The sequence below is a fragment of the Sphingomonas sp. IC-56 genome, assembly GCF_021043375.1.
Taxonomy (GTDB): Bacteria; Pseudomonadota; Alphaproteobacteria; order Sphingomonadales; family Sphingomonadaceae; genus Sphingomonas.
In genome coordinates this window covers 276,528-331,532 of the sequence record NZ_JAJNDV010000001.1, presented here as the reverse complement: position 1 = coordinate 331,532, position 55,005 = coordinate 276,528, and the positions used below count along the sequence as shown (strand labels likewise).

56 protein-coding genes, 1 tRNA gene and 1 pseudogene (2 of these 58 running past the window's edge) are annotated in these 55,005 nt (G+C 66.2%); 22 read left to right on the top strand and 36 right to left on the bottom strand.

Going from position 1 to position 55,005, the window contains the following annotated elements; translation table 11 throughout:
- From LQ953_RS01775 to LQ953_RS01760, 4 genes are all read right to left on the bottom strand, one after another.
- Nucleotides 1-627: the 5' portion of a glycosidase gene (locus LQ953_RS01775; RefSeq protein ID WP_231028723.1), read on the bottom strand. It extends 492 nt beyond the left edge of the window; the window shows 627 of its 1,119 coding nt (coding positions 1-627); it begins with the start codon at nt 625-627; the stop codon falls past the left edge of the window.
- Nucleotides 624-1,382, bottom strand: a complete 759-nt coding sequence (locus tag LQ953_RS01770; RefSeq protein WP_231028722.1) for an SDR family oxidoreductase — start codon at nt 1,380-1,382, stop codon at nt 624-626. The genes LQ953_RS01775 and LQ953_RS01770 overlap by 4 nt, the downstream gene beginning before the upstream one ends.
- A gap of 64 nt (nt 1,383-1,446) precedes the next feature.
- Nucleotides 1,447-3,681 (bottom strand): hypothetical protein, encoded by a 2,235-nt coding sequence (locus LQ953_RS01765; RefSeq protein ID WP_231028721.1) that lies wholly within the window; start codon nt 3,679-3,681, stop codon nt 1,447-1,449.
- 38 nt (nt 3,682-3,719) lie between these two features.
- Complete coding sequence (locus LQ953_RS01760) at nt 3,720-5,228, bottom strand: MFS transporter (RefSeq protein WP_231028720.1); 1,509 nt, start codon at nt 5,226-5,228, stop codon at nt 3,720-3,722.
- A gap of 123 nt (nt 5,229-5,351) precedes the next feature.
- Between LQ953_RS01760 and LQ953_RS01755 the strand changes: the two genes are divergently transcribed.
- On the top strand, nt 5,352-6,200 hold the full coding sequence (locus LQ953_RS01755; RefSeq protein WP_231028719.1) for a diacylglycerol/lipid kinase family protein: 849 nt from the start codon (nt 5,352-5,354) through the stop codon (nt 6,198-6,200).
- Nucleotides 6,197-6,943, top strand: a complete 747-nt coding sequence (locus LQ953_RS01750) for a metallophosphoesterase family protein (RefSeq protein WP_231028718.1) — start codon at nt 6,197-6,199, stop codon at nt 6,941-6,943. The genes LQ953_RS01755 and LQ953_RS01750 overlap by 4 nt, the downstream gene beginning before the upstream one ends.
- A gap of 291 nt (nt 6,944-7,234) precedes the next feature.
- On the opposite strand, the gene LQ953_RS01745 is transcribed toward LQ953_RS01750, so the two are convergent.
- The 5 genes from LQ953_RS01745 to LQ953_RS01725 all read right to left on the bottom strand — a co-directional run bounded on the left by LQ953_RS01745 (nt 7,235) and on the right by LQ953_RS01725 (nt 10,855).
- A complete protein-coding gene (locus tag LQ953_RS01745; protein WP_231028717.1) occupies nt 7,235-7,984 on the bottom strand; it encodes a class I SAM-dependent methyltransferase in 750 nt (249 codons plus the stop codon).
- Nucleotides 7,985-8,373: 389 nt separating this feature from the next.
- Nucleotides 8,374-8,910: a 30S ribosomal protein S9 gene (rpsI, locus tag LQ953_RS01740; protein ID WP_231028716.1), complete on the bottom strand. Its 537-nt coding sequence runs from the start codon at nt 8,908-8,910 to the stop codon at nt 8,374-8,376.
- The gene (gene rplM, locus LQ953_RS01735) at nt 8,910-9,389 is read right to left on the bottom strand and encodes a 50S ribosomal protein L13 (protein WP_231028715.1); all 480 of its coding nucleotides are present in this window, start codon (nt 9,387-9,389) and stop codon (nt 8,910-8,912) included. Before rplM ends, rpsI begins: the two co-directional genes overlap by 1 nt.
- A 135-nt stretch (nt 9,390-9,524) precedes the next feature.
- A complete protein-coding gene (cutA, locus tag LQ953_RS01730; protein WP_231028714.1) occupies nt 9,525-9,839 on the bottom strand; it encodes a divalent-cation tolerance protein CutA in 315 nt (104 codons plus the stop codon).
- The gene (locus tag LQ953_RS01725) at nt 9,836-10,855 is read right to left on the bottom strand and encodes a COX15/CtaA family protein (protein ID WP_231028713.1); all 1,020 of its coding nucleotides are present in this window, start codon (nt 10,853-10,855) and stop codon (nt 9,836-9,838) included. The genes cutA and LQ953_RS01725 overlap by 4 nt, the downstream gene beginning before the upstream one ends.
- Nucleotides 10,856-11,016: 161 nt before the next feature.
- On the opposite strand from LQ953_RS01725, the gene LQ953_RS01720 reads away from it, so the two are divergent.
- Both LQ953_RS01720 and LQ953_RS01715 read left to right on the top strand, forming a co-directional pair.
- Complete coding sequence (locus LQ953_RS01720) at nt 11,017-13,812, top strand: TonB-dependent receptor (RefSeq protein WP_231028712.1); 2,796 nt, start codon at nt 11,017-11,019, stop codon at nt 13,810-13,812.
- 25 nt (nt 13,813-13,837) lie between these two features.
- Nucleotides 13,838-14,395 (top strand): hypothetical protein, encoded by a 558-nt coding sequence (locus LQ953_RS01715; protein ID WP_231028711.1) that lies wholly within the window; start codon nt 13,838-13,840, stop codon nt 14,393-14,395.
- A 234-nt stretch (nt 14,396-14,629) separates the two neighbouring features.
- Here the strand turns inward: LQ953_RS01715 and dxs are convergent, their stop codons facing one another.
- Nucleotides 14,630-16,558, bottom strand: coding sequence for a 1-deoxy-D-xylulose-5-phosphate synthase (dxs, locus tag LQ953_RS01710; RefSeq protein ID WP_231028710.1), 1,929 nt, complete (start codon nt 16,556-16,558; stop codon nt 14,630-14,632).
- A gap of 82 nt (nt 16,559-16,640) precedes the next feature.
- Nucleotides 16,641-17,099: a Fur family transcriptional regulator gene (locus tag LQ953_RS01705; RefSeq protein ID WP_231028709.1), complete on the bottom strand. Its 459-nt coding sequence runs from the start codon at nt 17,097-17,099 to the stop codon at nt 16,641-16,643.
- Between the two features lie 177 nt (nt 17,100-17,276).
- Here LQ953_RS01705 and LQ953_RS01700 point away from each other — a divergent pair, with 177 nt between their 5' ends.
- Both LQ953_RS01700 and LQ953_RS01695 read left to right on the top strand, forming a co-directional pair.
- Nucleotides 17,277-18,032, top strand: a complete 756-nt coding sequence (locus tag LQ953_RS01700) for a GDSL-type esterase/lipase family protein (protein ID WP_231028708.1) — start codon at nt 17,277-17,279, stop codon at nt 18,030-18,032.
- A 98-nt stretch (nt 18,033-18,130) separates the two neighbouring features.
- The gene (locus LQ953_RS01695) at nt 18,131-18,310 is read left to right on the top strand and encodes a hypothetical protein (RefSeq protein WP_231028707.1); all 180 of its coding nucleotides are present in this window, start codon (nt 18,131-18,133) and stop codon (nt 18,308-18,310) included.
- A gap of 164 nt (nt 18,311-18,474) precedes the next feature.
- On the opposite strand, the gene LQ953_RS01690 is transcribed toward LQ953_RS01695, so the two are convergent.
- Both LQ953_RS01690 and LQ953_RS01685 read right to left on the bottom strand, forming a co-directional pair.
- Nucleotides 18,475-19,974 (bottom strand): DEAD/DEAH box helicase, encoded by a 1,500-nt coding sequence (locus LQ953_RS01690; RefSeq protein ID WP_231028706.1) that lies wholly within the window; start codon nt 19,972-19,974, stop codon nt 18,475-18,477.
- An 83-nt stretch (nt 19,975-20,057) separates the two neighbouring features.
- Nucleotides 20,058-20,510 (bottom strand): hypothetical protein, encoded by a 453-nt coding sequence (locus LQ953_RS01685; protein WP_231028705.1) that lies wholly within the window; start codon nt 20,508-20,510, stop codon nt 20,058-20,060.
- Between the two features lie 69 nt (nt 20,511-20,579).
- Between LQ953_RS01685 and LQ953_RS01680 the strand changes: the two genes are divergently transcribed.
- Both LQ953_RS01680 and LQ953_RS01675 read left to right on the top strand, forming a co-directional pair.
- Entirely contained in the window at nt 20,580-22,028 is a 1,449-nt protein-coding gene (locus LQ953_RS01680; RefSeq protein ID WP_231028704.1) for an FAD-binding oxidoreductase, read from the top strand.
- Nucleotides 22,029-22,074: 46 nt separating this feature from the next.
- Nucleotides 22,075-22,854, top strand: a complete 780-nt coding sequence (locus LQ953_RS01675; RefSeq protein ID WP_231028703.1) for a SapC family protein — start codon at nt 22,075-22,077, stop codon at nt 22,852-22,854.
- Nucleotides 22,855-23,137: 283 nt separating this feature from the next.
- Here LQ953_RS01675 and LQ953_RS01670 read toward each other — a convergent pair whose 3' ends face one another.
- Nucleotides 23,138-23,983, bottom strand: a complete 846-nt coding sequence (locus LQ953_RS01670) for an N-formylglutamate amidohydrolase (RefSeq protein WP_231028702.1) — start codon at nt 23,981-23,983, stop codon at nt 23,138-23,140.
- Between the two features lie 111 nt (nt 23,984-24,094).
- Between LQ953_RS01670 and cpdR the strand changes: the two genes are divergently transcribed.
- The 3 genes from cpdR (at nt 24,095) to LQ953_RS01655 (ending at nt 25,645) form a co-directional block, all read left to right on the top strand.
- Complete coding sequence (cpdR, locus tag LQ953_RS01665; RefSeq protein WP_231028701.1) at nt 24,095-24,469, top strand: cell cycle two-component system response regulator CpdR; 375 nt, start codon at nt 24,095-24,097, stop codon at nt 24,467-24,469.
- 62 nt (nt 24,470-24,531) lie between these two features.
- Nucleotides 24,532-24,606, top strand: a tRNA-Val gene (locus tag LQ953_RS01660).
- A 76-nt stretch (nt 24,607-24,682) separates the two neighbouring features.
- Nucleotides 24,683-25,645, top strand: coding sequence for a methyltransferase (locus LQ953_RS01655; RefSeq protein WP_231028700.1), 963 nt, complete (start codon nt 24,683-24,685; stop codon nt 25,643-25,645).
- Nucleotides 25,646-25,648: 3 nt separating this feature from the next.
- Here the strand turns inward: LQ953_RS01655 and LQ953_RS01650 are convergent, their stop codons facing one another.
- The 5 genes from LQ953_RS01650 to LQ953_RS01630 all read right to left on the bottom strand — a co-directional run bounded on the left by LQ953_RS01650 (nt 25,649) and on the right by LQ953_RS01630 (nt 29,439).
- Nucleotides 25,649-25,900, bottom strand: a complete 252-nt coding sequence (locus tag LQ953_RS01650) for a hypothetical protein (RefSeq protein ID WP_231028699.1) — start codon at nt 25,898-25,900, stop codon at nt 25,649-25,651.
- Nucleotides 25,901-26,055: 155 nt separating this feature from the next.
- Nucleotides 26,056-27,456 carry a dihydrolipoyl dehydrogenase gene (gene lpdA, locus LQ953_RS01645; RefSeq protein ID WP_231028698.1) on the bottom strand — a complete coding sequence of 467 codons (1,401 nt, stop codon included), beginning with the start codon at nt 27,454-27,456 and terminating at the stop codon, nt 26,056-26,058.
- 39 nt (nt 27,457-27,495) lie between these two features.
- Nucleotides 27,496-27,903, bottom strand: a complete 408-nt coding sequence (locus tag LQ953_RS01640; protein ID WP_231028697.1) for an acyl-CoA thioesterase — start codon at nt 27,901-27,903, stop codon at nt 27,496-27,498.
- Nucleotides 27,890-28,117, bottom strand: a complete 228-nt coding sequence (locus LQ953_RS01635) for a hypothetical protein (RefSeq protein WP_231028696.1) — start codon at nt 28,115-28,117, stop codon at nt 27,890-27,892. Before LQ953_RS01635 ends, LQ953_RS01640 begins: the two co-directional genes overlap by 14 nt.
- An 11-nt stretch (nt 28,118-28,128) precedes the next feature.
- Nucleotides 28,129-29,439 (bottom strand): pyruvate dehydrogenase complex dihydrolipoamide acetyltransferase, encoded by a 1,311-nt coding sequence (locus LQ953_RS01630; protein WP_231028695.1) that lies wholly within the window; start codon nt 29,437-29,439, stop codon nt 28,129-28,131.
- Nucleotides 29,440-29,572: 133 nt separating this feature from the next.
- Between LQ953_RS01630 and LQ953_RS01625 the strand changes: the two genes are divergently transcribed.
- The gene (locus tag LQ953_RS01625) at nt 29,573-30,028 is read left to right on the top strand and encodes a universal stress protein (RefSeq protein WP_231028694.1); all 456 of its coding nucleotides are present in this window, start codon (nt 29,573-29,575) and stop codon (nt 30,026-30,028) included.
- 10 nt (nt 30,029-30,038) lie between these two features.
- Nucleotides 30,039-31,328, top strand: coding sequence for a M28 family peptidase (locus LQ953_RS01620; protein WP_231028693.1), 1,290 nt, complete (start codon nt 30,039-30,041; stop codon nt 31,326-31,328).
- 126 nt (nt 31,329-31,454) lie between these two features.
- Here the strand turns inward: LQ953_RS01620 and LQ953_RS01615 are convergent, their stop codons facing one another.
- The 6 genes from LQ953_RS01615 to LQ953_RS01590 form a co-directional block, all read right to left on the bottom strand.
- Entirely contained in the window at nt 31,455-32,384 is a 930-nt protein-coding gene (locus LQ953_RS01615) for an RcnB family protein (RefSeq protein ID WP_231028692.1), read from the bottom strand.
- Between the two features lie 110 nt (nt 32,385-32,494).
- Nucleotides 32,495-32,983, bottom strand: coding sequence for a GAF domain-containing protein (locus LQ953_RS01610; protein WP_231028691.1), 489 nt, complete (start codon nt 32,981-32,983; stop codon nt 32,495-32,497).
- 42 nt (nt 32,984-33,025) lie between these two features.
- A complete protein-coding gene (arfB, locus tag LQ953_RS01605) occupies nt 33,026-33,427 on the bottom strand; it encodes an alternative ribosome rescue aminoacyl-tRNA hydrolase ArfB (protein WP_231028690.1) in 402 nt (133 codons plus the stop codon).
- On the bottom strand, nt 33,420-34,070 hold the full coding sequence (locus LQ953_RS01600; protein ID WP_231028689.1) for an RluA family pseudouridine synthase: 651 nt from the start codon (nt 34,068-34,070) through the stop codon (nt 33,420-33,422). Before LQ953_RS01600 ends, arfB begins: the two co-directional genes overlap by 8 nt.
- Before the next feature lie 123 nt (nt 34,071-34,193).
- Nucleotides 34,194-34,796, bottom strand: a complete 603-nt coding sequence (wrbA, locus tag LQ953_RS01595) for an NAD(P)H:quinone oxidoreductase (RefSeq protein WP_231028688.1) — start codon at nt 34,794-34,796, stop codon at nt 34,194-34,196.
- Between the two features lie 26 nt (nt 34,797-34,822).
- Nucleotides 34,823-35,521 carry a pirin family protein gene (locus LQ953_RS01590; protein WP_231028687.1) on the bottom strand — a complete coding sequence of 233 codons (699 nt, stop codon included), beginning with the start codon at nt 35,519-35,521 and terminating at the stop codon, nt 34,823-34,825.
- A gap of 98 nt (nt 35,522-35,619) precedes the next feature.
- On the opposite strand from LQ953_RS01590, the gene LQ953_RS01585 reads away from it, so the two are divergent.
- From LQ953_RS01585 to LQ953_RS01570, 4 genes are all read left to right on the top strand, one after another.
- Complete coding sequence (locus LQ953_RS01585; RefSeq protein WP_231028686.1) at nt 35,620-36,531, top strand: LysR family transcriptional regulator; 912 nt, start codon at nt 35,620-35,622, stop codon at nt 36,529-36,531.
- Between the two features lie 168 nt (nt 36,532-36,699).
- Entirely contained in the window at nt 36,700-37,407 is a 708-nt protein-coding gene (gene ctrA, locus LQ953_RS01580; protein ID WP_231028685.1) for a response regulator transcription factor CtrA, read from the top strand.
- 350 nt (nt 37,408-37,757) lie between these two features.
- Complete coding sequence (locus tag LQ953_RS01575; protein WP_231028684.1) at nt 37,758-37,928, top strand: hypothetical protein; 171 nt, start codon at nt 37,758-37,760, stop codon at nt 37,926-37,928.
- 6 nt (nt 37,929-37,934) lie between these two features.
- On the top strand, nt 37,935-38,555 hold the full coding sequence (locus tag LQ953_RS01570) for a DJ-1/PfpI family protein (protein WP_231028683.1): 621 nt from the start codon (nt 37,935-37,937) through the stop codon (nt 38,553-38,555).
- A 42-nt stretch (nt 38,556-38,597) separates the two neighbouring features.
- Here the strand turns inward: LQ953_RS01570 and LQ953_RS01565 are convergent, their stop codons facing one another.
- Both LQ953_RS01565 and LQ953_RS01560 read right to left on the bottom strand, forming a co-directional pair.
- Entirely contained in the window at nt 38,598-39,254 is a 657-nt protein-coding gene (locus LQ953_RS01565; protein ID WP_231028682.1) for an HPP family protein, read from the bottom strand.
- Nucleotides 39,239-40,909: an amidohydrolase gene (locus tag LQ953_RS01560; protein WP_231028681.1), complete on the bottom strand. Its 1,671-nt coding sequence runs from the start codon at nt 40,907-40,909 to the stop codon at nt 39,239-39,241. The genes LQ953_RS01565 and LQ953_RS01560 overlap by 16 nt, the downstream gene beginning before the upstream one ends.
- Before the next feature lie 57 nt (nt 40,910-40,966).
- Here LQ953_RS01560 and LQ953_RS01555 point away from each other — a divergent pair, with 57 nt between their 5' ends.
- From LQ953_RS01555 to LQ953_RS01540, 4 genes and pseudogenes are all read left to right on the top strand, one after another.
- Complete coding sequence (locus tag LQ953_RS01555; protein ID WP_231028680.1) at nt 40,967-42,211, top strand: threonine ammonia-lyase; 1,245 nt, start codon at nt 40,967-40,969, stop codon at nt 42,209-42,211.
- A gap of 314 nt (nt 42,212-42,525) precedes the next feature.
- On the top strand, nt 42,526-43,311 hold the full coding sequence (locus LQ953_RS01550) for an arginyltransferase (RefSeq protein ID WP_231028679.1): 786 nt from the start codon (nt 42,526-42,528) through the stop codon (nt 43,309-43,311).
- A 16-nt stretch (nt 43,312-43,327) separates the two neighbouring features.
- Nucleotides 43,328-43,495, top strand: a pseudogene (locus tag LQ953_RS01545) (sigma factor-like helix-turn-helix DNA-binding protein); the annotation flags it as partial.
- 114 nt (nt 43,496-43,609) lie between these two features.
- A complete protein-coding gene (locus LQ953_RS01540) occupies nt 43,610-44,002 on the top strand; it encodes an Ig-like domain-containing protein (RefSeq protein ID WP_231029227.1) in 393 nt (130 codons plus the stop codon).
- 4 nt (nt 44,003-44,006) lie between these two features.
- Here LQ953_RS01540 and LQ953_RS01535 read toward each other — a convergent pair whose 3' ends face one another.
- The 4 genes from LQ953_RS01535 to LQ953_RS01520 form a co-directional block, all read right to left on the bottom strand.
- Entirely contained in the window at nt 44,007-44,816 is an 810-nt protein-coding gene (locus tag LQ953_RS01535; protein WP_231028678.1) for a transglutaminase family protein, read from the bottom strand.
- Nucleotides 44,816-45,751 carry an alpha-E domain-containing protein gene (locus LQ953_RS01530; protein WP_231029226.1) on the bottom strand — a complete coding sequence of 312 codons (936 nt, stop codon included), beginning with the start codon at nt 45,749-45,751 and terminating at the stop codon, nt 44,816-44,818. The genes LQ953_RS01535 and LQ953_RS01530 overlap by 1 nt, the downstream gene beginning before the upstream one ends.
- A 13-nt stretch (nt 45,752-45,764) precedes the next feature.
- Nucleotides 45,765-47,246 carry a circularly permuted type 2 ATP-grasp protein gene (locus LQ953_RS01525; RefSeq protein WP_231028677.1) on the bottom strand — a complete coding sequence of 494 codons (1,482 nt, stop codon included), beginning with the start codon at nt 47,244-47,246 and terminating at the stop codon, nt 45,765-45,767.
- Nucleotides 47,247-47,314: 68 nt separating this feature from the next.
- Nucleotides 47,315-49,324, bottom strand: coding sequence for a protein-disulfide reductase DsbD family protein (locus LQ953_RS01520; protein ID WP_231028676.1), 2,010 nt, complete (start codon nt 49,322-49,324; stop codon nt 47,315-47,317).
- Between the two features lie 74 nt (nt 49,325-49,398).
- Here LQ953_RS01520 and LQ953_RS01515 point away from each other — a divergent pair, with 74 nt between their 5' ends.
- On the top strand, nt 49,399-51,048 hold the full coding sequence (locus tag LQ953_RS01515) for an alkaline phosphatase family protein (RefSeq protein ID WP_231028675.1): 1,650 nt from the start codon (nt 49,399-49,401) through the stop codon (nt 51,046-51,048).
- 1 nt (nt 51,049) lies between these two features.
- Here the strand turns inward: LQ953_RS01515 and LQ953_RS01510 are convergent, their stop codons facing one another.
- The 5 genes in view from LQ953_RS01510 to LQ953_RS01490 are tightly spaced (at most 44 nt apart) and all read right to left on the bottom strand, a layout consistent with a single transcriptional unit that may run on beyond the window.
- Nucleotides 51,050-51,979 carry a right-handed parallel beta-helix repeat-containing protein gene (locus LQ953_RS01510; protein WP_231028674.1) on the bottom strand — a complete coding sequence of 310 codons (930 nt, stop codon included), beginning with the start codon at nt 51,977-51,979 and terminating at the stop codon, nt 51,050-51,052.
- 44 nt (nt 51,980-52,023) lie between these two features.
- Nucleotides 52,024-52,899, bottom strand: coding sequence for a 3-hydroxyisobutyrate dehydrogenase (mmsB, locus tag LQ953_RS01505; RefSeq protein ID WP_231028673.1), 876 nt, complete (start codon nt 52,897-52,899; stop codon nt 52,024-52,026).
- Between the two features lie 26 nt (nt 52,900-52,925).
- Entirely contained in the window at nt 52,926-53,702 is a 777-nt protein-coding gene (locus LQ953_RS01500; RefSeq protein WP_231029225.1) for an enoyl-CoA hydratase, read from the bottom strand.
- 14 nt (nt 53,703-53,716) lie between these two features.
- Nucleotides 53,717-54,760, bottom strand: a complete 1,044-nt coding sequence (locus LQ953_RS01495) for an enoyl-CoA hydratase/isomerase family protein (protein ID WP_231028672.1) — start codon at nt 54,758-54,760, stop codon at nt 53,717-53,719.
- Nucleotides 54,757-55,005: the 3' end of an acyl-CoA dehydrogenase family protein gene (locus LQ953_RS01490; protein WP_231028671.1), read on the bottom strand. 897 nt of this gene lie beyond the right edge of the window; 249 of the gene's 1,146 nt are visible here — the last part of the coding sequence; its start codon lies beyond the right edge, outside the window; it ends in the stop codon at nt 54,757-54,759. Before LQ953_RS01490 ends, LQ953_RS01495 begins: the two co-directional genes overlap by 4 nt.

Sequence of the window (55,005 nt, the reverse complement as noted above, 5' to 3'; positions counted from 1 at the left end):
CGCCCAGAACTTGCCGCCAACCTTGCCTTCGAAGATCAGCATGTCCTTGTTCTGGTGGTCGAGCACGATGTCCTCGAGCCGATAGTCGAGCCCGTTGTCCGAACTGTACAACGTGGTGCAATGGCGCTCGGGGCTGACCGAACAGGTTGTCATCAGCCAGCGGTTCTCCACCTTCGATACGCGTGCGTCCTCGACGCCATAGCATTGGAAGCTGGCCTGCGGGACGATCGCCTTGTCGTAGTGAACGGCGACTACCGCCAGACCGTCAGGCGATAGCTCGACCGGCAGGATCCAGGACAGCGAGGTGAGCGCCATCACTCGCCAGCGCCCGCCATAGATCAGGAATTTGCGCGGGTCGGACGTGTCGACCAACTCCAGCGGCCAGGCGTCCAGCACATATGCGCCGTCATCCCAGCGGATCGCATGCACATGCCCGTCGAAGATGGGCTTGCGCAGCGCCTCGGCAACGCGGACGAACATCGCCAGATTGCCGTTCGGCAGCCGCGTCAGTCCGGGATTGAAGGCGCCGAGCACATAGGTTTCGGCGTTCAGATGCCCAGCCAGGGGCGACCGGCTGAGATCCACATCGTCGGGCCCGAAGACGAGCCGGTCGACCGCAAACGTCATCGCGTCTGCAGGCGCGGCTCGACGCGCATCAGCGACACCACCGTACGCCGCGGCTGCGTAAGCATGAAGTGCGTCGCCGCGGCGATATCTTCGGCGCGCAGCATGTCGCCATGCGCGATCATCTCGCGCTGCTTTTCCACTGGCGTGTCGGGCAGCTGCATGTCGGAGCCGGTCAGGCCGGGTTCGATGTTGCCGACCTTGATGTCCTTTTCGGCCAGTTCCTTGCGTAGCGCCTCGGCAAAGGCTTCGACGCCGGTCTTGGTCGCGACATAGACCGTGGAGCTGCCGCCGCGCGACACGGACGACATCGACCCGATGAAGACGATGTCGCTGCCCGGACCCATCCGGTCCACCGCCGCCTTGGCGACGGTCATGTGCGAGGTGAGGTTGGTGTCCACCGTGTAGCGGATATCGGCGGTGTCGGTATCGTCCAGCCCATCGGCGGCGAGGCCTGCGTTGATGACTGCGATGTCGACGCCGCCCAGGAACGCTTCACCCGCCGCGACGAAGCGGTCGACGCCGTCCTGGCTCGCCAGGTCGACGGCGATGCCGTCGCCTTCGCCCACTTCGCGGATACGCGTCAGCGCGTCGTCTAGATGTTCCGGCGTGCGCCCGCACACGAACACCTTGGCGCCTTCGGACGCCAGCAAAACGGCAATGGCGCGGCCGATGCCGGTGGTGCCGCCGGTGACCAGGGCGCGGCGCCCGGCAAGGCTGGGCTGCGCGGTATGCGCGTCGGTAGCGGGATTGGGCATGATGAGGAACTCCGTTGCAAGCCGGTTTGCCACGAACAAGGAATGGCCCGCGCTTAGGTTCCGTTCACCACGCGATGCTGACGCGGCCATTGGCGGGCACGTGATATTCGATGCGGTCGTCCACCGTCCGGCCGCGCACCCGGTCGCCGGCCATGGTGGTGACGGTGAAGTCAGGCAGCTTTTCCTTGCCCGTGCGGATCAGGCACAGCCGCGCAGTACAGCCTTCCGCGCCGCTCAGCTGGAAGTTGAACGCGCGCTCGGCAGGACGATCGCTTGCTAGCAGGAAGTGGTCGCAGAACAACCGGAATGGCGCATCGCCTACGGGGTGGAAGGTTCGGCTGGCGAACACGAAGGCGGCGCCGGCGCCGTATATCTCCTGGCCCACCTGTCCGGCCTGCTGCCCATCGACATACAGGTCCTCGACCGGGAAAGAGAGGTTCCGGTCGACATAGCTGTTGCGGACATTCTCGCTCGCCACGGCTTCTTCGGGTAGCGCGTCGGGATAGTAGAACCAGGCGCGATCGAGCGCGTAGCGGCAATACTCGCCCAACAGCAGCTGTACCGCGGGCTCCAAGTCAGGGCCGCTGTCTTTCAGATAGCGCTCGAACGCCGCGAAGCTGTCGAAGCACTCATACATCGCCATGTAGGGCGCGTCGTGCAGCGCGGTGACGCCCAGGAAGTTGCGGTAATGCTTGGCATGATCGATCTCGGACTCCCAGATCGACGCGTTGTGGAAGAAGCTGGCCAAGTAGACATAGCTCTGGTCCAGATACGCTTCGTCATTGGTGATCCGCCACAGCCGCATGCAGGCCGAAGCGCCCCAGGCGGTCAGGTTCGCCTGATAATTGAGTTCGAAGCGCATGCCGCGCGCCGCGTCGATCGCCGCGCGCGCCTCGTCCAGGAAGCGCTTGTCATCGGTCAGTTCGAACGCCTGGAGCATGACATAGGCATAGATGCCGCCGACATCGGTCTGGCCCAGCCCCTCGTCGTCGCGCGCCGCGGTGATGACGGTGAAGTCGGTCACCTTATACTGGATCGGCCAACGATAGTCGAAATGGTGCGCGGCCTCGATGCCGAAGTCGATCGACTCCAGGAACAGCCTGCGCGCGCGCTTGTCGCCATCGGTCGCCAGGTGCCCCAGGTTCATCAGCGGGTGGTACAGATACCAGCTGTCGACCGCGTCCTTGTCCTTGTCCGGCCCCACATTGGGCAGGTAGCGCCGCACCGTCTTGAGCTTGGGGTCATAGAATTTGCGCAGCCCCGCCTTCAGCTCGCCGAGCAGGGGGATGTCCTGCTTCTTCCACGCTTCATAGTCGCGGATCGAGGCGAGCACCGACATCTGCACCATCGAGTCCGGATATTCAGTGGCGGTGTAGGGATGGATGTAGCGGAACCCGTAGTGGCGGATGGTCGCCTGGGGCGCCTGGTCCAAGTCGCGCAGCGAGCGCTCGGCGCGGTCGACCCAGTCGCGATATTCGGTCGGCGGCAGCTCGAGACGCCGATAGATCGCGCCCAGCAGCATCAGGTAGCGCCGCGCCATCACCGTCTCATCGGCGTCGGCTTCGTCGTGAAAGGCCAGATAGCTGTCGAGGATGACCATGTCCTCGCCCTCGGGAAGTGGGTCGAGCGGCGGCTTGCCCTTTTGCGGCGCGGTGGGCGGCAGATAACCAATTTCGGGCCATTCCCCGCCGACGGCGCCGTCCGGCTTGGTGCCGGTCGCCTCGAAATAGGGATTCAGCGTCGTGAAGTTCTGGAAGTACAGCGTGCTGCCGAACGCGGGCTCGGTCATCCGGAAATAGCTCACGCCCGCGTTCATGCCGCGCTGCGCGGCTTCCACCTGACCGATGGCGCCGGCCGGATCGTCATCCGCGTACAGCGGGTACAGGTCGCGCGGCAGGAACGGCACCAGCAGCGGCGCGCTCGGGCGCAGGGAGGTGGTCACGCGCAGCACGGGCAGCGCGTCCTCGTGCAGGCGGATGGCGACGCTCTGCCGCCCGATCACTGTGTCGAACTCCAGCCGCAGCGTCTCGTCACCCTCGGCACGGCGCGTGCGCACTTCGCCGCAGCCACCCGGCGCATGCGCCGCCCGCAGCGCCACCCCGCCATGGCCTTCGCGGCGTACGATCAGCCACAGCGCGTCGCGCCCGGCACATACCGCGATCGACCGCTCACCCAGCGCAAGCGTCGCCACTTCCTCCATGCCCGCGCGCAGTTCCTCACGCAGCAGCAACACGTTGGGCGACACGCCGGGAAGCTTGCCCGCTTTGGCGCGGGCGGGAAGGGTAGTGGTCCTGGTCATCAACGATCAACCTCCATGTCTTTCAGCGGTTTCCGAAGCTAACCTCGATCAGCGAAGCGCTGGCGGCGCAGGAAGCGGGCGCGCAGCGATGCGTCGCGGAGAAAGCCGGCGGGAAGATCGGTCAGGCCGCGCAGCCCCGCGACGGTGGAAATGTTGCGCACCGTGCGGCGGGTGTGGAGCAACACCTGCTGCACCATCTCGCCACGCCGAATCTCGCCGCTTTCCTGCACCAGCGCCAGGCGGTGGATGGCGTACAGCCCCAGCACCCCGGCGATGAGGAAGTAGAAATCCCACTGCGACAGCCGCAGCGGCGACACCGTCGCCACGCCCTGGGGGCTGGTCCAGCGCAGCAGCAGCTCGAATTGGCGCAGCCGGAAGAAGTCGGCGAATGCCCCGCCCAGGATGGGCGCGATGCCCGCCGCCACCGCCGTCGCCAGGCCTGCGGTTGCGACATAGGCGGTAGAGGATCCCTTGGGCGACAACTTCAACGCGATGGAGGTGGTGGCCAGCGTCGCGCCCGCCACCGCGCTGCCCATGAACAGGTGCAGCACGATCAGATACGCCACCAGCCACGGGCCATGCGTGATCTGCGACGCGCCGATCATCGCCACAATGCAGGCGATATAGGTGGGCGCGGCGACCAGCAGCACCGACTTGTTGGCGAACCGATCGGCCAGCGCGCCCCAGTTGCGCAGCGCGACTAGGTTGGAAAGCTGGCTCACCACGCTCAGCACCATGACAAAGGTCATGTCGAAGCCGAGCTGCTGGACGATGAACACCGTGAAGAACGGGGTCGCCAGGTTGATGGCGAATTGCCAGGCGGCAAGGAAGATCGTGAGCTGCCGGAAATTATAGTCGGCCAGCGGCTCGCGCAGCAATGCCACCAGCCCCAGCTTTACGTCTGGCTGCGGCGGCATCGCGGGTTCGGGGATCCGCGCGGTTAGCCACGCGCTGACCAGCCCTGAGACAAAGCCCAATCCATAGAGCGCGCCAAAGGTCAGGCTGCGCCACCACGATCCCTCCGGCGTGCGGTCGAGCACCACCGCGGCGGCGATGCCCGCCACCAGGCTGATCGCGGCGGCAAAGCTCGTTCGCCTGGCGAACACCCAGCCTAATCGGTCCTCGGGCGCCAGGTCGCGCATCCATGCGCTCCACGCACAACTGCCCACCGCTGCCATGCCGCACAGCACCAGCTGCCCCAGGATCAGCGCGGCGATTCCCAAGTCGCGAGGGAGAAATGCGGAGAGCGCCATCAGCGCCAGCATGCCGCGCCCGATCAGGCTGGACGCGACCGAGATCAGCTTGCGCTGCCGCAGCCGCTCGACCAGCAGGATCGTCGGCGCCTGGAGCAGCTGGCCCAGGAAGGGCGCGGAGGCCAGAACTCCGATCACCAGGTTCGACGCGCCCAGGTGCAGCGCGAACGCCGTCAGAATCACGCCGCTGGTCAGCGCGGTAGTGGTGCTGGCAAAGGCGGACTCGGTGACGAGCTGACGTAGCGCACGGTCGCGCTCGGTATCGCTGACGCTGTGCTGTGGCTGTAGCGCCATAGGGTTGCGGCCTCGTGCTCGGGTGCGAGTGTCGCTCAAAGGCTTTGTGCGGCGTGCGGTTCCATTGTTGCTGCACTGCGCAGAAGACCGGGACCAAACGCCGCTTCGCGCGTTGCCGGGGCCATGGAAAAGCTCTGGTTCATCACCAATCCCAATTCCGGATCGGCGACCCGCACCAAATGCGAGGCGCTGGAGGCGGTGTTCGAAGAGCGTGGCCTGACGCTTGCCGGCCGCACCGAATTTCCCGACCAGAGCCTTCCTGTAGCCGCTGATCTAGACAAGGCGGGTGTCGACACGGTGGTGCTGTTCGCCGGCGACGGCACCATCAACGCCGCGCTTTCCGCGCTGGAGCAGTGGCAGGGCGCGTTCCTGATCCTGCCCGGCGGCACGATGAACCTGCTCGCCAAGGGACTGCACAGCGAAACCGACCCGCACAAGATCGTGCACGCCGCGCACCAGTGCGATCGCCGCGTGGCGCTGCCTTATGTGGAGGCCGGCGCGCATCGCGCCTTTGTCGGGCTGATCCTTGGCCCTGCCGCCACCTGGTTCCGCGCGCGCGAAGCCGTGCGCGACGGCCGCTTGCGCCGGCTGGTCGGCGCGGCCCGTGCCGCACTTCGCCGCACCTTTGGCGATCGCGGTATCCGCGTCGACGGCGCCAAGGGACTGCGCGATCAGTATCAGGCGGTGTTCGTCACCCCCGATGTCCACGGTCTGGAAGTCACCGGCGTCGACGCGCGCGACTGGCGGTCGATCGTTGAGCTCGGCTGGGACTGGATGACCGGCGACTGGGTCGAGGCACGCGCCGTCACCCAGACCCGCGCCGAGCGGCTGCGCATTCGCGGCAAGCGCCGGGTGCTCGCCCTGTTCGATGGTGAACCCGTCACGCTCGACCCGCACGAAACCATCAAGGCCGGCAAGAGCCTGGAAACGTTCATCGCCACGCGCCCTGACCCGGAGGTTCCCGCAGCATGACCCGCATCTTCCATGTCAGCGACGTCCATTTCGGCCGCGAGGACACCGAAGCGATCGAATGGTTCGACCGCAAAGTGCAGGAGGAAAAGCCTGACGCCGTCATCATGACCGGCGACCTGACCATGCGGGCGCGTTCCGCCGAGTTCGCCGCCGCCGGCAAATGGCTGCAAAGCCTGAACGTGCCGGTGACGGTGGAAGTGGGCAACCACGACCTTCCGTATTTCAATCTCTTCGCCCGCTTCTTCACACCCTACAAACGCTACAAGGCGATCGAACGCATGATCGAGAAGCCGCTCGACGTGAAGGGCGTGGCGGTCGTGCCGCTCAAGACCACCGCCCGTTTCCAGTTCCGCACCAACTGGTCGAAAGGCTATATCGGGACCGGCGAACTCCAGAAGTCGCTGGCGCTGGCCGAAGCGGTGCCCCCGGGCGACCTGATCTTCATCGCCGCGCACCATCCGCTGATCGAAGCCGGCACCCGCGCCACCTCGATGACTCGCCACGGCCGCTCGGCGCTCGACGCGCTGGCGCAGGCGGGGGCCCATGCCGTGCTGTCGGGCCATGTGCACGATCCGTTCGACGTCGAGCACCAGGTAAACGGCCGCACCGTCCGCCTGATCGGTGCGGGCACGCTCTCCAAGCGCACGCGCGACAAGCCGCCTTCGTTCAATGAAATCCGCATTGACGGCAGCAGCTTCGAGACCGTCGCCCGGTTCAAGGGCGAGGGGTCGGTGCCGTTGTAAGATCTTCCCGGGAAAGCTCAAAACCACCCGTCATCCCGGCCTTGAGCCGGGATCCCGCTTCTTCTTGGCCGGAAACGGCAGCGGAACCCCGGCTCAAGGCTGGGGGTGACGAAGAATAGGGCCTGGAAGAGGAGTGGCTTCGAATAAATCCTCCCCCGGAGGGGGAGGTGGCAGCCCGAAGGGCTGACGGAGGGGTATCCCCGCCGCTTGGAGCGTACCTCCGTCTGAAACGCTGACACCCCTCCGTCGCGCTTCGCGCGCCACCTCCCCTCGCAGGGGAGGATCTCACGCTCACGCCACTCGCGTGCCCACCAGCGTCCCCTTGGTTCCAGCATGCACCAACCTAAACTCGAACCCCGGCCACCTCCGCCGCCAACGCTGCGCCACCACGCGCTCGCCCGGCCGGGCCGCGTCGTCGAGCAGCACCGTGCCGCCCACCGGCAGCCGGTCGAACAGCGTCTCCGCCGCGCCCCGGACGAACGGATGGATCGTCCAGGGCGGGCCGTCGATCACCAGCAGGTCGATCCGCGCGGGCAGGCCGCCATGATCGTACCAGATGCCCGGCCATCCGCCCGGCGAGCGGCGGAACGGCGTCGCGCGCAGATCGGCGTCCACGCCATTGTCGCGCAGCCATTGCCGCGTCGCGGCGACAAAGCCAGGATGCTGGTCGCAGCTGATCAGCCGCCCCTCGCCGTTGCGTTGCAGCGCCCGCGCCGCGACTAGGCTCGATGCGCCAGCGCCCAGTTCCACCACGGTTTGCGGCCGCTGCGCCTCGATCCGGTCGACCAGCAAAGTCAGGAACCCGGCATCGGCCTTCCAGCTGCCCAGATGGGGCAGGGCGTCAAGTGCTAGCCCCAGCCGCTCGACCAAGGCCGCCCTTGCCTCCGCCGATCCGCCGGAGAGGCTGCGCAACAGCCAGGGCCAGTTCAGCAGCCCGAAGAACAGCAATTGCGCGATCTCGACCGGGGTGCGCCGCACGCCTTGCGGCCACACATCGTCATCGGCACGCGGCAGGAACGAGGTCATCTCGCGTGAGGTCATCGCCACCCCCAGTTCGCCTCCGGCGCCCTTGCAGCGCGGGTCCGGCTCCCGGGAGCGAGGCTTACCGGCCTTGTCCCCGCTTGTCTGCGCCAAGATAAACCGCTCGTCTTATGGAGGCGGCCCGGCTCGTTGCTCCAGCACCCACCGCCAAACCCACTTAGGAGTTCCCCGGCGAAGGCCGGGGCCCAGTTGCCTAGGTGTTTCGAGGGCGCGGGACCCTAGCCGATACTGCATTGCAGCTGGGCCCCGGCCTTCGCCGGGGAACTAGTGAAAATCGGTGGTCCGTGACTCCGGCTGCGCGCGCCGCGCGAACAAACATGCTCCGCCCACACAAACAAAAAGGGCGGCCCGTTGCCGGACCGCCCCAATCGTGTTCGAGTGTGAACCGCTTAGCGCTTCGAGAACTGGAAGCTACGACGTGCCTTGGCACGGCCATACTTCTTACGCTCGACGGTACGGCTGTCGCGGGTCAGGAAGCCTGCTGCCTTCACCGGGGCGCGAAGCACCGGCTCGAAGCGGGTCAGCGCCTGGCTGATGCCGTGCTTGACCGCGCCGGCCTGGCCCGAAAGGCCACCGCCCTTGACGGTGCAGATCACGTCATACTGACCTTCACGCTCGGCGACGCCGAACGGCTGGTTGATCACGAGGCGCAGCGTCGGACGTGCGAAATACACTTCCTGGTCGCGACCGTTGATGGTGATCTTGCCGGTGCCCGGCTTGATCCACACGCGGGCAACGGCGTCCTTACGACGGCCGGTCGCATAGGCGCGGCCGTACTGGTCCAGCTGCTGCTCGCGCAGGGGCATGGTGGAAACGGGAGCCTGGGTGGCGGGAGCGGCGGTCTCGCCACCGGCGGTTGCCTCGGCAGCCGGCGCGCCTGCGGCCAGGTTGCCCAGATCGGAAAGGGACTGGCGGTTGTCAGACATTATGCGCCCACCTTGTTCTTGCGGTTCATCGACGCGATGTCGAGGACTTCGGGGTTCTGCGCGGCGTGCGGATGCTCGGTGCCGGCGAAGATGCGCAGGTTGCGCATCTGCTGACGGCCCAGCGGACCGCGCGGGATCATGCGCTCCACGGCCTTTTCCAGAACGCGCTCCGGGAAGCGGCCCTCCAGGACCTTGGCTGCGGTGATTTCCTTGATGCCGCCGGCATAACCGGTGTGCTTGTAATACACCTTGTCCTGCAGCTTCTTGCCGGTGAACCGGATCTTGTCCGCGTTGATCACGATGACATTGTCACCGCAATCGACGTGCGGGGTGAAGCTCGGCTTGTGCTTGCCGCGCAGGACGTTGGCGATGATCGTCGCTGCACGACCGACCACCAGGCCGTCGGCATCGACGATGTGCCACTTCTTCTCCACCTCAGCCGGTTTTGCCGACTTGGTGGTCTTCATCAGCTCCTTCATGGGGCCGGGACCTTTCGTATGAAACGCGAACGCGCCACCGAAAGGGCAGCGCGATTGGGCGCCATTTGCTCAGGAGCGGTGCAAAAGTCAAGCAAATGCGTGCCATTGCTGACGGGTATCATGATACCATGCGGCTTAGCCGGTGGCGTCGTGCACCCATTTGAACACCGCCGACCCCGCCGCAACCGGCCATGCCTCGATCACCGGCAGATCATAGGAATGCAGCTCTGCGATCCGCGCGCGAAGCTGCCCCACCAGCTCGGGCGTAGTCTTGAACAGCACCGGCACTTCCTCCGCCCGCTCGACCTCGCCCTGCCAGCGATACACCGACACGCACGGCGCCAGGATGTTCGCGCATGCGGCCAGCCGCTCGGTGATCGCAGCCTCTACGACACGCTCTACTTCGGCGGAATCGGCAAAGATTGCATGTACCAGCGCAATGTCGCTCATGCCTTGCGCCCCACCACATGCGCGCCCCAGACCGTGGCAATGACCAGCAACGCGCCAACCAGTTGGTGCAGCGCGGCCAGGGTGATGTTCACCTGACTCATGACGGTCGCGATGCCCAGCAGGATCTGGATGCCAAAGGCGCTGTGAATCGCGATGGACGCGCGCCGCTGGATCGGCTTGGTCCGTCGCGCAAGCACGATCAGCGCCGCCACGGCCACCCAGGCCCACCAGCGGTGCACGAAGTGCACGATCGCCGGATCGTCGATCAAGGCCTCCAGCGCGGACCGCCCGGCAACCGTTGCTCCAGGAAAGAACTGTCCGTTCATCAAAGGCCACTCGTCGGTGACCAGCCCGGCATTCAGCCCGGCGACCAGCGCGCCATAGAAGAGCTGCACGAACAGCACGGTCACGGTGATGCCGCCGAGCAACGTCAGCCGGGCAGGGCGGTTCTCCCCCGTTCGGGCGAGTTGCCGTAGGTCGAGCGCGGTCCACACGATCCCGGCCAAGGTGAACAACGCGACCAGCAGGTGCGTCGCGAGGCGGGTGTGCGCGACATCGGTGCGCACCGACAGACCCGACTTCACCATCCACCACCCGATCGCGCCTTGCAGTCCGCCCAAGGCCAGCAGCGATACCAGCCGCCAGCCATAGCCGCGCGGGATCTGCCGCCGCACCGCGAACCACAGCAGCGGCAGCGCGAAGGCCAGCCCGATCACGCGTCCGAGCAGCCGGTGGAGATACTCCCAGAAGAAGATCTGCTTGAACCCGGCGAGCGTCATGCCCTGGTTCAGCTGCTGATATTCGGGAATGCGCTTGTACTTGTCGAACTCGGCTTGCCACTGCCCGTCGTTCAGCGGCGGCACGATGCCGGAGACCGGCTTCCACTGCGTGATCGACAGGCCCGACTCGGTCAGCCGGGTGATGCCGCCGATCACCACCATCAGCACGATCAGGATGGCGACGGTAAACAGCCAGTTGGCGATTGCCCGAGGCCGGGCAGAGGTCATGTTCAGCATGGTCGCGCTGTACCCGCAGTGTTGCATAAAAACGAGAGCTGCCAAAGAATCTTAATAATCTGCTTTATTTATACTCGGACATATTGTGGGGCGCTACACTGCGCGATATGGCGAGCCGTCAGGGCAGAAAACTGCCAGCAACATCTAAGGGGAGAGGCTGTATGAAAGCCAAAGCGCTTCTTTGCGTATCGGTGTCCGCGTTTTCGATGGTTCTGGGCGCTTCGCCTGCTGCGGCGCAGGATGCGTCAGCCGATCAGGCGCAGGAGGCACCGAAGCCCGCGGGTCCGTCCGATCAGAACGTCAACCCCTCCGCTCCCGCACCTTCCGAGCAGATCGAGTCGACGGGCGCGACTGACGAGGTCGTCGTCACCGGTCTGCGTCGCAGCCTGGAGTCCTCCCAGCGGATCAAGCGCGAGTCCGACGGTATCGTCGACGCGATCGTCGCTGAGGACATCGGCAAGCTGCCGGACACCTTCGCGTCCTCTGCACTTCAGCGGGTTGCTGGCGTCAACGTCACGCGCGGCGGCGGCGAGTCGGCCGGCGTCACCGTGCGCGGCCTTCCCGACCTGACCACCACCTATAACGGCCGTCAGATCTTCACTGCCGAAGGCCGCTACGTTCAGATCCAGGACTTCCCCGCCGGCACTGTCGCCGCACTGGAAGTCTACAAGTCCGGCCTCGCCCCGCAGATCGAAGGCGGCATCGCCGGCGCGGTCAACGTCCGCGGGCGCCGCCCGTTCGACTTCCAGGGTTTCGAGCTGTCAGGCTCGCTTAATTATGTCCATTCTGAGCAGTCGCAAGGTGGCGTGCCCAACGGCAACCTGCTGATCAGCAACCGCTGGGATACCGGCATCGGCGAGATGGGCCTGCTGGTGAACGGCTCCTATGTCGGCATCGACTTCCTGGACTCGACCCGTGAGCAGTCGCTGGTGATCGGCACCACCAACGCGGCGAATGCCCCGACCGCGCAGGCCGGCCTGCGTTTCCCGGACGCGCAGGGCAATTTCCTGGGCTATGGTAGCCGCTACCGCCCCTCGGCCAACGCCGCCTTCCAGTGGAAGCCCACGCCCGAGCTCGAGATCTACCTCGATGGTCTGTACCAGGGCTTCCGTTCGAAGGACTATAACCGCTGGATGTTCATCCCGATCTTCGGCGATGGCATGACGCTTTCGAACGTCGCCACGATCCCGGGCACCAACCAGATATCGACGGCCACCGTCAACGGCGCGGCGCGTCCCGATGGCTATACCGGCTCGTTCAACGGCAAGACCGACACCTACCAGTTCGGCGGCGGCGCCGTCTGGAACAAGGACCGGCTGCGTCTTTCGGCCGATGTCGCCTATACCGACAGCCAGTACAGTGCGAACAACGTCAACATCGATTATGCCGCGGCAAGCTCCCCCGTGCGCAACGTCCAGTTCGATGCCGCGCATGACGGGGGGCCGACCCAGCGCTTCGTGAACTTCAACCTCAGCGATCCCGCCAATTTCATCAGCCGTGGGCTCTGGCAGGAACTGCTCGTGGTGAACGGCAAGGATCTCCAGGCACGTGCCGATCTGTCCTACGATGTCGACCTTGGGTTCCTGAAGCGTTTCGACGTCGGCGTGCGCTTCGCCGATCGTGATGCCGGCCGCGATCTGGGTAACCTCTACATCAACAATGAAGGGGCGCGCATTCCGCTGACGTCGCTTCCCGGTCTGGACGTCCGCACCAGCCTGCCGGGCTTCACCTTCAACCGGGTGCAGCCGAACGTCTTCTATGCCGCGCCGACCCGCGACAGCATCCGCGACAATCTCACCGAGCTGCGCAGCTTCTTCGGCGTGCCCGCGGGGATCCCGCCCTTCAACCCGGCCGAAAACTTCCGCGCCAACGAGAAGTCCTACGCCGCCTATGCGCAGCTGAAATACGGCTTCGAGCTGGGTTCCACGGTCCTGGACGGCGTCGTCGGCCTGCGCGCGGTCAAGACCAAGACGAAGATTAATGGCTTCTCACGCGAAGAGGGCGTGGGCGGTGTGATCACCAATCCGGCGATCTCTGCTGAAAGCGAGTATACCGACTATCTGCCCAACGTGAGCGCGCGCGTGGGCCTAACCGACAAGCTGCAGCTGCGTCTTGCCTATACCCAAACGCGCACGCGTCCGAACTTCTTCGATCTTCGCCCGAACCTGTCGCTCGGCCAGCCGGTGATCCTTGCACCCGGGGATCCCTGCCTCACCGACGCGACGCCGGCTGTCTGCGTAGAGCGTCTGCGCCGCGGCGGTTCGGCCGGCAACCCGAACCTCAAGCCGCTCACTTCGGACAATTACGACGTCAGCCTGGAATATTACTTCTCCCGGACCGGCTCGTTCACTGCGGCGATCTTCCGCCACGACGCGCAGGGTTTCCTGGCGACCGTGGCGGACCGCTCCACCCCCGGCTTGCGCATCGACCGGCCGATCAACCTGGGCCAGACCCGCATCCAGGGCGCGGAGGTGACCTTCACCAGCTTCCTCGACATCGACGGGCTGCCGGATTGGGCCAAGGGCTTCGGCATCCAGGCCAATGGCACCTATCTCGATGCCAAGGGCGATCTTCAGCCGAACTTCGCCTCGACGCTCGGCAACGAGCAGCAGGTGTTCCCCGGCGTTTCGAAATGGGCGTACAATCTGGTTGCTCTGTACGAGAAGCCGCAGTTCTCGGCGCGTCTGGCCTATAACTACCGCTCGACGTTCGTGACCGCCTACACACTCGAAGCGCTCGACCCGATCGCACACGCCATCAAGGAAAAGGGCCGCGGCCAGCTCGATTTCTCGACGTCGGTCACGCCTGTGCCGAACATCACGCTTGCGTTCGACATCGTGAACCTGCTCGGCAATCCGCTCCAGCGCTCGCGTCAGTACGACACCGGCGACAGCTATGCGCGCCAGGTGCTCTACCTCGAGCGCAGCTACTCGCTCGGCGTGCGGTTCCGCTTCTGACGATCCCGGGGACAGGAGAAACGCCATGCGAATGCTTCAACTCGCCGCGCTTTGCCTGACCCCGGCCTTCCTCGCCGCTCCCTCGCTGGGGGCGGCGCAGGACGCGCCGAGCATGGCCGATCGCCTTGCCAACGATCCGCGCGTCGATGCGCTTCGGCCCTACGGACTTCCCATTCCGCCGGCCGTGCGCAGCGACAAGAGCGTGCAGTTCGGCAAGATGCTGCGCATTCCGCTGGACGGCCATGCCGATTTCTGGCGCATCGGTGTGATCAGCCCGACGCTCAAGCCGGTGAAAAAGGGCGACCGCATCGTCATCGCCTTCTGGGCGAAGGCGACTGATACGGCCAACGGCGCGCCGGGCAGGATCGGACGGGTCCAGCTGGAAGCCACACCGGTCGTCCGCGCGATCTTCGAGAAATCGTTCGACATCGACCCGGAATGGAAGATGTACCAGCTCACCGGCAATGCCGATCGCGACTATGCGCCGGGCCAGCTAAACGCGGCATTGCACATCGATGCGGCCAAGCAGGTGCTGCATCTGGGCCCGCTATACGTCCTGAACTACGGCCAGATCGCGCAGTAGCTGTCCGAAACACCCCTCCCCGGAGGGGGCCAGGCCTGCGCACCCAAAAGGCCTCATCGCCTATATGCAATTCACCTCGATGCTCCCCTGCAAGGGGAGGTGACAGCCCGCAGGGCTGACGGAGGGGCGTCAGCGCGCGAAGAACGGGCGCTCCCGTGAACCGGGACGCACCCGTCGCGCTCAAGGGGGGAACGGATGCCGTGTCCCATCCCCCGCCGGGGCAGGGAAAGGCCCTCAGGCCCGCGCGCCGCCCCCGGCCGCGCTCGCCTCGTTCCAGCGCAGCGCCGTGAGCACCGTGTCGACGATATGCTCGGCGTTCAGCCGCGCCTCGTCATACTGCTTCTGCGGCGAATCCTGGTCCTGGAACTTGTCGGGCAGCCGCATCGTGCGCAGCTTCAGCCCGGCATCGATCAGCCCTTCGTCGCTGGCCAGCGTCAGCACATGCGCGCCCAGGCCCCCGATCGCGCCTTCCTCGATGGTGATCGCCACTTCATGGCTGGTCAGCAGCCGGCGGATCAGCGCCTCGTCCAGCGGCTTGGCAAAGCGCAGATCGGCAACCGTGGTCGACAGCCCCTTGGCCTCCAGCGCCTCGGCAGCCTTCGTCGCCTCGCCCAGCCGCGTGCCGAGCGACAGGATCGCCACGGTCTTGCCTTCGCGCACCACCCGGCCCTTGCCGATCTCCAGCCGCTGCGGAACCTCGGGCAGCGCAAGGCCGACGCCGTTGCCGCGCGGATAGCGCAACGCGATCGGCCCGCTGTCATGCTCGGCGGCGGTATAGGTCATGTGGACCAACTCGACTTCGTCGGCCGGCGCCATCACCACCATGTTGGGCAAGGTCGCGAGATACGTCACGTCGAAGCTGCCGGCATGCGTCGCGCCATCGGCACCGACCAGCCCCGCGCGGTCGATCGCGAAGCGGACGGGCAGGTTCTGGATCGCCACGTCGTGCACCACCTGGTCGTACGCGCGCTGCAGAAAGGTCGAATAAATCGCGCAGAACGGCCGCATCCCCTGCGCAGCCAGCCCGGCGGCAAAGGTCACCGCATGCTGCTCGGCGATGCCCACGTCGAACGCGCGGTCGGGATGCGCCTGGGCGAACTTGTCCACGCCGGTGCCCGACGGCATCGCCGCGGTGATCGCCACGATGCGCTGGTCGGTTTCGGCCAGCTTGGCCAGCGTCTCGCCGAACACGTTCTGGTAGGATGGCGGCCCGGGAGGTGCCTTGTCCTGCGCGCCGGTGATCACGTCGAACTTCTGCACGCCGTGATACTTGTCCGCCGCCGCCTCGGCGGGGGCGTAACCCTTGCCCTTCTTGGTGACGACATGGACCAGGATCGGTCCGTGCTCACTGTCGCGAACATTCTCCAGCACCGGGATCAGGTGCTCCAGATTGTGGCCGTCGATCGGGCCGACATAATAGAAGCCCAGTTCCTCGAACAACGTGCCGCCGGTCGCCATGCCGCGGGCATATTCCTCGGCCTTGGCCGCGGCGTTGTGCGCGCGCTTGGACAGCTTGCGGATCGTCTTCTTGGCGAACTCGCGCAGACCCAGATATTCGGACGACGACACCATCCGCGCGAGATAGGCGGACAGGCCACCCACCGGCGGCGCGATCGACATGTCGTTATCATTCAGGATCACGACCAGCCGATTGCCCGCGGCTTCGGCGTTGTTCATCGCCTCATAGGCCATGCCGGCCGACATCGACCCGTCGCCGATTACCGCGATACCTTTGCCCGGCTTGTCGGCCAGCTTGTTGGCGATAGCGAAGCCCAGGGCTGCCGAGATCGAGGTGGAGGAATGCGCCGCGCCGAACGGGTCGTACTCGCTCTCGCTGCGCTTGGTGAAGCCCGAGAGCCCGCCGCCCTGGCGCAAGGTGCGGATGCGGCTGCGCCGGCCCGTCAGGATCTTGTGCGGATAGCATTGGTGGCCGACGTCCCACACCAGCTTATCTTCAGGCGTGTTGAACACATAATGGATCGCGACGGTCAGCTCGACCACGCCCAAGCCCGAACCCAGATGCCCACCGGTTGAGCCCACCGCCGAGATGGTTTCCTGGCGCAACTCATCGGCGAGTTGGCGCAGGTCGGCGGGCTTCAGCGTGCGAAGATCGTGGGGCGTATCAACCGTGTCGAGCAGCGGCGTGGCAGGCAAATCAGACATTGAACGCTGTTACTCCAGCCGTCCGCGCCTGTCGAATGATAGCGTTTAGCACGTCCCGTGAAGAAAGCGTGCATCCGTTTGCTCAGGCGCAGTCGCCGCACTTGCCCCGTACTTCGATCACTGGCCGCACTGGCGAAAAGCCGGCGCTCTTTGCCGCCGATCGGACACTACCCGTGATCGAGTCGTCGTCGATATGCGTGGTCTGCCCGCACGCATCGCACACCAGGAAGATACAGTCGTGCAGGCAGTCGGGGTGCGCATTGGCGATATAGGCGTTGGCGCTTTCCACCCGGTGGGCGAGGTTCGCGCCCACGAACAAGTCCAGGATGCGGTACACGCTGTTCGCCGCGACTCGGCGGCCCTCAATTTTTGAAACCGCCTCGGCGATGTCATAGGCCGAGGCCGGCTTGGCGAAGCCCGCAAGTGCTTCGAACACGCGCTCGCGCATGGCGGTCCATTGCTCGCCGGATTTCTCCAGCGTGGTCTGCGCCGCGCGGGTCAGGTCGCTGCCGTGATGCTCATGATGGTCGTGCGCGTGCATAATCTAGATTTAAGGCGCTCGGAGCCTTGCCGCAAGCTGGCGAGGCGGGAGGGTGACCCCTGCCGCGGCTTTGCTCAGGAGCGGCTTAGTAATTGAGTAACGGTAGCGGCTCTTCTCGTTGCCGTGTCTGCAAAACTTGACCTACGATCAGGCTTGAGCTGTCGAAGGAGATTGGGCGTGCAGGGGAAGATCAAGACGCGGGCGTTGGTATTGGCGGGCCTAGTGCTCCTTGCGTCTCCGTCTTCGCTGCCGGTGCAGGCGCAGGAAGCATCTGTCTATACCCGGCAGCGCGGCTGGATCGCAGTGGAGAAGGATCTCGCCCGTCACCAGGCGTTCCTTGCACGGAAGGATCGCCTGATCAGGACAGGGGGTACGCAGCTTGTATTCGTGGGGGACTCGATCACTGATTTCTGGCGTGCCGACCCGCAGCGCGAGATCTTCGAAGATTATTTCGGGCGCTATCGTCCCTACAATATCGGCATCAGCGCCGACGAGACACAACACGTCCTGTGGCGTATCCAGCATGGCGAACTCGACGGGCTGTCGCCCAAGCTCGTCGTGCTCATGATCGGCACGAATAATCTCGTCAATGCCAATCGGATGAGCCCCAGGGAAACCGCCGAGGGTGTGGCGAGCGTGGTTGCGGGGATCCGTTCCAAGCTGCCGACCAGCAAGGTTCTGCTGCTCGGGATCTTTCCGCGTGGGAACAGGGCAGACGATCCGCTGCGCCTGGCCGTCAACGCGACAAACAAGCTGATTGCGCCGCTTCAGGATGGCCGCGCGGTGTTCTATCGGGACATCGGGGCCAGCTTTCTAAGCCCTGACGGTACGCTGTCGGGCGATATCATGCCTGACTATCTTCATCCCAATGCCAAGGGCTATCAGCTCTGGGCTGATGCGATCAAATCCGAAGTGGACAGCCTGACGCGATAGCCGCGTCATCTATGCGGCACTAACCCAAGTAACTGAGAATATGTGGAACCTTGCTCTCGAGACCCGAGTTCCTGAAGGACCGATGACGGAGGTTGAGCATGGCACAGAAAGGCGCGGGCGGTAACCCGGGAGCGATCACGACCAAGGGCGGCGACGGAGCGCGCGGTAGCCTCGGCACTGGACGCGGCGGCGGATCGGAAAATGGCGCGAAGAAAACGGCCAAGGCGAAGTCGCCGGAAGAAGGCGACTATGCCGGGCAGAAGATCAACGGCGCCTGAGACCTACCCATTATCGCGGCTTCTGCGTCGAGCGAGGCAGGGCGCGGTTGCGCACGCTTCGGCGCCTGCGCGGACTAGAAGCACTCGCCCGATTTGCTGCCCAGGAGGATGGTTAGGCCGTGCCAACTCCGTTGAAGGGCGGGCGGGCTAGGCCCGCGCCTCTCTCAGGGGTTGATCGCGTAACTGAGGAAGTCCGGCACCGGGCCGTTCCATCCCTCGTCCGGGCCATCATCGGCGGCATTGGCATACCGGCGGGGCTCACGCGCGAGCATTTCGGCTGAGCGATCGTTCGCGGTGTCGCGGCCGCGATTGCGGGCGGGACGTTCGGGTTGTTCGCTGCGCTCGGAGCGCTCGCCGCGTTCCGGCCGGCTCGGACGTTCGCTGCGCTCTGCGCGTTCTGCCTTTTCCGCGCGCTCGTTCTGTTTCGGACGTTCACCTTCCGACGCGCGGCTGTTGCGGGTGCGATCCGCGCGAGCGCCACGATCACGGCGCTTGTCGGCTTCCGGTGCGCGCTGCGGTGCCTCTGACGCCTCCTGCTGATCGTCGCCGACGGTGACCCGCGCGATCTTTTGCCCGGTGAGCTTCTCGATCTCGGCGATGTTCTCCGCGTCTTCGGGTGTAATCAGCGTGTAGGCAATGCCGGTCGCGCCGCCACGGCCCGTGCGGCCGATGCGGTGGACATAATCGTCGGGATGCCAGGGCGCGTCGAAGTTGAAGACGTGGCTGACACCCTTAACGTCAAGGCCGCGCGCCGCCACGTCGGAGGCGACGAGGATGTTCACGTCGCCGGACTTGAAACGCTCCAATTCGGCAATGCGTGCCGACTGGTCCATGTCGCCATGGATCTCGGCGGAGCGGAACCGGTGCTTCTTCAGGCTCTTGTTGAGCTCGCGCACCGTAGTCTTGCGATTGCAGAAGATGATCGCGGTGTGCACATCCTCACGCTCCAGCAAGGTGCGCAGGACCTTGCGCTTCTGGAACCCGTTCGAGGCGACGGGGACCAGGTGCTGCGTGATGTTGATGTTGGTGCTCGCCGGTCGGGCGACCTCGATCTGCTTAGGATTGTCGAGGAACTTGTCGGCCAGCTTCTTGATCACCGGCGGCATCGTTGCCGAAAACAACAGGGTCTGGCGCTGCTTGGGCAGCTTGGTGCAGATTTCTTCAATGTCCGGGATGAAGCCCATGTCGAGCATGCGGTCGGCTTCGTCGATCACAAGCAGGCTGCAGCCGGTGAGCAGGATCTTGCCGCGGCTGTAGAGGTCCATCAGGCGGCCGGGCGTGGCGATCAGCACGTCGACGCCCTTCTCCAGCGCCTTGACCTGATCGCCCATCTGCACGCCCCCGATGAGCAGTGCCATCGAGAGCTTGTGATGGACGCCGTACTTCTCGAAATTCTCGGCGACCTGCGCGGCGAGTTCGCGCGTCGGCTCTAGGATCAGCGAGCGAGGCATCAGTGCGCGGGTGCGCCCTTCGCCGAGCACGTCGATCATCGGCAGCACGAAGGCGGCGGTCTTGCCCGTGCCGGTCTGCGCGATGCCGACCAAGTCGCGGCCCATCAGCACGGAGGGTATCGCCTGGCGCTGGATCGGCGTGGGATCGGTGTAGCCCGCGGCAGTTACGGCGCGAAGAAGGTCGTCGGAGAGGCCGAGATCGGCAAAGCTCATGCGGTTATCCGGAAAACGGGCGCAAAACCCACGCCACCAAGCCTACCTGCGCTTGCGGATTTGGTCGCCAATGTCAAGCGCACTCAGCGTTCGGCGACGAGCTTGGCAAAGGATTCGATGCCGCAGGATCGCCCGTTGCGCGAGCGGAATGCGTCACGGCGGGCGCAGATCTTCTTGTCTGGATTGGGTTTGACATAGAAGCCGCGATAGAAACCGAGCGCCGGGCACCGGGCCCCGAGCCGCGCGCGCAACTGGCTGCCATCCTTGAGCAGCAGGTCGACGCTGTCGAAACGGTTGACGGTGAAGCCGGCAAGCTTCTCCACCTTCACGCAATCATCGGCCTTTTTCTCGACCATGGCGGGCGGGCGGGCGCTGCGCAGGATGATGGTGGTCGTGGTGACGGTCACCCGCGGCACGTGCACCGTGGCGCGCTGTTGCCAGCTGGGCACCGACAGGCTTTCGTCGAACGCCACCGGCTGCGCAGCAGGGGCGAGCAACAGCAGCAGTCCAGAAGCGAAGGCGAGCGGGTTGAGCATTCGGGCGGTGTTCTATTCGCGGGTGTTGAACAGTGGATGAACTGCGCAATTTGATGCTAGCGCGCGGCCATGAGGCCAAACCAGCGCCAGCTTGTCGAGTCCCTGCGCGCGCGCTTCGGCGCCGGGATGGTGGAGACCGATCCACAGGCGCTGGCGCCGTGGCTGACCGATTGGCGCAGGCGTTTCAACGGCGCTTCGGCGGCGATGCTATCGCCGGCGTCGCTGGAGGAGGTCCAGGCGGTGGTCGCCCTGGCCGGGAAAGCGGGCGTGCCGTTGGTGCCACAAGGCGGCAACACCAGCATGGTCGGCGGGGCGACGCCCCCGGCCGACGGATCTGCGGTGATCCTGTCGCTGCGGCGGATGAAGCGTATCCGCACATTATCCGCGGAGAAGAGTCTGGCGGTCGCCGAAGCGGGCGTGATCCTGGCGGACCTGCAGGACGCGGCGTGCGGGGCGGGGCGGCGCTTTCCGCTCGACCTGGGGTCGCGGGGCAGCGCGACGATCGGCGGGCTGGTGTCCACCAACGCCGGCGGCACCCAGGTGTTGCGGTTTGGAACGATGCGCGGGCTGGTTGCGGGTGTCGAGGCGGTGCTGCCCGACGGATCGGTGCATCAGGGGCTGTCGGCGCTGAAGAAGGACAATCGCGGCTATGACCTGGACCAGTTGCTGATTGGCGCGGAGGGGACACTGGGGATCGTCACTGCGGCGACGCTGCGGCTGGTGCCGGCGGTGGTGTCGCGGGCAGTGGCATGGGTCGGGCTGGGCAGCCCCGGACAGGCGCTGCGGCTATTGCGGCATGCCGAGCGTCAGACACAGGCGATCGAGAGTTTCGAGATCATCCCGGCCGAGGCGCTGGAAAGTGTGCTCGCCCATATCCCGGCGGCGCGTTCGCCCGTGGCGGCGGGGCATCGCTGGCACGTGCTAGTCGAAGCGGTCTCCACCGATCCTTGTGAGCGAGCGCCGGACGACCTGCTCACCGAATTGTTGCGCCAGGCGCTGGAGGCGGGGCTCGCAGACGATGCAGTGATCTCCGCCAGCGAGGCGCAAGCGGAAGCGTTCTGGCGCATCCGCCACGGCATCTCGGAATCCGAGCGCGCGCGCGGCCCGGCGGTGCAGCACGACATATCGGTGCCGGTGGATGCCATGCCTGACTTCATGGTCGACGCGGGGGCGGCGATCGAGGCGCGGTTCGCGGGAACCCGCGCGGTGGTGTACGGCCATTTGGGCGACGGCAATGTCCATTTCCACGTGCGCGCGCCGGCGGGGGCGCATCGTGCCGGGTGGCAAGCGGGGGAGGCGCCGGCGATCACCCGCGCGGTGCACGACCTGGTGGTGGAGGCGGGCGGGTCGATCTCCGCCGAGCATGGCATTGGTCAGATGAAGCGCGACGAACTGGAGCGGCTGGGGCCCGCGTCGCGGATCGCGGCGATGCGGGCGATCAAGCAGGCGCTGGACCCCGCTGGCATTCTGAACCCGGGCAAGCTGGTGACGCTTGCGCCTAGATCGGACAGGTCATAGACCTCCGCGGAACTTTTCTAACAGTTGCAAGTTTCAGGAGATTCGGATGGCCTCGGCGCCCCAGCAGCAGCTTCCCTTGTTCTATAATCAGCTGGAACCGCTTTCGAGCCAGGCTCATGGCGATTACCGCGTCCGCGTCGCCGACAAGGCGCCCTTCCTCGCGACTCAGCATGCCGTGCCGGTCACCGTGGAGGAATTCCCGCTGGTGCAGCGCTACATGCCGATCGTGTTCTCGGTCGGTGATGATCCCGTTCCGCTGGCGCTGATGGGCCTGAACGAGGGCGTGAACACCTTCTTCGACGAAGAGGGCAAGCTGGTCGACCCAAACTTTTATGTGCCGGCCTATATCCGCCGCTATCCGTACCTGCTCGCGCGGCTGCGTCCGGAATCGGACGAGCTGTCGCTGTGCTTCGACCCGACCGCTGACACGATCGGCCAGTTCGAAGATGGCGAGCCGCTGTTCGTCGATGGTCAGCCGAGCGAATTCACCAAGGGCATCCTGCAGTTCAACGAGCAGTTCGAGCAGGCTGGTGCCCGCACGTCCATGTTCATGAAGGACCTGAAGGACATGGGCCTGCTGATGGATGGCGAAGTAAGCATCCAGCCGGACGGCGCTGCACAGCCCTTCATCTATCGCGGCTTCCTGATGGTCGACGAGGGCAAGCTGAACGAGATGCGCGGCGATCAGCTGCGCAAGATCGTGCAGAACGGCATGCTGCCGCTCATCTATGCGCACCTGTTCTCCCTTTCGCAGATGCGCGACATCTTCGGCCGCCAGATGCGCATCGGCAAGGTGCCGCAGCCCCAGCTGGTCAACCCGATGTAAGGTCCAATTGACCCTGCTCGCTTAAGCAAGCGGGTCCGGATCGGGCGGCGATCACCCCAGTGGTGGTCGCCGCTTCTCGCTTGTGGTGCGCTGTTCACGGCTGGTCGCCTGCCAGGCACGCTTTCCCGAAGATTTTGCGCGAGCCTTGAACCAACGGGCCGCCCAACTATATTCATTCTTGTACGGTGTCGTGTCCCCCCTTTCGCGGCGCCGTGCGACACGCTCTCGAGCGTGTCTCCTCCCTGAACCTTGGCCACCTCGCAGGTAACTGCGGGGTGGTTTTTTATTCGGCGGCGAGCGCGCCGGGCGCGGCTTCGTCGAGAAGCCCGTCGAGGATGGTCCTCAGCAGGCGGACAGCCGCCGCGAAGTTGGGGCCGGGCCGGTCCAGCGCGGCATCCAGATAGAAGCTACGGTCGAACTCCAATTGCACGGCGTGGATGCCATTGTGAGGGGCACCATGGCGCTCGAGCGTATGTCCACCGGCATAGGGCGTATTGCTGGCGATCGATACACCAAGTGCGCGCGCCGCATCCTCGATTCGCTTCACGAAGCGCGTTCCGGCCGACTTGCCGAACCGGTCTCCGATCACCAGCCGCGCAGGTTCGCCGATCGAAGCAAGCGGCGGCATCGAGTGGATGTCGACCAGAACCGCCACGCCATGGCGCGTCCGGGCGTCGGAGAGGGCGCCGGCCAGTGCTTCATGATAGGGGCGATGATCTTCGTCGATGCGGGCGAGCACTTCGGCAGAGGACAGGCGGCGGCTCCAGATGTCCCCGCTATTCCCCACGCGGCGCGGGACGAGACCCAGGCCGCTGCGTAGTTTAGCGGAAAGGGGTACGCCGAGCAGGCCTGCGCCGTCCTCGAGCTTGGGGTCGCGTTCCTGCTCGCCGCGGTTCAGGTCGATCCAGGCACGAGCGCGATGGGCGATGAACAGGGTCTCGTCGCGCCAGGCCTCCAGGGCCAACGCGTCGGCGCAACGATCCTCCAGCCCTTTCAGCGCGGCCAAAGGCACGCGAATGGCGGATTGCAGCGGCGCGGGATAGTCGCGCCCGGCATGCGGCACCGCGAGCACGAGCGGGCTCGACGGGACAGGCGGCCCGTGCCGCACAAAGGAAGGTGACGCGGTCACTCCGTCTTGACTAGGCACGTGCCGCCACAGCCGCAATGGGGCGCGGACTGCGGACTGGAAAATCTTAAGGCATTGAGGCATAAGGTGTCGCCCGAGCTTTGGGGAGTGACGATGATCCGGATTTTGCTGGCTGAGGATGACCGCGTGATGCGGGAATACCTGGCCCGCGCGCTCGAGCGGTCGGGCTATGCCGTCACTGCCGTGGACCGTGGCACAGCGGCGCTGCCGTTGTTGGAGAGCGAGCGATTCGACTTGCTGCTCAGCGACATCGTGATGCCCGAAATGGACGGGATCGAACTCGCCCAGCGTGCTGCCGAGATCGCGCCGGAGATGCGGGTAATGTTCATCACCGGCTTTGCCGCGGTGACGTTGAAGGCGGGCAAGCAGGTGCCCCAGGCGCGCGTGCTGTCCAAGCCGTTCCATCTGCGCGACCTGGTGCTGGAGGTCGACCGCATGTTCGAAACCGAGAATGTGGGCTTGAGCTGAAATTTTCGCGAACAGGTGCTTGCGCGGCCGGATAACCGCCGCTAAAGCGCCGTCTCCCCGGGGGGCGTGTAGCTCAGTGGTAGAGCACTGTGTTGACATCGCAGGGGTCGCAAGTTCAATCCTTGCCACGCCCACCACGCGAAAAAAGGCTCGCCAGGCAAATAGCTTGGCGGGCCTTTTTGTTTTGCGAATGCCGGCGAACATGGCTTTGACATGGGGCGTTTTTTCGGGCCCATGGCGCGCATGAACGATGCCGATGCCGCCCTGCTCAGTCTGGTGGAAACGCTGCGAAAGCGCGGCTACCACTTCATCACGCCGACCCCAGCTACGCACGCGCGGGTGGTGGCGCGTCCCGGGCGCGAGAAGGCGCGCAACCTGGCCGATGTGCTCGGGTGGAGCCTGCCCTTCGAGGCGGGGCTGATCGACGCGGATCTGCTCGGGCTGCTGGAGGCTGCCGGGGCACTGGAAGATGCCGGCAATGGCCTGGTTCGAAGCGCGGTGCGGGTGTCGTGGCTGAAGGGGCAGTTGTTCGTGCATTCGGCCTATCCGACGCAGGATGAGGACGCGGTGTTCTTCGGTCCCGACAGCTATCGCTTCGCGGACCTGATCGAGGCGGAACTGGGCCGGCATTGCCCGCCGGGCGCACGGATCGTCGACATCGGCACCGGCAGCGGCGTGGGGGGCATCGTCGCGGCGGGGCTGTGCCCGGACGCGTCGATCGTGGTGACTGACATCAATCCCAAGGCGCTGCGGTTTGCCAGGATCAATGCGGCCGCCGCGGGTGCCGAGGTGCGCTGCGTGGAGGGTGGCGATCTGGGCGGCGTGGAAGGCGCCATCGACGTGGCGCTGGCGAACCCGCCCTACATCATGGACGAAGGCAGCCGTACCTATCGCGACGGGGGCGAGATGCGCGGCGGGAAGGTGTCGTTCGACATGACGCGGATGGCGGTGGAGAAGCTCGCGCCGGGCGGGCGGGTGATCCTTTATACCGGCAGCGCCATTGCCGGCGGCGAAGATGTCCTGCGCGACGCGCTGGAGCGGCTGGCTGCCGAGCATGCGCTCGACTTCAGCTATCGCGAACTGGATCCGGATGTGTTCGGCGAAGAGCTCGACCAGCCGCCTTATGCGGAGATCGAGCGCATCGCGGTGGTAGGGGCGATCCTCACGCGGCGGTGAGGGTTACATCGCGTTGGTGGTGGTTCCGCCGCTCGACATGTCGTTGGACATGCTGCCATTCGCGGTATCGGCGGACATCGCCCCGGCATCGTTGGCGGGGGTTTCGCCTTCGTTGCTGAAAGCAAAGTTCGAATGGGCGTCGTTCAGCACGACATTGTTGTCGTTGGTAGTGATGATCTCATTGCCGCCGCCGCCGCCGCAGGCTGCGGGCAGGGCGAAGACGGGCAGGGTGGAGGCGATCAGCAGGCGCTTCATGGAGTTTATCCTGGCTTGCGCGCCAACGCTAGGCCCAGGGCACGAGTTCCAAGGAATAACGCACTGAACGCTAAAGCATAATCCAGGTTGGCAATCTGGATTATGCTTGCGCTGGATGCGGATCGCGTGGCGCGACGAACGCCGGCCTCACTCCGTTAGATATGCAGCGCCTTGCCATAGGCGCCGAGCACGCTTTCGTGCATCATTTCGCTGAGCGTCGGGTGTGGGAAGACGGTTTCCATCAGCTCGGCCTCGGTGGTCTCGAGCGTCTTGCCGATGGTGTAGCCCTGGATCAGCTCGGTCACTTCCGCGCCGATCATGTGCGCGCCGAGCAGTTCGCCGGTCTTGGCGTCAAACACGGTCTTGATGAAGCCTTCCGCCTCGCCCAGCGCGATCGCCTTGCCGTTGCCGATGAAGGGGAAGTTACCGACCTTCACCTCATAGCCGGCCTCCTTGGCCTTGGCCTCGGTCAGGCCAACGCTGGCGATCTGCGGGTGGCAATAGGTACAGCCCGGGATGTTGCGCGGCTCCATCGCGTGCGGGTGCCCGCCATTGATGGCTTCGACTGCGATCACGCCCTCATGGCTGGCCTTGTGCGCGAGCCACGGCGGGGCGGTGATGTCGCCAATCGCGTAGAGACCCTCGACATTGGTCTTGCAGGTGGCATCGGTCCTGAGGAAACCGCGGTCGTCCATCGCGACGCCGAGTTCCTTGAGGCCGATGTCGGCGGTGTTGGGAACGATGCCGATCGCGACGATGACATGGCTGTAGTCGCCCTGGATGAGCTTGCCGTCCTTGTCCTTGATCGTTGCCTTCACGCCGGCGGCGGTGGCCTCGATCTTCTCGACCGCGGCCTTGGTCAGGATGGTCATGCCCTGCTTCTTGAGCGACTTTTCCAGGAAGGTGGAGACGTCGGCATCCTCGACCGGCACGATGCGGTCCATCATCTCGACGACGGTGACGTCGGAGCCCATGTCGTTGTAGAAGCTGGCGAATTCGATGCCGATCGCGCCCGAGCCGATGACCAGCAGCTTGGTCGGCATTTCGGCCGGGGTCATCGCATGGCGATAGGTCCAGACGCGCTTGCCATCCGCCGGCAGGTGCGGGAGGTCGCGGGCGCGCGCGCCAGTGGCGACGATGATGTTCTTGGCAGTGAGTTCGGTGGTCTTGCCGTCCTGCGCAGTAACGGTGAGCTTGCCCTTACCGGTCAGCTTGCCGGTGCCCATGTGCACGGCGATCTTGTTCTTCTTCATCAGGTGCGTGACGCCCTGATTGAGCTGCTTGGCGACGCCGCGCGAGCGCTTCACCACTGCGGCCAGATCGGCGCTGATGCCGTCGGCGACCAAGCCGTAATCCTTGGCATGCTGCATGTAGTGGAAGATTTCGGCCGAGCGCAGCAGCGCCTTGGTCGGGATGCAGCCCCAGTTCAGGCAGATGCCGCCCAGATTCTCGCGCTCGACGATTGCGGTCTTGAGACCCAGCTGTGCCGCGCGGATCGCGGCGACATAGCCGCCGGGGCCCGAGCCGAGGACGATGAGGTCGTAGGATTCAGCCATTGTGCTCAGCCTTATGTATTCGTTTAGCGAGATATGGGGTCAGGCGGCGTCGATGGGAGGGGGCGCCACCGGGCGCGGCTTACGCTCTTCGTCGATTGCGACGAAGACGAACTGCGCCTGGGTGACCAGGCACTGCGCTTCCGTGTGGCGGCCGCGGCGCCAGGCCTGGACGTCGATGGTCATCGAGGTGCGGCCGACCTTGATCATGTCGGCAAAGACCGAGACTTCGTCGCCAACCGCGACGGGAGCGTGGAACTTCATGCCCTCGACTGCGATCGTGACGGCGCGGCCGCGCGAGTAACGCGAGGCGACCAGGCCGGCGGCCATGTCCATCTGGCTCATCAGCCAGCCGCCGAAGATGTCGCCATAGGGGTTGGCGTCGGCGGGCATGGTGGTGACGCGGATCGCCGGTTGGCGGTCGGGCGGGGTCTGATCAGCCACGGGCATTTTCCTTGTTCGTGCCGTGCAGCCGCTCGCGATCCTGCGCATAAGCGCGCCGCAGCGGGCCGATGCCCATCAGCACGATGATGACCATCGCGCCGTACGCGACGAGCCAGATGTCGTCCTTGCCCAGCGGATAGGACCAGGCCGCGAGCCAAGCGATTACCACGCTCGCGACCAGGCCGGAGACGATGAAGGCGGTTTCGATGAGGACGCGCATGGCCGGCGGCCTTACGCGATCATGCCCATCGGCGCTTCGACCAGCGCCTTGAACGTCTTCATCAGCTCGGCGCCGTCGGCGCCGTCGATCGCGCGGTGATCGAAGCTGCCGGTGGCGCTCATGATCGTTGCGATCTGGAGCGCATCGTCGATGACATAGGGGCGCTTCTCGCCCGCGCCGATCGCCATGATCATGCCCTGGGGCGGATTGATGACCGCTTCGAACTGCTTGATGCCGTACATGCCCATGTTGGACAGCGACGCCGTGCCGCCCTGATATTCCTCGGGCTTGAGCTTGCCTTCCTTGGCGCGGCCGGCGAGGTCCTTCATCTGCGTCGAGATCGACGAAACGCTGGCGCCTGCCGCGTCGCGGATGATCGGCGTGATCAGGCCGGTGGGCGTGGAGACCGCGACCGACACGTCGGCGCGGCTGTACTTGATCAGCTTGTCGCCAGTGTAGGTCACGTTGCACTTGGGCGTCTGCTCAAGCGCCACGCCGAGCGCCTTGATCAGCAGATCGTTGACCGAGAGCTTCACACCGCGCGCTTCGAGCGCCTTGTTGAGTTCGCCGCGCAGCTTGAGCAGCGCGTCCAGGCGGATGTCGACCGTGAGATAGATGTGCGGAACGGTCTGTTTCGACTCGGTGAGGCGGCGCGCGATGGTCTTGCGGATGTTGGAGAGCTTCTCTTCCTCGTGCGGGATCGAGTCGTCGTACCAGACCGCCTTGGTCTCCTGCGACGCGGCGGGGGCAGCAGCGGGGACCGGAGCAGCGGCTGCGGGTGCAGCAGCCTGCTGGGCGGCCGGGGCGGCTGCGCCGGGCTTGGCGCCTTCCACGTCAGCCTTGACGATGCGGCCGTTCGGGCCCGAGCCGGTGAGCGAGGAAAGGTCGACGCCCTTGTCGGCGGCGATCCGCTTGGCGAGCGGGCTGGCCTTTACGCGATTGCCCGAAGCGGCGGGGGCGGGAGTGGGTGCTGGTGTAGGAGCAGGCGTCGGAGCTGGCGCGGCGGCTTCGGCCTTCGGTGCCGGAGCAGGCGCGGGGCTGGGCGCGGGCGTGGCGGCGCTGGCGGAGGATACGTCCTCGCCTTCGCCGGCGATCACTGCGATCACGGTACCGACCTTCACATTGTCGGTGCCCTCTGCGACGAGGATCTTGCCGATCGTGCCTTCGTCGACGGCCTCGAATTCCATCGTCGCCTTGTCGGTCTCAATCTCAGCGAGGAGGTCGCCCGACTTCACGACGTCGCCCTCCTTGACCAGCCACTTGGCGAGGGTGCCCTCTTCCATGGTGGGGGAAAGCGCCGGCATTTTGATTTCGATCGACATGGAGGTTCCCGTCGTTTGGACCTGTAGGTGTTGGGCCTTCCTTTGCCGCGACGTTCCCTAGGGTCAACCCCTCGGGCTTGCGCAAGCCGCAATCGCACGGCACGTAAACGGGCTAAGACACGGGGAAACAACCATGCGCACCTACCTGGTGGTGATCGACGAGAGCCCGGAATCCGAGATCGCGTTGCGCTTTGCCGCACGGCGGGCGGTGAAGACGGGCGGCAATGTCGAGATCCTGGCGCTCGTGCCGCAGCCCGAGTTCGTCCAGTGGGGCGGCGTGATGGCTGCGATCGAAGAGGAAGCCTTCGAACGGGCGGAGGCGCTGGTGCAGCGTGCCGCGGGCACGCTGCTGACCGAATCCGGGTTGAAGCCGGCGATCACCGTGCAGGAAGGCGATGGCGTGAAGGTGGTGCGCGAGATGATCGCCGCCAATACCGAGATCGCCGCGCTGGTGCTGGGCGCTGCGCCGAGCGGCGCGCCCGGGCCGCTGGTCAGCCATTTCACCGGCGCCGACGCCGGCACCTTTTCCGTGCCGGTGATGATTATCCCGGGCTCGCTCGACATTGCCGCCATCGACCGGCTCAGCTGAAGGTAACCTTATGCGCCATTATCTTGCCCTGCCGCTGCTGTTCGCCGCGGTTCCGGCTGCCGCCCAGGAGCAACCCAGCCCTGCGCGGTTGAAGGCCGATGTCGAGAAGCTGGTGAGCTTTGGCACCCGGCACACGCTTTCCTCGCCGACCGATCCCAAGCGTGGCATCGGCGCCGCCCGGCGCTGGTTCGCCAGCGAGATGGAGCGGATCGGCAAAGGCTGTGGCGGGTGCATCCAGGTCGCGAACGTCGCGCGCACCTTCACTGGGCCGCGCGCGCCCAATGGGGTGGAGATCGTCGACGTGCTCGGCTTCCAGGCCGGCACCGATCCCAAGCGTGTCGTGATCGTGATGGGGCATATCGACAGCCGCGTCACCGACGTGATGAACGTGACCGCCGACGCGCCGGGGGCGAATGACGACGCGTCGGGCGTGGCGCTGGTGCTGGAGGCGGCGCGCGTGCTGTCCAAGGAAAAGCTGACCGCCACGGTGATTTATGCCGCGCTGTCGGGCGAGGAGCAGGGGCTGTTCGGCGGCACGCTGTTGGCCGATACCGCCAAGGAGCGGGGCTGGACGGTCAGCGGCGTGCTCAACAACGACATCGTCGGCAACACGGTGGGCCAGGACGGCCGGCGCGTCGCTGACCGGGTGCGGGTATTTTCCGAAGGGATCCGCCAGGCCGAGCCGCTGGAGGCGCAGATGGCGCGAGCGGCCGATGGGGGCGAGGATGACGGCCCCTCGCGGGCGCTCGCCAAGGCAGTGGACGGCGCTGCCAAGACCATCCCGGGCGGGCTTGACGTGTTCGTGGTGCGGCGGTTCGACCGGTTCGGGCGCGGCGGCGACCATACCCCGTTCCTGAAGCTGAGCTATCCGGCGGTGCGATTCTCAGTCGGCGTCGAGAATTACGACCAGCAGCACCAGGACCTGCGCACCGAAGGCGGCAAGGTCTATGGCGACACGGTCGACAAGATGGACTTCCCGTATCTGGCAAAGGTGACGGCGATCAACGTCGCGACGATCCGGCAGCTGGCCAAGGCACCGGCGGCGCCGGCAAGTGTGACGATCGGCGGCGCGCTGGCGACCGACACGTCGGTGAAGTGGGAAGCGGTGCCCGGTGCGGCGGGGTACCGCGTGCACTGGCGCCGGGCGGACGCGCAGGACTGGACCGATCACCTGGACGTGAAGGGACCCGAGGCGGTGCTGAAGGGCGTGATCGTCGACGACAGCTTTGTCGGCGTGTCGTCGCTCAGCGCCGACGGGGCGGAGAGCCTGATCACGTTCGGCGGGCGCGCACGGCGCTGAAGTGTTGGGACTGTTCCCCGGCGGAGGTCGGGGTCCAGTTTCGATGAAGTTGAGAGTGCGGTCAGTCGTTTCGGGCCGCTTGCAACTGGGCCCCGGCCTTCGCCGGGGAACAGGTTTGGCCTTACCTCAGCAGCGGCAGCTTGGGGCGCGGCGGAGCATCTTCTTGCGCAGGGTGCGCTTGGGGGTGACGACCACGCGGTCCTCAATGATGCGTTCTTCCACCACCGTGGTGGTGGTAACGATCGGCGCGGGGGTGATTACTACCGTGGTTGTAGCGCCGCTGGCATAATAGCCCGAAGCATAGGCGCTGCCGCCGTAGAAGGCGCCGCCCTGATATGCGCCGCCGCAGACCTGAGTGCAGGGTGCGGTGTAGGTCTGAACCTGCACGGGCGGCACGGGGGCGGGATAGGTCTGGACATGCACCGGCGGCGCGGGCGGCAGCGGTGCGGCGGGGTAGGCGCCATAGGGCGCGGGGATCGGCGCGTCATAGCCGGCGCCGGGCGGGGGGGACGGGACGTCGGGCGCTACCGGCACGTCGTCATAATAGTCGTCGGCTTCGAGCCGCGGCGCGGCATAGCTGGCGCCCGCATCGGCATAGCCGTTCGAATAAGAACCGCCGGCATAGCCATAGCTGGACGAATAACTGGTGCCATCGGCCCAGTTGATGCCGTCGCGCGCATCCCAAACCTGGCCGCGGCCGTCGACCAGTACCGCATCGTTATAATAGCGGACCCAGTGATAGCCCTGGGGCGGAGCGGCGAGGCCGAAGCTGAGATAGTCGGGTACGCGGAAGCCGGTGCCCATCCAGTAGGACGGCAGCACCGCGCCGCGATGAAGACGGCGATAGCTGTTCCAGCCGCCCGGCGCCTGCCAGCCGGCGCTCCAGCGGCCATTGACCGGCTTGCCCCAGCGGTGCGGCTTGATTGGGCCGACATGATGCGGCGTGCCCTTGGGCATCACTACCCAGCGGCCATTCTGCCACACCCGCTGTGCCGTTGCGGGGGTGGCGCATGCCAGACCCGCCATAGCTGCCGTCGCCAACCAAAGATTGCGCACCTCGGTCTACTCCTTCGTATGCAAGTCGTCAGACTCGTTTAACGATGCAGTAACCTTTACGCTTCCGTGAAGAAATCCACGAGACTTGGTTAACGATGTCCCAATGCGGGTCAGCGTCCCGAAAGACGCGGGGCGAGGATGCGTACCAGTGCTTCGCAGCCGGCGGCGTCGCCTGCGTCGAAGCGCGACGGGATCGGGCTGTCGAGGTCGAGCACGCCCAGCAGCTCGCCCTGGTGAACAATCGGCACGACAAGCTCGGAGCGGCTCGCTGCGTCGCAGGCGATGTGGCCGGGGAAGGCGTGGACATCCTCGACCAGCTGGGTCTCGCGGGTGATGGCGGCGGCGCCGCACACGCCCTTGCCAAAGAGAATGCGGATACACGCGGCCTTGCCCTGGAAGGGACCGAGCACGAGCTCGTCGGCGACGTTGCGGTAGAAGCCGGCCCAGTTGAGGTCGGGCAGATACTGCCAGATCAGCGCCGACACGTTGGCCATGTTGGCGATGGCGTCGGGCTCGTCGGCGGTGAGCGAGTCGAGCGCGGCGGCGAGGTCGCGGTAGAGTTCGGACTTGGAGCCCGCGGCAATATCGAAAGCGTACATGGGCCGCGATGTAGGCGATCCGCCGCCGCAGTGCGAGAGGCGTCAGTCGATCCGGACCTTGCCCCGCCCGGCCTTTACGGCGCTGCGGCCCTTCTTTTCATCCACACGGCGGGCCTTGGCGTTCTTGCTAGGCTTGGTCTTGATGCGCCGGGCATCGCGCTGGAACGACTCGGTGACGAGTTCGGCCAGCCGCTCGCGCGCGTCGGTGCGGTTCGCGTCCTGGGTGCGGAACTTGCGCGCGGTGATGACCAGTTCGCCATTCAGCGTCATCTTCGAGCCCGCCAGCTGCTTGAGCTTTTGATAGGCGTAGAGCGGGAGGCCGAGCTTGTAGACGTTCACGCGCAGCTGGACGGCGGTTGCGACCTTGTTGACATTCTGGCCGCCGGGGCCGGAAGCGGCGAGGAAGCGTTCCTCGACAATCGCTTCCTCCGGGATCTCAGTCACGGCCAAAGCCGAGATTGTGGAAGCGGACTGGCAAAGGGGCATGCGCCTCGACCGGTGGCTTGCCCTCGCGCGGGATAGTCAGCCCTTCGGCATGCAGCATGACGGCCGGGCCGCCGGCGCCATAGACCGGATCGCCGGTGATCGGGATGCCGAGCCCTTCTGCGGCGTGGATGCGGATCTGATGGGTGCGGCCAGTCTCGGGATAGAAGGCGAGCAGGGCGCGGCCGCTACGGGCTTCAAGAACTTCCCAGCGGGTGCGGGCGGGCTTGCCCTTGGGGTCGCCGCGCATACGCCAGCCATTCTCGGCACTGGAGATCTTGGCGAGCGGCAGGTCGATCATGCCGCCTTCGCCCTCAGGCACGCCGTCTAGGATGGCAAGATAGCGCTTCTGCACGATGCCGGTCTCGAACGCCTGAGCGAAGCGCTTCATCGCCTTGGGATTGCGGGCGAGCAGCAGGCAGCCACTGGTGTCGCGATCCAGGCGGTGCATCGGCACCGGGTTGCGGCGGAAGCCGAAGGTCAGATGATGCAGCTGATCCTCAAGGCTAAGCGAGCGGTCGCGCGGGCGGTCGACGGGCAGGCCCGCGGGCTTGTCGATCACGATCGCTTCGCCGTCGATGAAGAGTACACGGTCCTGGAACATGGACCGGCATATAGCGCGATGTGTCCAAACGAAAAGCGGCGGCCGGTAGGGCAACCGGCCGCCGCATGTGTGAAACCGAGCGGGAGGAGGGGATCGCGCGGTTTCAGCCTCGCGCGTCGGGGATCACGCGGCGAGCTTGTTCGCGACCTCGGCAATACGATGGCCCTGATAGCGGGCGCCTTCGAGCTCGACTTCGCTCGGCAAGCGGCTGCCATCAGCACCCGCGATGGTCGTAGCGCCATAGGGCGAGCCGCCCTTCACTTCGTCCACGCCGTTCTGGCCTGCAAAGCCATAATCCAGGCCAACGATGGTCAGGCCGAAGTGCAGCAGGTTGGTGATAATCGAGAAGAGCGTCGTTTCCTGGCCGCCATGCTGGCTGGCGGTGGAGGTGAAAGCGCCGCCGACCTTGCCGTTGAGCTTACCCTGGAACCACACGCCGCCGGCCTTGTCCCAGAAACTGACCATCTGGCTCGACATGCGCCCGAAGCGCGTGGGGGAGCCGACAATGATGCCGTCATAGTTGGCGAGTTCGTTGACGTCGTCGAGCACCGGGTGGCTCTGGTCGGCGACGAAGCCTGCCGCCGCTGCGACTTCGGCAGGCGCCGTTTCAGCGACGCGGCGGACATCGACCTGCGCACCGGCGCTGCGGGCGCCTTCCGCGACGGCGTCGGCCATCTTCGCCAGGTGGCCGTAGGACGAATAGTAAAGAACGAGGATCTTGGACATGCTGGCTGCTCCCTTGTGGTTCCGGTTCACTCGCTGTCGACGAGAACGATCTCGGCGTCTTCGCGTGCGGTAATGGTGATCGTCTGGCCGCCCGTGAGTGCCGCGCCGTCACGGGCCTGGACGCGCTCACCGTCGATCTCGATCGCGCCGGTGGCGGGGACGAGATAGGCGTGGCGGTTGTCGCCGACAGTGTAAGTGACGCTCTCGCCAGCCTTCAGCGTCGCGCCAAGGACGCGAGCGTCGGCGCGGATCGGCAGGGCTTCGCTGTCTTCGGCAAAGCCGGAGGCCAGTGTGACGAAGCGGCCGGAACGGTCCCCCTTGGGAAAGGGCTTGGCGCCCCAGCTGGGCTGACCGCCGCGGGTGCGGGGCTGGATCCAGATCTGGAAGATGCGTGTCGTCTCAGGCTCGAGATTATATTCGGCGTGACGCACGCCGCTGCCGGCGCTCATCACCTGGACGTCGCCGGCGCCGGTGCGGCCCTTGTTGCCCATCGAGTCCTGGTGCGTGATGGCGCCAGAGCGGACATAGGTGATGATCTCCATGTCCTGGTGGGGGTGGGGCGGGAAGCCGGAATTAGCGGCGATCTCGTCATCGTTCCACACGCGCAGCGCGCCCCAGCCCATGCGGGCATCGTCGTAATAGCTGGCGAAGCTGAAATGATGGCGCGCCTTGAGCCAGCCGTGATCGGCGTGTCCGAGGCTTTCGAATGGGCGTTTGTCGATCATGTTGAGTGTCCCGTAGAGGCCCAAGACATAGGTGCGAGGCAGGGGTGCCGAAATGGAAACGTTGGAAACCGATCGTTTCCGTGATACCGGCGGCACCCATGAAGCTGCCTGATTTCGAAGCATGGGCGATCTTCGCCGCGGTGGTGGAGCATCGCTCCTTCTCGGGTGCGGCGGAGGCGCTGGGGGTCTCCAAGGCGACGATTTCCAAGGCGATCACCCGGCTGGAGCAGCGGCTGGGCACGGCGCTGTTCCATCGCACCTCGCGGCGGCTGACGCTGACCGATAGCGGGCGGGGGCTAGCCGAGCGAGCGCAGCGCATCCTGTCCGAAGGCGAGGCGGCGGAAGAAGCCGCGTTTGAATCCGCCAGCGCGCCTGCGGGCGTAGTGCGACTCGCGGCGCCGTTGACCTTCGGTATCAGCCATCTGGCGCCGACGCTGGCCGAGTTCATGGAGATGCACCCCGGCATACGAATCGACCTGCGGTTGTCCGACGCGTTCGTCGACATTGTCGGCGAGGGTATCGACGTGGCGATCCGCATCGCCGAGCTGCCCGACAGTTCGCTGCGCGCGCGGCGGCTTGGGCCGGTCACGACTTATGTGGTCGGCGCTCCGGGCTATTTCGACCGGGCCGGCAGGCCGCGTCACCCCGCCGAACTCGCGACGCATGCGTGCTTCATCTACACCAACACCGCCTCACCCGAGATGTGGCGGTTCCGCAAGGCGGGCGGCGAGGAGGCGGCGGTGCGCGTCGACGGTCCCATCCGCACCGACAATGGCGAGGCGATGCTGCCGGCGCTGTGCGCGGGATTGGGCGTGGCGCGGCTGCCCGACTTCCTGGTGGACAAGCATGTCGCGGCCGGGCGGCTGGAGGTGGTGCTGAACGACTGGTCGGGCGGCGCGGCCGGGCTGCACCTGTTGACGCCGCCGGGAACGCTGCGCCCGGCGCGGGTGGAGGCGCTGATCGAATTCCTGTCGGATCGGCTCAAACGCATGTGCGTGGATGCGGCGTAACGGGTCGGTAACGCCTTTGCGTGCACCCTTAAGGGCAATCCCTAAACCCATGAACATGCGCGGTTAGGCGGAAATTAACCTTTTGCCTTCAGAGGTGCTTAGGTTAATGAAATCGTCCAACGCGTCGGCCAGCGGGGCTCCACGCGTCTGAGGACAGGGGAAACGGCAATGCGCGTGCTGCTGATCGAAGACGAGCCTAGCACTGCAAAGGCAATCGAGCTGATGCTCGGCGCAGAAGGCTTCAACGTCTACACGACGGACCTGGGCGAAGAGGGCTTGGATCTTGCCAAGCTCTATGACTACGATATCATCCTGCTCGACCTGAACCTGCCTGACATGCACGGATACGACGTGCTGAAGAAGGTGCGGGTCGCCCGCGTGCAGACGCCGGTGCTGATCCTGTCGGGCGTCAACGAAATGGATTCCAAGGTGCGCTCGTTCGGCTTTGGTGCCGACGACTACGTCACCAAGCCGTTCCACCGCGAGGAGCTGGTGGCGCGCATCCACGCAGTCGTCCGCCGCTCGAAGGGCCATTCGCAGTCGGTCATCCGCACCGGCAAGCTGGCGGTGAACCTGGACGCCAAGACGGTCGAAGTCGACGGCGCGCGCGTGCACCTGACCGGTAAGGAATATGCGATGCTGGAGCTGCTGTCGCTCCGCAAGGGCACGACGCTGACCAAGGAGATGTTCCTCAACCATCTCTATGGCGGTATGGACGAGCCCGAACTCAAGATCATCGACGTCTTCATCTGCAAGCTGCGCAAGAAGCTGAGCATGGCGACCGACGGCGAGAATTATATCGAGACCGTCTGGGGCCGTGGCTATGTGCTGCGCGAGCTGGACGGCGCCGAAGCGGACGTTTCGGCGGTCGCCTGATTGCAACACAGCGGGGGCTGTAAGGGGCCGCGGTTCGAAAGAGCCGCGGCCCTTGTTGTTTCGGATTTGAGTGTTCGGTGGACTCGGAGCCCATGGACGAGGCGGGTGCGAGGGTTGAGCGCGGTGCTGGCAGTTCCCCGGCGGAGGCCGGGGCCCAGTTGCCGAGGTGGTCGCGAGGGTGGGCTGCACCAGCGGCTTTGTTGCAGCTGGGCCCCGGCCTCCGCCGGGGAACTGCAGAAGAAGAAGCGGGACCCCGGCCAAGGCCGGGGTGACGGAGAGGGGTTGAGGCCGCCGGGAAACTCGCTGTTAAGCCTCTTGCTCGCCTGGCTTGCGCGTCATAGCCTCTCGCCATGACGAAGTTCACACCTGTTGGCGCGCTGATCCTCTTCTGGTTCATCGGCATCATCGCCGGTAATCCGGGGCTCTGGTTTCCGCTGGGCTTCCTGGCGATGATCGGCGTGGGACTGCTTCAGAAGCGGCGCGGCGCCACCTCAGACGGGACGTCCAACGTACAGGAATAAGCGTAGATGCAGATCGCGGTTCTGACCTTTGAAGGGTTCAACGAACTGGATTCGTTCGTCGCGGCAGCGATCCTGAATCGAATGAAGGACAAGGGATGGGCGGCGTACATCACGTCACCCACCGATCAGGTAACTTCCATGAACGGCGTTACCGTTCAGCGCCAGAAGCCGCTGGCGTTCGCGGGGGAAGCCGATGCCGTGCTGGTCGGCAGCGGCATCAGGACACGCGAGATCGCCGCCGACACGGCGCTGCTATCGGGGATTAACTTGGACCCTGGGCGCCAGCTGATCGGCGCGCAATGTTCCGGGACGCTGCTGCTCGCGAAGCTGGGGCTGATCGGCGATCTTCCCGCCTGCACCGATCTGACGACCAAGCCATGGGTGATCGAAGCGGGGGTGCAGGTGGTGGAGGCGCCGTTCGTGGCGCATGGCAATGTAGCCACCGCCGGAGGATGCCTGGCCTCGCAATATCTTGCCACCTGGATGATCGCCCGGGGCGCATCGATGCGCGATGCCGAAGACGCGATGCACTATGTCGCGCCGGTTGGTGAAAAGGCGCTTTATGTCGAGCGGGCGGTGCGTGTGGTCGCGCCCTTCGTAGCTACGGAAGCCGATATCGCGGCCTGATCTGCCCCTGCGCCACGGGCAGGCTGGCGGGTCTAGCGGGTGTTAGCGGCGGCGTGCCTGGGCATGCGCTTCGGCGCGGTCGAGCAGGGCGGCAAGGTCTTCGCTGGCGATGTCGAAGCTTTCGTGCGCTTCGGCCAAGGCAGCGTCGATGTCGGCGCGCAGCAGGCTGGAAATCGGGGCGGCGGGCGTTGCCTTGTGCGGATAGCTGTGGCGCGAGAAGCGGTGATAGGCGAGGCCGACACCGACCAGCACGGCGGCATTGAGGCCGACGGGCAGCAGCGCGAAGCCGAGGCCCTTTGCCGCGATGGCGGGGCCGCCGAGCACCGGCAGCAGCGCACACGCGCCGCCGGGCGGGTGGAGGCAGCGCAGCAGCGACATGAGCAGGATGGCGAGGCTGACCGCCACGCCTGCGGCGAGCGCGCCATGGCCGAGCAGCACGGCGCAGATCAGGCCGACCGAGACCGACAACATGTTGCCGCCGAGCACGGGCCAGGGCTGGGCGAGCGGGCTGGCGGGCACGGCATAGACCAGCACTGCCGAGGCGCCCATCGGCGCGACCAGGAAGGGCGCGGCGGCGGGGGGTAACAGCCCGCCGATCACGGCAGTGACGGTGATGCCGATCAGGGCACCGATACAGGCGAGCAGCCGGTCGGGCCAATTGGCGCCGGCCAGCAGCAGCGCCCCTATTTGGCGGGCCATGCCTTATATCCTCCGACCCAGGTTTCGAGCACCTTGGTCGCGCGCAGTTCGTTGGGCTGTGCGGTCAGCGGATCGCGGTCGACGATCAGGAAGTCGGCGAGGAGGCCAGGCGTCAGCCGGCCGATCTTGGTTTCGGCAAAGCCGGCATAGGCGGCCCCGGTGGTGAAGCCGGCCCAGCCCTGTTCGCGGGTCACCGCATCCTGCATGCGCCAGCCGCCGGGGGGCTGGCCCTGCGGGTCCTGACGCGTGAAAGACGCGGCCCAGCCGGCCCAGGGATCGGGGCTTTCCACCGGGAAGTCGGAGCCGAAGGCGAGCCGGCCGCCCAATTGCAGGATCGAACGCCAGGCATAGGCGCCGTTCAGCCGCCCTTCGCCCAGGCGGGCCTCTGCCATGGTGCGGTCGGAGGTCTGGTGCACCGGCTGCATCGAGGCGATGATGCCGTACTTGCCGAAGCGCGGCAGATCCTTGGGATCGACGATCTGGGCGTGTTCGATGCGCCAGCGGCGATCGTCCTTGTAGGTGTCGGCGAGCACTTCGATCGCATCCAGCGCCTGCTGATTGGCCCGGTCGCCGATCGCGTGCACGGCGATCTGGAAGCCGTCCATCGAGCCGCGGGTCATCATGTTGAGCAGCTGGTCGTCGGACAGGAAGCCGAGCCCCTTTTCATTCGGCGCGTCGGCATAGGGTGCCTTCAGCCAGGCGCCGCGGCTGCCCAGCGCGCCATCGTCATAGATCTTGATCCCGCCCATGCGCAGCCGGTCGCCATAGAGCCAGGGGGTGGGACCCTGACCCGCCACGGTGAGTGCGGTGTCGACGCCGTGCGCGTAGCTCATGATGCGCAGCTTGAGCAGGTTCATGTCGCCGATGCGGCGATAGGTGAGCCAATCCTCGATCGTGGTGCCCATGTCCGCCGTGGCGGTCACGCCGAGCGACAGGAGCTTGTCCTGCGCGGCTAGGAAGGCGGCGTTGCGCTCACGCGGGGTGGGCTGGGGAATGACCTTTTCGACCAGCGTGCGGGCGGCATCGACCAGCACGCCCGCGGGGGCGCCGCCGGCTGCACGCTCGATACGGCCGCCGCTGGGATCCTTAGTGGCGGCGGTGATGCCGGCCGCGGCAAGCGCGCGGGTGTTGGCCCAGCCGGCATGGCCGTCAACGCGCTCAAGCCAGACCGGGCGGTCGCTGACGGCGCGGTCGAGATCAGCGGCGGTGGGAAAGCGGCCAAGGCCCCAGCGCTCCTGGTTCCAGCCGCTGCCCACGATCCACTTGTTCGGGTTTGCCGCGGCATAGCTGCGGATCTTTTCCAGCGCCTCGTCCAGCGAGCGCGTCTGCGACAGGTCGAGCAGGAGGAGCTGCGAGCCCAGGCCCATGACATGGCCGTGCGCATCGATCATGCCGGGCACGAGCGTGCGACCGCCCATATCGGTGCGCCATTCCAGCTTGCGCGGGCGCTTTTCCTTGCCCGAGAACAGGCGCACGACCTTGCCGCTGCGGTCGATCTGCATGGCCGAGAAGCGGACCACTTCGCCGCGCGTACCCAGCGTGATGCCGTTCACATTGTCAACCAGCCCGTCGGCCAGCGCGGCAGGCGCGGACAGCAGGGCCGTGGCGGCGAGCAGCGGGGTCAGCAGGCGGGCGAAGCGAGGCGTCTTGAGCATGGGCCAAGCGCATAGGGCCTGTTCCCCCGCTGCGCCAGATGGTCTACGCCTTGGTCCATGGCCACCAAAGCAGTTCCGGCGCCTGCGCGCCTGCCCGTATCGATCGACGATGTCCGTGCGGCCCAGGCGCGAATTACGGGATCGGTTGTGCGGACGCCCACGCTGGTGAGCAAGACGCTGTCGCAGCTGACCGGGGCGACGGTGTACCTGAAGTTCGAGAATCTGCAGTTCACCGCCGCCTACAAGGAGCGGGGTGCGCTCAACACGCTGTTGCAGCTGGACGAGGCGGCGCGGGCCAAGGGCGTGATCGCGGCGTCTGCAGGCAACCATGCGCAGGGGCTGGCCTATCATGCGACGCGGCTGGGCATTCCGAGCACCATCGTGATGCCGCTGAACACACCGATCGTGAAGGTGACGCAGACCGAGGGGCATGGCGCGACCGTGATCCTGCACGGCGAGACGTTTGACGCGGCCTATGCCCATTCGCGCACGCTGGAGGCGGAGAAAGGCTTTACCTTCATTCACCCGTTCGATGACCCGCGCGTGATCGCCGGGCAGGGCACCGCCGTGCTGGAGATGCTGGAGGATGTGCCCGAGATCGACATGCTGGTGGTGCCGATCGGCGGCGGCGGGCTGATCTCCGGATCTTCGGTGGTGGCGAAGTCCGAGGGGCGCTCGGTCGAAGTGATCGGGGTCCAGGCCGAGCTGTTCCCGTCGATGTACAACCGCATCCATCATACCGAGATGCCGTGTGCGGGCGACACGCTGGCGGAGGGCATCGCGGTAAAGCATCCGGGCGGGATCACCGCCGGGATCGTCGAGGCGCTGGTGGACGATATCGTGCTGGTGGGTGAGCGGCGGCTGGAGGAGTCGGTCAGCCTGTTGCTGCAGATCGAGAAGACGGTTGTCGAGGGCGCCGGCGCGGCGGGGCTGGCGGCGTTGCTGTCGGAGCCCGAGCGGTTCAAGGGGCGCACGGTCGGCACCATCCTGTGCGGCGGCAATATCGACACGCGGCTGCTCGCCAATGTGCTGTTGCGCGATCTCGCGCGGTCGGGGCGGCTGGCGCGGCTTAGCGTGCGGTTGCAGGATCGGCCGGGCGCGTTGTTTAACGTCGCCAAGATCTTCCAGGAACAGGGCGTCAACATCCTGGAGCTGTACCATCAGCGGATCTTCACGACGCTGCCGGCCAAGGGGCTGACGCTGGACGTCGAGTGCGAGACGCGCGACCGCAATCACCTGGATCGTCTGATCACCGCGCTGCGGCGCGCGCAATATGAAGTGCGCCAGGTGGAGCTGGCGTAACTTCGCCGCCGCCGATGTGGTGAAGCGAATCAGGGGCGCGCCGAGCTGAGGCGGGCGCGGATTCTCGACGTTGAGACACTGGTGTATGCTTGCGTCCGTTCGGCGGGAACATGCGCGAGTATCGCGCGGCAACTGGTTAACAAGCGCGCTCGGCGGCGACAGCCGCCGGCGCCTAAGCTGCTGTTCTCGCTAGGTTCGCCTCTGTGCCTTCGTTAACTTTCTTTCATGGTAAAGGCGCTTTTCATCATTGCTTCGGCACTCCATAGTCGGTTTCGCAAGGCCGATGGTGAGGCCGGAACGAGGACCAACAGGCGGTGACTGCACTTTCCCGTTTCCCCCGATTCTTCGTGACCAGCCCGTCGCCCTGCCCCTATCTGCCGGGGCGGCAGGAGCGGAAGATCTTCACCGAGCTGAGCGGCCAGCATGCCGGCGAGCTGAACGACGCGCTGGGCCGGATCGGGTTTCGTCGCAGCCAGTCGGTCGCCTATCGGCCGAGCTGCGCCAATTGCACCGCCTGCGTCTCGGTGCGGGTGGTGGCGGACCAGTTCCAGCCCAATGCCACGCAGCGCAAGCTGTTGAAGCGCTATGGCGACCTGGAGGTTACCGCGTGCAAGCCCTGGGCGACCGAAGAGCAATATGAACTGCTGCACCGCTATCTGAACGCGCGGCATCCCGGCGGCGGCATGGCAGCAATGGACGACAACGACTATGCCGACATGGTCGAGCAGTCGCCGGTCAGCTCCTATGTCATCGAATATCGCGAGCCAAGCGTGAATGGCGTGCGCGGGCGGCTGGTGGGGGCGTGCATCACCGACCGCCAGGCGGACGGGCTGTCGATGATCTACAGCTTCTTCGTCGCCGACGACGAGACGCGGCCCGGCATGGGCAACTACATCATCCTGGACCACATCCTGCGCGCCCGCGACGCGGGGCTGCCCTATGTCTATCTGGGCTATTGGGTGAAAGGGTCTGAGCGCATGGCGTACAAGACCCGCTACCGCCCGATCGAAGTGCTGGGTCCCAATGGCTGGTCGCTCCTAACCGACGAGGACGAGACCTTCGCGATGCCGATGCCGTCCAAGGCGCGCGCGCTGGCCTGATTGCCGCAGCGCGGCGATGGTCGACCTTTCCCGCCTGAACGCTAGAGAGCGGCAGATATTGCTGTTGCTGGCGGAAGGCCACACCGTCAAGAGCGCCGCGACGGCAACGAACTTGAGCACCAACGCTGTCAATGAGCTGCTGCGCGAGGCGCGGCGGAAGACCGGCGTGGCGAGCAGCCGAGAGTTGGCGCGGCTGGTAAATCGGCAGCCACAAGAAAATTGTGACAGGAAAATTGGGGTTTCGGAGCTGGGGCCGATATCCTTGGGGAGCCCGAGACGCTTCTTTCGTAAGGATTGGATGACGATGACTGCGCTGGCATTTGTCTCGACTGCGCTGGCACTCGTGCTGCTCGCGCCGCAATCGCGGCCAGTGGTCGCGCCCAAAGTGATCTCGGTCAGTCCGGCTACCGGATCGACGGTCGCGTCTGGAACGGTGACCATCCGCGTCCGCTTTGATCAGCCGATGCGTAGCGATGGATGGTCGTTCGTGCGTGTAGCCGGTGGCGAGACGCCGACGTGTTCGAACATGCCGCGTCAACTCGCGGACGGGCAGAGCTTCGAATTGGACTGCCGGGTGGAGCCCGGGCGTTCCTACGCGCTTGGGTTCAATGGTGGCAGCTTCTGGAACTTTCGTGGCACGAACGGCCTAGCTGCCGAGGCGGCAGTGCTGCGGTTCAGGACGCGGCGCTAGGCGCCTAGGCGTCGGTGCCGAGTTGTTCGACGTGTAGGTCGACGTCGAGCTGTTCCAGGCCGTGGCCCACGCGGGTTCCGGCGATTGCCGATGCACCCGCCGCGTCCAGCCCGACCGCGACCCGGACATAATGATGGTCGGGGGACAGGCCGGTCACGGGATCGAAGCTCACCCAGCCAAGGCCGTCGACATGCGCTTCGGCCCAGGCGTGGGGCGCGGAGTGGGCGACGCTGTCGCTGCGATAGCCCGAGACATAGCGCGCCGGGATCTCCAGGCCACGCGCGGCGGCAATGAACATCTGCGCGACGTCGCGCGCCGTTGCCGAGCCGGCGGCGAAGGCTTCGGCCGCGGAGGCGCGATTGTCGGGGGCGTCGGGGGCGCAGGGGAAGCGGGCGTGGAGCGCGCGGTTGAGGCGGTGGAGTGCGTCCAGGCGGTCGCCGGCGCCGGCGACGCTGTCCGCTGCGAAGTCAGGGAGGCCCTCGCCCGGCGCGGTACGCGGGGTCGCGCGGAGGTACAGGAGGGGCGGCAGCGGTTCCGCGGAGCCATGGACCACGCCGTCGGCATTGGTGGTCAGCACCTCGCCCGTGACATGCACGTCGAGCGATTTGAGCGGACCATCGGCATAGAGCATGGTGACAGCGTTACCGAAGCCATCAGTGGCCTCGCGCAGCCGGGCGTCGCAATCGACGCTGACCATCCAGCTAACGACCGTCTGATCGCGCGTGTCGCGGGGAGTCAGGCGCAGCATCTGGACAATGCGGTCCTGCGGCTTCGAAAAGCGATAGCGCGTGTGATGATCGATCGCGATGCGCATCAGATGAACCGGAACTGGCGGCTGATCGCGGCGTCGAGCATCGCGTTTTCCTGAATAAAGGCGGTGAGATGTTCGTGGAGGCCGCTGACAATGACGTCCGAGGCGCGGGTTTTCTGCATGCGCGCCATGCGGGCGCGGGCCATGCGGTCGGCTTCCCCCTGAAGGCCGGTGCGCTTGGCGAGATGGCTGAGGATGCTTACGCTCTCTTCGACGCACGCGGCGAGACTGCGAGGCAGTTCGGTACGGCTGAGCAGCAGGTCAATCACGTTGCTGGGCTGCAGGCCTTCCTTGTAGAGCCAGCGATAGGCGTTCACCGCGGACACGGTCTGAAGGATTGTGGTCCACTGATCACGGTCGACGACGCCGCCTACCGGTTCGCCCTGGGGCAGCAGCAGGTGGTATTTGACGTCGATCAGCCGCGCGGTGTTGTCGGCGCGCTCCACTGCTGCGCCGAGCTGGATCAGCCAGGTCGCCTCGTTCCGCATCATGCGGTGGATCGACCCTTCGAAGCCGCGGGTCTCGCCCTTGATCTGTTCGACCAGGTTCAAGGTTTCGGTGGCGCTGCCGGTGCTCGGCCGCTGTTGGAACAGCAGCCAGGCGCGGTTGATCGCGGTCCATGCGTCGCGGGTCAGCGCGGTGCGCACAGCACGCGCGTTGTTCCGCGCCATTTCCAGGCAGCGGATGATTGAGCCGGGATTGGCCGTATCCAGCGTCAGGAAATGCGCGACATGGGCCTGGGTCAGGTCGCGCCCGGTCGCGGCAAAGGCTTCGTCGGTGTAGCTGACCGCGAGCGCACTTTGCCACGCGGCCTCGCCGGCCGGGCGGGCGGAGAGCGCGTCGAGGCGGATGGTCGCTTCGACCAGACGGGCGATGAAGTCCGCGCGTTCGACATAGCGGCCCAGCCAGTAGAGCGCGGCGGCGGTGCGGGAGAGCATCAGCATGGCGCGCTCACACTCCCTGACGCTGCGACTGCGACTGCGATTGGCGCTGGCCGGGCGCGCCATCTTCCAGCAGCACGAAGCTGTCCTTGGTGCCGCCGCCCTGGCTGGAGTTTACCACCAGCGAACCTTCGCGTAGCGCCACGCGGGTGAGGCCGCCCGGGACCACGCGCACGCCGTCGCTGCCGGTCAGCACGAAGGGGCGGAAGTCGACATGGCGCGGCGCCAGGCCCTGTTCGACCAGCGTCGGCACGGTGGAGAGCGCCAGCGTTGGCTGGGCGATATAGCGGTGCGGCTCGGCGATCAGCGCGGCGCGGAAGTCGGCAATTTCCTGCTTCGTGGCCGTGGGGCCGACCAGCATGCCGTAGCCGCCCGAGCCGTCGACCAGCTTCACGACCAGATCGGGCAGATTGTCGAGCACGTATTTCAGCGCCTGCGGCTCGCGGCAGCGCCAGGTTTCGACGTTCGGCAGCTTGGCGTCCTGTCCGGTGTAGAAGCGGACGATCTCCGGCATGTAGCTGTAGATCGCCTTGTCGTCGGCGATGCCGTTGCCAGGCGCGTTGATCAGCGCAACATTGCCGGCGCGATAGGCGGCCATGAGGCCGGGAACGCCCAGCATCGAATCGGGGCGGAAGGTGAGCGGATCGAGAAAGTCGTCGTCGATGCGACGATAGATCACGTCCACCCGCACGCGGCCACCGACGGTCTGTACCCAGACGAAATCGTCGTCGACCACGAGGTCGGCAGCCTCGACCAGTTCGATTCCCATGGAATCGGCAAGGAAGCTGTGTTCGTAATAGGCCGAGTTGAAGTGGCCAGGGGTCAGCACGACGCAGACCGGGTTGGCGTTGCCGCCCGGGGCCACCGAGCGCATCGTTTCGAGCAGGCGATCGGGATAGCTGTCGACCGGGGCGACGCGGAATTCGCGGAACAGTTCGGGGCAGAGGCGCAACATCGCCTCACGGTTCTCCAGCATGTAGGAGACGCCCGAGGGCGTGCGGGCATTGTCCTCCAGCACGAAGAACTGGTCGGGGCCCGTGCGGACCAGATCGATGCCGCAGATATGCGCCCATATGCCGTGCGGCGGGCGGATGCCGGCGACTTCGGGGCGGAACTGGTCGTTGCGGAAGATGAGTTCAGGCGGGATCAGCCCTTCGGCAAGGATGCGGCGCTCGCCATAAATGTCTTCGAGGAAGGCGTTGATTGCCTGAACGCGCTGGACCAGCCCTTCGGAGAGACTGGCCCATTCCTGGTGCAGGAAGATGCGCGGCACGATGTCGAACGGGATGATCCGCTCGGCGGCGTCATTGTCGCCATAGACGGCGAAGGTGATGCCAAGCTGGCGGAAAGCGGCTTCGGCCGATTGCTGGCGGCGGTGGAGTTCGTCGCGAGGCGTGTCGGCGACCCAGCGCGACAGCGCGTCAAATTCAGGCCGCGGTGTCGTTGGCCCGCCATGCCCCCAGATTTCGTCGAACGCCCCGATTGTTCCCATTCGCGCTCCAAGCGTTGAAGTGCCTGCAAGTTCCATGCTGCATCGCGCCATTACAGCGTACAAGCGAATTAACGTGCGCGGGCGAGGTCTACGAGCTGCGCGCGGCTGAGGATTTGCGGCAGAAGCTGGGGTGCATGCTGGCCCGGAGCGTACCACAGGTAGAGCGGCACCCCGGCGCGATTGTGCCGTTCGATGAAGCGGCCAAGCGTCGGGTCGCCATTAGTCCAGTCGCCGACCAGCACCGCCACCTTGCCGTCGCGCAGGGCGTTGCGCACGGCGTCGGTCTCGATCACCGCCTTCTCGTTCACCTTGCAGCTGAGGCACCAGTCGGCGGTGAAATAGGCGAAGACCGGGCGGCGCTCGGCGCGAAGCTGGGCAAGGCGCGCTTCGCTGAAGGGCTCGGCGCCCGAGGGTGCGCGCTGCTCGGCCTGGGCGGGGCCCACGAGGGCTGCGCTGGCGCAGGCGAGGAGCAGCAGCGGCAGGGCTGGCAGCCAGGCGCGGGAGGCGCCGCGACGCTGGCGAATACCCGCCCACCACAGCGCGACGGCGGCGAGCAGCGCGGCGGCGAGGCCGACGGTCATGCCGTTCACCCCGGCCTGGCGTCCGAGCACCCAGGCGAGCGCGAGCGCGGTTAGGAACATCGGCAGCGACAGCAGATGGCGGAAGGTGGCCATCCAGGCGCCTGGCTTTGGGAGCCTGCGCCGGAGTGCGGGCACGAAGCCCAGCAGCAGGAAGGGGAGGGCGATGCCGAGGCCGAGGCCGGCAAACACCGCGAGCGCCGCGGGCCAGGGGAGGATCAGCGCGGCGCCAAGGGCCGAGGCCATGAAGGGTCCGGCGCAGGGGGTGGCGACGAACGCGGCGAGAGCGCCGGTGGCGAAGGCGCCGCCCCGGCCACTGGCCGCCGCGCGATTGGCGAGGCCGGGTGCGTTCACTTCGAAAAGCCCAGCGAGGTTGAGGGCGATTGCAGTGGTGAGCAACAGCAGCACCAGGATGACGCGGGGGTCCTGGAGCTGGAACGCCCAGCCCGCGGCCGCTCCGCCGGCGCGGAGGGCGAGCAAGGCCCCGCCCAGCGCGAGGCACACCAGCACTACCCCGGCGGTATAGGCCAGCGCCTCGCCGCGCGGGTCGGCACCGTTGCCCTTGGCGAGGCTGAGCGCCTTCAAGCTGAGGATCGGGAAGACGCACGGCATGATGTTGAGGATCAGCCCGCCCAGAATCGCGGCGAGGAAGGCGAGGGCGGCAGTCGCCACGCTGCCGCTGGTCGGCGACGCAGGAGCGGGGACGGAGCCTGGCTCGGCAGTGACGAGCAGTCCGCGCCCGCCCGCCTGGAGCAGCCCTTCCAGCTTTGCCGGCTGCCCTTTTGCACCCGTCTGGATAACGAGTCGGTCGCCATCGCGGGTGACGGTCTGGGGCGCGGCGTAGTCGATTGCGTTCTGAGTCAGCGGGTAGAAATAGGCATCGCCAAGCGCCGCACCCGCTGGGTAGGGGATCGCAAGGCGGATGCTCTGGCCCTCGACCTCGAAGCGCGCGGTGCTGCCGAGCGGCTTGGGCAGGGCGGCGCGCCAGGCGTCAAACTGTGCGTGGCGGTCGGCGGTGATGCTGCCGTCGCCCACGGTCAGTGTGGTCGTGAGCTCGGCGCGTTCGGGCACGCAGATCGCGTCGGTGCATACCAGATAATCGAGCTTCACCCGGATCGGCAGCGTGCCGCTGACGTTCGGGGGCAGCTTCAGCGTCACCAGCGGCGCGAAGGGCTTTTCATACACATAGTTCATCAGCCCGGAGATGAGCAGCCGCTGGGGCACCGGATAGCGAGGATCGCCTGTGGTCACGTCCGCTGGCAGCGACCAGTCATAGCGTGCCGGGAGGCCCGCATCGCCGGGATTCTGCCAATAAGCGTGCCAGCCCTTTTCGGGGACCGAAGCGAAGGCCAGCGTTACTTCGCTGCCCGCAGCGGGACGATCGGTTTCGGCCAGCAGGGTGATGCGGACATGCGGGCCCTTGCCCACCGGCTGGGCGGCCGCGGGCAGTGCGGCAAGCGCCAGCAGCAGCGACATCAATCCGAAACGAAGCAAGGCCATTGGCTGTCCTTGCCCAGGACGCGCCGTTGGACAATAGCTGGGTGCATATCCTTTCCTTGCCGGAGCCGGCCCCCATGAAGTTCGCACCCCCCATTGCCGCCGCGCTGGCGCTGCTAGCTGCGTCGCCCGCCACTGCCCAGCAGGCGCCGGCACCAGCGCCCGCTGCGGCGCCGACTTCGCCGCCCAACCTGGTGGTGGTGATCTCCGTCGACCAGTTCTCCGCCGACTTGTTCGCGGAATACCGGGCGCAGTTCACTGGCGGGCTGGCGCGGCTGATGTCCGGGGTGGTGTTCCCGTCGGGCTATCAGAGCCATGCCGCGACCGAGACGTGCCCGGGGCATTCCACGATTCTGAGCGGTGCGCGGCCCTGGCGGACCGGGATCGTCGCCAATGAGTGGGTCGACTTCAACGCGCCGCGCGCGGACAAGAAGGTCTACTGCGCCGAGGACGAGAGCGTGCCCGGCAGCGACTCCGACAGCTACACGGTGTCCGACAAGCATTTGAAGGTGCCCACGCTGGGCGAGTGGATGAAGCTCGCTGACCCGGCGACCCGCGTCGTCTCGGTGGCGGGCAAGGATCGCGCCGCAGTGATGATGGGCGGCCACAAGGTCGACGAACTCTGGTGGTGGAATGGCAAGGCGTTCGTGTCCTATGCTGGTCGCACCGCACCGGCGATGGTCACCCGCATGAACGCCAATGTGACGGCGCGTATCGGCGAGGCGCAGGCGCCGATGGCGCTGCCGGCATTCTGCCAGGCGCGCAGCCGGGCGATCCGGCTGGGTGCGACCAAGACGGTGGGCGACGGCCGCTTCGCGCGTACCGCCGGGAACGCCGGCGCGTTCCGCGCCTCGCCCGAGTTCGACGAGGCGATCCTGGCGCTGGGCGCAGGCGTCGCCACCGACATGAAGCTGGGCCAGGGCGGGCATACCGATCTGCTGATCCTGGGGGCGTCGGCGACGGACTATGTCGGGCACACCTTTGGCACCGAAGGCAGCGAGATGTGCATCCAGATGTTCGCGCTGGACCAGACGCTGGGCAAGCTGTTCGCCGTGCTGGACAAGACGGGCGTGGACTATGCGGTGGCGCTGACCGCCGACCATGGCGGCCACGACCTGCCCGAGCGGCATGACGAGCACGCCGCCCCTACCGCCGCACGGATGGATCGCGCGCTGGACCCTAAGGCCGCTGGCGCCGAGATCGCGGCCAAGCTGGGCATCGCTGGCAATCCGCTGCGCGGCAGCGCTGCGGGGGACATCTATGTCGACCCGGTGCTGCCCAAGGCGCAGCGTGACAAGGTGCTGGCCGAGGCGATGCGGCGCTATGCCGCGCATCCGCAGGTCCATGGCGTCTATACCCGTGCGCAGATCCTGGCGACGCCGCGCCCGACCACGCCTCCCGAGACCTGGACGATGCTGGAGCGAGCGCGCGAATCCTTTGATCCGTCACGCTCGGGCGATTTCGTCGTGGCGCTGAAGCCGCGGGTGACGTCGATCGCCGATCCGATGGGTCGGTCGGTGGCGACGCATGGCAGCTTCTGGGACTATGACCGGCGCGTGCCGATCCTGTTCTGGCGCAAGGGCATGACGGGGTTCGAGCAACCGCTGTCGGTCGAGACGGTCGACATCGCCCCGACGCTGGCCGCGCTGGTCAAGGTGCCGGTGCCGGTCGAGATCGACGGGCGCTGCCTGGATCTGGATGCGGGCCCGGGTGACAGCTGCCGGTGAGCTAGCGCCGTTCGAAGGGGCGGATGCCGGCTCCCAGCTTGTTGTTGCCAAGCTGGATCTGCTGTCCACTGAGATCGGCGACGAAGGCGGGGTTGGTCGGCGCGCCGGGGGCGAGGGTGGCGGTGTTGCCCTCCACCCGCAGCCCGGCCGAGGGGTAGGTCTTGCCCTCAGCCGCGACGACGATCAGGCCGGAGTTGTTCTCCTTGTTCCGACCCTGGACGAAGGTGTTGCCGGAGATCAGGCCGGTGCCGCCTTCGGACAGGTCGATCATGTAGTTGGTCTTGCTGCCGCGGCTGTCGTCGAAGCTGTTGTTGGTGATCTGCACCTGGCGGGCGCGCAGCTTGACGTAGTGGCCGCCGGTGCCTCGCTCGAATCGCGAGCGGGTGACGGTGACCAGCCCGTCGACCGCCAGATAGATCGAGTGGCTGCAATTCTCGGTCTCGCACTGGCCCAGGCCCGAGAAGGTGGAGCGGTCGACGGTAATGCGGCGCACCGTCTCGTGACCGCCGCCAAGTATGCCTTCCTGGCTGTCGAGGAACATCGAGTTGGTGACGGTGAGGTCGCCCATTTCGATGCGGATGCCGGCGCCGTTGCCGTCGTTCACCGAATAGCCGCGAAAGACGATGCCATCGACGACCGAGCCGCGGCCGCGCAGGACGAATGCGGCCTTGTCCTCGCAGGTTTCGGCTTCGAAGATGGCCTTGCCCGGCACCGCCGCCTTGAAGGTGATGTGGCCGCCGGCCTGGACCGTGCACTGGCGATAGGTGCCTGGTGCGATCAGGATGGTGGCGGTGCCGTCGCGCACTTCGCTTACCGCTTCGTCGAGCGTGGCGAAGCCCTGGCCGGTCTCGGCGATGACGAAGGGGGCGCGCTGCTGGCTCTGGGCGGCGGCAGGAGCGGCTAGGGCGAGCAGGGCAAGGAGCGGGCGCATGGACTTGTTATGCGCCCGATCGGCAAACAGGCAGTTAAGGCCGTTCAGCGCAGCGTCTTGATGATCCCCGAGAAGTCTAGGCCGGCGCCTTCACCCGCGACGAACGCCTCGTAGAGCTCTGCGGCGCGTGCGCCGATCGGGGTTTGCGCGTCGACGCTGCCGGCTGCTTCCATCGCAAGGCGGAGGTCCTTGAGCATCAAGGGCGCAGCGAAACCACCCTGATAGTCGCGGTCGGCAGGCGTTTCCGGGCCGACGCCTGGGACAGGGCAATAGCTGGTGACCGACCAGCTCTGACCCGAGCTGACCGACGCGACGTCGTAGAATTTCTGCGGGTCGAGCCCGAGCTTTTCCGCGAGCACGAAGGCCTCGCAGGTGGCGATCATCGTCGCGCCGAGGATCATGTTGTTGCAGATCTTGGCGGCCTGGCCTGCGCCATTGGCGCCCGCGTGGATCACCGACTTGCCCATGTCGGACAGGAAGGGCTCTGCCTTTTCGAAGGCAGTGGCGCTGCCGCCGACCATGAAGGTGAGGGTTCCGGCATTGGCCGCGGCGATGCCGCCCGAGACGGGGGCGTCGACCGCGGTGAGGCCGTGGTCGGTCGCCGCCTGCGCGACGCGGCGCGCGGTGGCGACGTCGATCGTCGAGCAGTCGATCAGGATTGCGCCCGGCTCGGCATGTTCGAACACGCTGTCGGCATAGACGGCTTCGACGTAGCGGCCAGCCGGCAGCATGGTGATGACGGCCTCGGCGCCCTCGATCGCGTCGACGGCGGTTGCGGCGGGGAGGCAGCCAGCCTTTTTCGCCTTGTCGAGCGCGTCCTGGCTCAGGTCGAAGGCGCGTACGTCATGCCCGGCCTTGGCGAGGTTCGCCGCCATGCCGCCGCCCATGTTGCCCAAGCCGATGAATGCGATGCGTGCCATCTTGTCCTCTCCAGGAGCTTGTTCTGTTATTTACCCGTCCAGCTACCAGGACGCTTTTCGACGAAGGCCGTCATGCCTTCCTTCTGGTCCTGCGTGCCGAACAGGGCGTGGAAGAGGCGCCGTTCGAACTGCACGCCCTGGGCGAGCGTCGTCTCGTACGCGATGTCGACCATTTCCTTGTTCGCCTTGACGGCCAGCGGGGCCATGGCGGCAATGGTCGCGGCGGTCTTCAAAGCGTCTTCCAGCAACTCGGCGGCTGGAAGGATGCGGCTTACCAGTCCTGCGCGCTCAGCCTCTTCGGCGTCCATCATCCGGCCGGTGAGGCACATCTCCATCGCCTTGGCCTTGCCCACGGCGCGGGTGAGGCGCTGCGAGCCGCCCATGCCAGGCGAGACGGCGAGCTTGATCTCGGGCTGGCCGAACTTGGCGGTGTCGGCGGCGAGGATGAAGTCGCACATCATCGCCAGCTCGCAGCCGCCGCCCAGCGCATAGCCCGCGACCGCGGCGATGATCGGCTTGCGGGTGCGGGTGAAGGCGTCCCAGCCGGCAAAGAAGTCATGGCCGTACATGTCGGCAAAGCCCTGGGCCTGCATCTCCTTGATGTCGGCGCCGGCTGCGAACGCCTTTTCGCTGCCTGTGATGACGGCGCAACCCTGCGAGGTGTCGGCGTCGAAGGCGCGCATGGCATTGAGCAGTTCGGACAGGATCTGGCTGTTGAGCGCGTTGAGCGCCTTGGGCCGGTTGAGCGTGACGAGCGTGACGGCGCCGCGCTGCTCGACGAGAATGGCTTCGTAGTTCGACATCGGGTCTTCCTTGTTCAGGCCGGCGTCCACGCCTGATCCTCAGGCAGCGGTGCGAAGATGGCGTCGATGCGGTCCTGCGTCACCGCTTCGGGCGTGGCAGGGTTCCATCGCGGCGCATTGTCCTTGTCGAGGATCACTGCGCGGACGCCCTCGGCAAAGTCCGGCAGGCGGCCGACGCGGGTGGCGACGGCATATTCCTGGACCATCTCGTCGGCGAAGCTTGGCATCGCGCGGCCCTCGGCAAGCAGGCGGAGCGAGACCTTGCACGCCTGGGGCGACTTGGTGCGCAACGTGGCGAGCTGTTGCTGCGCCCACTCGCTGTCGTCCGCCTCGAGTGCGGCGAAGATGCCTTCCAGTTTGTCGGAGGCGAAGAGCCGATCGATGGCGGCGCGGCGGCCGAGGATGCGCGGATCCGGCGCGGGAGACGATAGTTCGTCGAGCACGGACTGGATGTCACCGGGAGCGGCGGAGATGCGCGCCTTGGCTTCCTCAAGCCTGTCGGCGGGAAGATAGTGGGTGGCGAGGCCAAGCGCGAGGCACTCTGCGCCGTCGAGTCGGTGGCCGGTGAGTGCGATGTACTCGCCCATCCGGCCGGCAAGGCGCGATAGATACCAGCCGCCGCCCACGTCGGGGAACAGGCCGATGCCGGTCTCGGGCATGGCGAACTTGGTGTTCTCAGTCGCGACGCGGAACCTGGCAGGAAGCGAGATGCCGACGCCGCCGCCCATGGTGATGCCGTCCATGAAGGTAACGACCGGCTTGGGGTAGGTGAACAGCCTGTGGTTCATGCGGTATTCGACATGGAAGAACGCCGCGGCGTCCTTGCCATCGCCCGCACCGCTTTCCGCGATCATGCGGATGTCGCCGCCCGCGCAGAAGCCGCGGCCTTCGGCATGATCGATGAGGATCGCTTCGACCGCGGGGTCGGCTTCCCACGCCTCGAGCGCCTCAAGCATTGCCTGGCACATGGCGGTGTTAAGAGCGTGCAGTGCCTTGGGACGATTCAGGCGGATGCGGCCGACGCGGCCGTCGATGGAGGTGAGGACGCCGTCGCTCACTGCCGCACCAGGTCTCGGCCAACGATCATGCGCATAACCTGGTTGGTGCCTTCCAGGATCGAGTGGACGCGCAGGTCGCGCCAGAAGCGTTCGATCGGATAGTCCTGGAGATAGCCATAGCCGCCGTGCAGTTGCAGCGCGCGGTCGACCACCGCGCTGCCGACGTCGGTCGCGAAGCGCTTGGCCATGGCGGCGAAGCGGGTCTTGTCGGGGGCGTTGTCGGTCACCTTGGCGGCGGCGAGGTA

Bases quoted from the DNA above. Each gene is read 5' to 3' on its own strand.
- LQ953_RS01770 (WP_231028722.1), bottom strand. From the start codon at position 1,382: ATGCCCAATCCCGCTACCGACGCGCATACCGCGCAGCCCAGCCTTGCC.
- LQ953_RS01765 (WP_231028721.1), bottom strand. From the start codon at position 3,681: ATGACCAGGACCACTACCCTTCCCGCCCGCGCCAAAGCGGGCAAGCTT.
- LQ953_RS01760 (WP_231028720.1), bottom strand. From the start codon at position 5,228: ATGGCGCTACAGCCACAGCACAGCGTCAGCGATACCGAGCGCGACCGT.
- LQ953_RS01755 (WP_231028719.1), top strand. From the start codon at position 5,352: ATGGAAAAGCTCTGGTTCATCACCAATCCCAATTCCGGATCGGCGACC.
- LQ953_RS01750 (WP_231028718.1), top strand. From the start codon at position 6,197: ATGACCCGCATCTTCCATGTCAGCGACGTCCATTTCGGCCGCGAGGAC.
- LQ953_RS01745 (WP_231028717.1), bottom strand. From the start codon at position 7,984: ATGACCTCACGCGAGATGACCTCGTTCCTGCCGCGTGCCGATGACGAT.
- rpsI (WP_231028716.1), bottom strand. From the start codon at position 8,910: ATGTCTGACAACCGCCAGTCCCTTTCCGATCTGGGCAACCTGGCCGCA.
- rplM (WP_231028715.1), bottom strand. From the start codon at position 9,389: ATGAAGGAGCTGATGAAGACCACCAAGTCGGCAAAACCGGCTGAGGTG.
- cutA (WP_231028714.1), bottom strand. From the start codon at position 9,839: ATGAGCGACATTGCGCTGGTACATGCAATCTTTGCCGATTCCGCCGAA.
- LQ953_RS01725 (WP_231028713.1), bottom strand. From the start codon at position 10,855: ATGCTGAACATGACCTCTGCCCGGCCTCGGGCAATCGCCAACTGGCTG.
- LQ953_RS01720 (WP_231028712.1), top strand. From the start codon at position 11,017: ATGAAAGCCAAAGCGCTTCTTTGCGTATCGGTGTCCGCGTTTTCGATG.
- LQ953_RS01715 (WP_231028711.1), top strand. From the start codon at position 13,838: ATGCGAATGCTTCAACTCGCCGCGCTTTGCCTGACCCCGGCCTTCCTC.
- dxs (WP_231028710.1), bottom strand. From the start codon at position 16,558: ATGTCTGATTTGCCTGCCACGCCGCTGCTCGACACGGTTGATACGCCC.
- LQ953_RS01705 (WP_231028709.1), bottom strand. From the start codon at position 17,099: ATGCACGCGCACGACCATCATGAGCATCACGGCAGCGACCTGACCCGC.
- LQ953_RS01695 (WP_231028707.1), top strand. From the start codon at position 18,131: ATGGCACAGAAAGGCGCGGGCGGTAACCCGGGAGCGATCACGACCAAG.
- LQ953_RS01690 (WP_231028706.1), bottom strand. From the start codon at position 19,974: ATGAGCTTTGCCGATCTCGGCCTCTCCGACGACCTTCTTCGCGCCGTA.
- LQ953_RS01685 (WP_231028705.1), bottom strand. From the start codon at position 20,510: ATGCTCAACCCGCTCGCCTTCGCTTCTGGACTGCTGCTGTTGCTCGCC.
- LQ953_RS01680 (WP_231028704.1), top strand. From the start codon at position 20,580: ATGAGGCCAAACCAGCGCCAGCTTGTCGAGTCCCTGCGCGCGCGCTTC.
- LQ953_RS01675 (WP_231028703.1), top strand. From the start codon at position 22,075: ATGGCCTCGGCGCCCCAGCAGCAGCTTCCCTTGTTCTATAATCAGCTG.
- cpdR (WP_231028701.1), top strand. From the start codon at position 24,095: ATGATCCGGATTTTGCTGGCTGAGGATGACCGCGTGATGCGGGAATAC.
- LQ953_RS01655 (WP_231028700.1), top strand. From the start codon at position 24,683: ATGGGGCGTTTTTTCGGGCCCATGGCGCGCATGAACGATGCCGATGCC.
- LQ953_RS01650 (WP_231028699.1), bottom strand. From the start codon at position 25,900: ATGAAGCGCCTGCTGATCGCCTCCACCCTGCCCGTCTTCGCCCTGCCC.
- lpdA (WP_231028698.1), bottom strand. From the start codon at position 27,456: ATGGCTGAATCCTACGACCTCATCGTCCTCGGCTCGGGCCCCGGCGGC.
- LQ953_RS01640 (WP_231028697.1), bottom strand. From the start codon at position 27,903: ATGCCCGTGGCTGATCAGACCCCGCCCGACCGCCAACCGGCGATCCGC.
- LQ953_RS01635 (WP_231028696.1), bottom strand. From the start codon at position 28,117: ATGCGCGTCCTCATCGAAACCGCCTTCATCGTCTCCGGCCTGGTCGCG.
- LQ953_RS01630 (WP_231028695.1), bottom strand. From the start codon at position 29,439: ATGTCGATCGAAATCAAAATGCCGGCGCTTTCCCCCACCATGGAAGAG.
- LQ953_RS01625 (WP_231028694.1), top strand. From the start codon at position 29,573: ATGCGCACCTACCTGGTGGTGATCGACGAGAGCCCGGAATCCGAGATC.
- LQ953_RS01620 (WP_231028693.1), top strand. From the start codon at position 30,039: ATGCGCCATTATCTTGCCCTGCCGCTGCTGTTCGCCGCGGTTCCGGCT.
- LQ953_RS01610 (WP_231028691.1), bottom strand. From the start codon at position 32,983: ATGTACGCTTTCGATATTGCCGCGGGCTCCAAGTCCGAACTCTACCGC.
- LQ953_RS01600 (WP_231028689.1), bottom strand. From the start codon at position 34,070: ATGTTCCAGGACCGTGTACTCTTCATCGACGGCGAAGCGATCGTGATC.
- wrbA (WP_231028688.1), bottom strand. From the start codon at position 34,796: ATGTCCAAGATCCTCGTTCTTTACTATTCGTCCTACGGCCACCTGGCG.
- LQ953_RS01590 (WP_231028687.1), bottom strand. From the start codon at position 35,521: ATGATCGACAAACGCCCATTCGAAAGCCTCGGACACGCCGATCACGGC.
- LQ953_RS01585 (WP_231028686.1), top strand. From the start codon at position 35,620: ATGAAGCTGCCTGATTTCGAAGCATGGGCGATCTTCGCCGCGGTGGTG.
- ctrA (WP_231028685.1), top strand. From the start codon at position 36,700: ATGCGCGTGCTGCTGATCGAAGACGAGCCTAGCACTGCAAAGGCAATC.
- LQ953_RS01575 (WP_231028684.1), top strand. From the start codon at position 37,758: ATGACGAAGTTCACACCTGTTGGCGCGCTGATCCTCTTCTGGTTCATC.
- LQ953_RS01570 (WP_231028683.1), top strand. From the start codon at position 37,935: ATGCAGATCGCGGTTCTGACCTTTGAAGGGTTCAACGAACTGGATTCG.
- LQ953_RS01565 (WP_231028682.1), bottom strand. From the start codon at position 39,254: ATGGCCCGCCAAATAGGGGCGCTGCTGCTGGCCGGCGCCAATTGGCCC.
- LQ953_RS01560 (WP_231028681.1), bottom strand. From the start codon at position 40,909: ATGCTCAAGACGCCTCGCTTCGCCCGCCTGCTGACCCCGCTGCTCGCC.
- LQ953_RS01555 (WP_231028680.1), top strand. From the start codon at position 40,967: ATGGCCACCAAAGCAGTTCCGGCGCCTGCGCGCCTGCCCGTATCGATC.
- LQ953_RS01540 (WP_231029227.1), top strand. From the start codon at position 43,610: ATGACGATGACTGCGCTGGCATTTGTCTCGACTGCGCTGGCACTCGTG.
- LQ953_RS01535 (WP_231028678.1), bottom strand. From the start codon at position 44,816: ATGCGCATCGCGATCGATCATCACACGCGCTATCGCTTTTCGAAGCCG.
- LQ953_RS01530 (WP_231029226.1), bottom strand. From the start codon at position 45,751: ATGCTCTCCCGCACCGCCGCCGCGCTCTACTGGCTGGGCCGCTATGTC.
- LQ953_RS01525 (WP_231028677.1), bottom strand. From the start codon at position 47,246: ATGGGAACAATCGGGGCGTTCGACGAAATCTGGGGGCATGGCGGGCCA.
- LQ953_RS01520 (WP_231028676.1), bottom strand. From the start codon at position 49,324: ATGGCCTTGCTTCGTTTCGGATTGATGTCGCTGCTGCTGGCGCTTGCC.
- LQ953_RS01515 (WP_231028675.1), top strand. From the start codon at position 49,399: ATGAAGTTCGCACCCCCCATTGCCGCCGCGCTGGCGCTGCTAGCTGCG.
- LQ953_RS01510 (WP_231028674.1), bottom strand. From the start codon at position 51,979: ATGCGCCCGCTCCTTGCCCTGCTCGCCCTAGCCGCTCCTGCCGCCGCC.
- mmsB (WP_231028673.1), bottom strand. From the start codon at position 52,899: ATGGCACGCATCGCATTCATCGGCTTGGGCAACATGGGCGGCGGCATG.
- LQ953_RS01500 (WP_231029225.1), bottom strand. From the start codon at position 53,702: ATGTCGAACTACGAAGCCATTCTCGTCGAGCAGCGCGGCGCCGTCACG.